The sequence below is a fragment of the Kitasatospora sp. NPDC097691 genome (assembly GCF_040302665.1).
Lineage (GTDB): Bacteria > Actinomycetota > Actinomycetes > Streptomycetales > Streptomycetaceae > Kitasatospora.
Window position 1 is genome coordinate 1 of the sequence record NZ_JBEORY010000048.1, and the last position, 56603, is coordinate 56603.

Annotated in this window: 51 protein-coding genes (1 of these 51 running past the window's edge); 25 read left to right on the top strand and 26 right to left on the bottom strand. The window is 74.0% G+C overall.

The annotated features are described in order from the left end of the window. The coding region (locus ABTY56_RS27340; protein WP_350631841.1) for a hypothetical protein at positions 1-646 on the bottom strand (646 nt) is incomplete at its 3' end. 183 nt (positions 647-829) lie between these two features. Between ABTY56_RS27340 and ABTY56_RS27345 the strand changes: the two genes are divergently transcribed. The 3 genes from ABTY56_RS27345 to ABTY56_RS27355 all read left to right on the top strand — a co-directional run bounded on the left by ABTY56_RS27345 (position 830) and on the right by ABTY56_RS27355 (position 2097). Next, positions 830-1003, top strand: coding sequence for a hypothetical protein (locus tag ABTY56_RS27345; protein ID WP_350631842.1), 174 nt, complete (start codon positions 830-832; stop codon positions 1001-1003). Positions 1004-1435: 432 nt separating this feature from the next. Beyond that, on the top strand, positions 1436-1852 hold the full coding sequence (locus ABTY56_RS27350; protein WP_350631843.1) for a hypothetical protein: 417 nt from the start codon (positions 1436-1438) through the stop codon (positions 1850-1852). Continuing rightward, entirely contained in the window at positions 1849-2097 is a 249-nt protein-coding gene (locus tag ABTY56_RS27355) for a hypothetical protein (RefSeq protein WP_350631844.1), read from the top strand. The genes ABTY56_RS27350 and ABTY56_RS27355 overlap by 4 nt, the downstream gene beginning before the upstream one ends. Positions 2098-2418: 321 nt before the next feature. On the opposite strand, the gene ABTY56_RS27360 is transcribed toward ABTY56_RS27355, so the two are convergent. After that, the gene (locus ABTY56_RS27360; protein WP_502893197.1) at positions 2419-3357 is read right to left on the bottom strand and encodes a glycosyltransferase; all 939 of its coding nucleotides are present in this window, start codon (positions 3355-3357) and stop codon (positions 2419-2421) included. Positions 3358-3386: 29 nt separating this feature from the next. On the opposite strand from ABTY56_RS27360, the gene ABTY56_RS27365 reads away from it, so the two are divergent. Further along, entirely contained in the window at positions 3387-3536 is a 150-nt protein-coding gene (locus ABTY56_RS27365) for a hypothetical protein (protein ID WP_350631846.1), read from the top strand. A 152-nt stretch (positions 3537-3688) separates the two neighbouring features. On the opposite strand, the gene ABTY56_RS27370 is transcribed toward ABTY56_RS27365, so the two are convergent. From ABTY56_RS27370 to ABTY56_RS27390, 5 genes are all read right to left on the bottom strand, one after another. Further along, positions 3689-4174, bottom strand: a complete 486-nt coding sequence (locus ABTY56_RS27370) for a hypothetical protein (protein WP_350631847.1) — start codon at positions 4172-4174, stop codon at positions 3689-3691. 63 nt (positions 4175-4237) lie between these two features. Then, on the bottom strand, positions 4238-4525 hold the full coding sequence (locus tag ABTY56_RS27375; RefSeq protein WP_350631848.1) for a hypothetical protein: 288 nt from the start codon (positions 4523-4525) through the stop codon (positions 4238-4240). 273 nt (positions 4526-4798) lie between these two features. Further along, positions 4799-4966: a DUF8730 family Cys-rich protein gene (locus tag ABTY56_RS27380; protein ID WP_350631849.1), complete on the bottom strand. Its 168-nt coding sequence runs from the start codon at positions 4964-4966 to the stop codon at positions 4799-4801. A gap of 232 nt (positions 4967-5198) precedes the next feature. Next, entirely contained in the window at positions 5199-7073 is a 1875-nt protein-coding gene (locus ABTY56_RS27385; protein WP_350631850.1) for an aminotransferase class V-fold PLP-dependent enzyme, read from the bottom strand. A gap of 86 nt (positions 7074-7159) precedes the next feature. Then, positions 7160-10012 carry a helix-turn-helix transcriptional regulator gene (locus ABTY56_RS27390; protein ID WP_350631851.1) on the bottom strand — a complete coding sequence of 951 codons (2853 nt, stop codon included), beginning with the start codon at positions 10010-10012 and terminating at the stop codon, positions 7160-7162. A 182-nt stretch (positions 10013-10194) separates the two neighbouring features. Here ABTY56_RS27390 and ABTY56_RS27395 point away from each other — a divergent pair, with 182 nt between their 5' ends. Next, entirely contained in the window at positions 10195-13044 is a 2850-nt protein-coding gene (locus ABTY56_RS27395; RefSeq protein WP_350631852.1) for an AAA family ATPase, read from the top strand. Positions 13045-13096: 52 nt separating this feature from the next. On the opposite strand, the gene ABTY56_RS27400 is transcribed toward ABTY56_RS27395, so the two are convergent. Next, complete coding sequence (locus ABTY56_RS27400; RefSeq protein WP_350631853.1) at positions 13097-15127, bottom strand: MMPL family transporter; 2031 nt, start codon at positions 15125-15127, stop codon at positions 13097-13099. Between the two features lie 288 nt (positions 15128-15415). Next, positions 15416-15994 carry a sigma-70 family RNA polymerase sigma factor gene (locus ABTY56_RS27405; RefSeq protein WP_350631854.1) on the bottom strand — a complete coding sequence of 193 codons (579 nt, stop codon included), beginning with the start codon at positions 15992-15994 and terminating at the stop codon, positions 15416-15418. A gap of 436 nt (positions 15995-16430) precedes the next feature. On the opposite strand from ABTY56_RS27405, the gene ABTY56_RS27410 reads away from it, so the two are divergent. After that, positions 16431-19544 (top strand): ATP-binding protein, encoded by a 3114-nt coding sequence (locus ABTY56_RS27410; RefSeq protein WP_350631855.1) that lies wholly within the window; start codon positions 16431-16433, stop codon positions 19542-19544. Between the two features lie 169 nt (positions 19545-19713). Here the strand turns inward: ABTY56_RS27410 and ABTY56_RS27415 are convergent, their stop codons facing one another. After that, the gene (locus ABTY56_RS27415; protein ID WP_350631856.1) at positions 19714-21015 is read right to left on the bottom strand and encodes a cytochrome P450; all 1302 of its coding nucleotides are present in this window, start codon (positions 21013-21015) and stop codon (positions 19714-19716) included. Positions 21016-21179: 164 nt separating this feature from the next. On the opposite strand from ABTY56_RS27415, the gene ABTY56_RS27420 reads away from it, so the two are divergent. Together ABTY56_RS27420 and ABTY56_RS27425 are read left to right on the top strand one after the other, a co-directional pair. Continuing rightward, positions 21180-22121 carry a TIGR01777 family oxidoreductase gene (locus ABTY56_RS27420; protein ID WP_350631857.1) on the top strand — a complete coding sequence of 314 codons (942 nt, stop codon included), beginning with the start codon at positions 21180-21182 and terminating at the stop codon, positions 22119-22121. A 124-nt stretch (positions 22122-22245) separates the two neighbouring features. Next, positions 22246-22851 carry a hypothetical protein gene (locus ABTY56_RS27425; RefSeq protein ID WP_350631858.1) on the top strand — a complete coding sequence of 202 codons (606 nt, stop codon included), beginning with the start codon at positions 22246-22248 and terminating at the stop codon, positions 22849-22851. 203 nt (positions 22852-23054) lie between these two features. Here ABTY56_RS27425 and ABTY56_RS27430 read toward each other — a convergent pair whose 3' ends face one another. Continuing rightward, the gene (locus ABTY56_RS27430) at positions 23055-24071 is read right to left on the bottom strand and encodes a PHP domain-containing protein (protein ID WP_350631859.1); all 1017 of its coding nucleotides are present in this window, start codon (positions 24069-24071) and stop codon (positions 23055-23057) included. Between the two features lie 13 nt (positions 24072-24084). Further along, entirely contained in the window at positions 24085-25320 is a 1236-nt protein-coding gene (locus ABTY56_RS27435) for a carboxylate-amine ligase (protein ID WP_350631860.1), read from the bottom strand. Positions 25321-25483: 163 nt separating this feature from the next. On the opposite strand from ABTY56_RS27435, the gene ABTY56_RS27440 reads away from it, so the two are divergent. The 7 genes from ABTY56_RS27440 (at position 25484) to ABTY56_RS27470 (ending at position 32583) form a co-directional block, all read left to right on the top strand. Then, entirely contained in the window at positions 25484-25861 is a 378-nt protein-coding gene (locus ABTY56_RS27440) for an STAS domain-containing protein (RefSeq protein ID WP_350631861.1), read from the top strand. A 10-nt stretch (positions 25862-25871) separates the two neighbouring features. Continuing rightward, positions 25872-26369: an ATP-binding protein gene (locus ABTY56_RS27445; RefSeq protein ID WP_350631862.1), complete on the top strand. Its 498-nt coding sequence runs from the start codon at positions 25872-25874 to the stop codon at positions 26367-26369. A 324-nt stretch (positions 26370-26693) separates the two neighbouring features. Further along, positions 26694-27626, top strand: a complete 933-nt coding sequence (locus ABTY56_RS27450; RefSeq protein ID WP_350631863.1) for a SigB/SigF/SigG family RNA polymerase sigma factor — start codon at positions 26694-26696, stop codon at positions 27624-27626. A 78-nt stretch (positions 27627-27704) separates the two neighbouring features. Continuing rightward, the gene (locus ABTY56_RS27455) at positions 27705-28382 is read left to right on the top strand and encodes an HAD family hydrolase (RefSeq protein ID WP_350631864.1); all 678 of its coding nucleotides are present in this window, start codon (positions 27705-27707) and stop codon (positions 28380-28382) included. Between the two features lie 191 nt (positions 28383-28573). After that, positions 28574-28897: an STAS domain-containing protein gene (locus ABTY56_RS27460; RefSeq protein WP_350631865.1), complete on the top strand. Its 324-nt coding sequence runs from the start codon at positions 28574-28576 to the stop codon at positions 28895-28897. A 28-nt stretch (positions 28898-28925) separates the two neighbouring features. After that, positions 28926-31439, top strand: coding sequence for a SpoIIE family protein phosphatase (locus ABTY56_RS27465; RefSeq protein ID WP_350631866.1), 2514 nt, complete (start codon positions 28926-28928; stop codon positions 31437-31439). 49 nt (positions 31440-31488) lie between these two features. Beyond that, positions 31489-32583, top strand: coding sequence for an iron-containing redox enzyme family protein (locus ABTY56_RS27470; RefSeq protein ID WP_502893196.1), 1095 nt, complete (start codon positions 31489-31491; stop codon positions 32581-32583). Here ABTY56_RS27470 and ABTY56_RS27475 read toward each other — a convergent pair. The 3 genes from ABTY56_RS27475 to ABTY56_RS27485 all read right to left on the bottom strand — a co-directional run bounded on the left by ABTY56_RS27475 (position 32557) and on the right by ABTY56_RS27485 (position 34561). Continuing rightward, positions 32557-32811: a CDGSH iron-sulfur domain-containing protein gene (locus tag ABTY56_RS27475; protein WP_350631867.1), complete on the bottom strand. Its 255-nt coding sequence runs from the start codon at positions 32809-32811 to the stop codon at positions 32557-32559. The genes ABTY56_RS27470 and ABTY56_RS27475 overlap by 27 nt on opposite strands. Further along, positions 32795-33610 carry a HemK2/MTQ2 family protein methyltransferase gene (locus tag ABTY56_RS27480; protein WP_350631868.1) on the bottom strand — a complete coding sequence of 272 codons (816 nt, stop codon included), beginning with the start codon at positions 33608-33610 and terminating at the stop codon, positions 32795-32797. The genes ABTY56_RS27475 and ABTY56_RS27480 overlap by 17 nt, the downstream gene beginning before the upstream one ends. 63 nt (positions 33611-33673) lie before the next feature. Beyond that, positions 33674-34561: a Rieske (2Fe-2S) protein gene (locus ABTY56_RS27485; RefSeq protein ID WP_350631869.1), complete on the bottom strand. Its 888-nt coding sequence runs from the start codon at positions 34559-34561 to the stop codon at positions 33674-33676. A gap of 176 nt (positions 34562-34737) precedes the next feature. Between ABTY56_RS27485 and ABTY56_RS27490 the strand changes: the two genes are divergently transcribed. The 5 genes from ABTY56_RS27490 to ABTY56_RS27510 all read left to right on the top strand — a co-directional run bounded on the left by ABTY56_RS27490 (position 34738) and on the right by ABTY56_RS27510 (position 37502). Continuing rightward, positions 34738-35196, top strand: a complete 459-nt coding sequence (locus tag ABTY56_RS27490; RefSeq protein ID WP_350631870.1) for an SRPBCC family protein — start codon at positions 34738-34740, stop codon at positions 35194-35196. A 120-nt stretch (positions 35197-35316) separates the two neighbouring features. Next, positions 35317-35760, top strand: a complete 444-nt coding sequence (locus tag ABTY56_RS27495; protein ID WP_350631871.1) for a hypothetical protein — start codon at positions 35317-35319, stop codon at positions 35758-35760. Between the two features lie 44 nt (positions 35761-35804). Then, the gene (locus tag ABTY56_RS27500) at positions 35805-36017 is read left to right on the top strand and encodes a DUF6296 family protein (RefSeq protein WP_350631872.1); all 213 of its coding nucleotides are present in this window, start codon (positions 35805-35807) and stop codon (positions 36015-36017) included. A 378-nt stretch (positions 36018-36395) separates the two neighbouring features. Then, complete coding sequence (locus tag ABTY56_RS27505) at positions 36396-36908, top strand: hemerythrin domain-containing protein (RefSeq protein WP_350631873.1); 513 nt, start codon at positions 36396-36398, stop codon at positions 36906-36908. A gap of 33 nt (positions 36909-36941) precedes the next feature. Next, the gene (locus ABTY56_RS27510; RefSeq protein WP_350631874.1) at positions 36942-37502 is read left to right on the top strand and encodes a hemerythrin domain-containing protein; all 561 of its coding nucleotides are present in this window, start codon (positions 36942-36944) and stop codon (positions 37500-37502) included. 125 nt (positions 37503-37627) lie between these two features. Here ABTY56_RS27510 and ABTY56_RS27515 read toward each other — a convergent pair whose 3' ends face one another. Next, positions 37628-38662, bottom strand: a complete 1035-nt coding sequence (locus ABTY56_RS27515; protein ID WP_350631875.1) for a YihY/virulence factor BrkB family protein — start codon at positions 38660-38662, stop codon at positions 37628-37630. 173 nt (positions 38663-38835) lie between these two features. Between ABTY56_RS27515 and ABTY56_RS27520 the strand changes: the two genes are divergently transcribed. Together ABTY56_RS27520 and ABTY56_RS27525 are read left to right on the top strand one after the other, a co-directional pair. Further along, a complete protein-coding gene (locus ABTY56_RS27520) occupies positions 38836-39387 on the top strand; it encodes a hemerythrin domain-containing protein (RefSeq protein WP_350631876.1) in 552 nt (183 codons plus the stop codon). 66 nt (positions 39388-39453) lie between these two features. Next, the gene (locus ABTY56_RS27525) at positions 39454-39645 is read left to right on the top strand and encodes a hypothetical protein (RefSeq protein WP_350631877.1); all 192 of its coding nucleotides are present in this window, start codon (positions 39454-39456) and stop codon (positions 39643-39645) included. 81 nt (positions 39646-39726) lie between these two features. On the opposite strand, the gene ABTY56_RS27530 is transcribed toward ABTY56_RS27525, so the two are convergent. Beyond that, complete coding sequence (locus ABTY56_RS27530) at positions 39727-39993, bottom strand: hypothetical protein (protein WP_350631878.1); 267 nt, start codon at positions 39991-39993, stop codon at positions 39727-39729. Positions 39994-40188: 195 nt separating this feature from the next. Between ABTY56_RS27530 and ABTY56_RS27535 the strand changes: the two genes are divergently transcribed. Further along, the gene (locus ABTY56_RS27535; RefSeq protein ID WP_350631879.1) at positions 40189-41388 is read left to right on the top strand and encodes a PP2C family protein-serine/threonine phosphatase; all 1200 of its coding nucleotides are present in this window, start codon (positions 40189-40191) and stop codon (positions 41386-41388) included. 64 nt (positions 41389-41452) lie between these two features. Here the strand turns inward: ABTY56_RS27535 and ABTY56_RS27540 are convergent, their stop codons facing one another. From ABTY56_RS27540 to ABTY56_RS27555, 4 genes are all read right to left on the bottom strand, one after another. Further along, positions 41453-41884, bottom strand: a complete 432-nt coding sequence (locus ABTY56_RS27540; RefSeq protein ID WP_350631880.1) for an SRPBCC family protein — start codon at positions 41882-41884, stop codon at positions 41453-41455. An 85-nt stretch (positions 41885-41969) separates the two neighbouring features. Further along, a complete protein-coding gene (locus ABTY56_RS27545; RefSeq protein WP_350631881.1) occupies positions 41970-44258 on the bottom strand; it encodes a condensation domain-containing protein in 2289 nt (762 codons plus the stop codon). A 62-nt stretch (positions 44259-44320) separates the two neighbouring features. Next, entirely contained in the window at positions 44321-45109 is a 789-nt protein-coding gene (locus tag ABTY56_RS27550) for an SDR family NAD(P)-dependent oxidoreductase (protein ID WP_350631882.1), read from the bottom strand. Between the two features lie 59 nt (positions 45110-45168). After that, complete coding sequence (locus ABTY56_RS27555) at positions 45169-45987, bottom strand: AfsR/SARP family transcriptional regulator (protein WP_350631883.1); 819 nt, start codon at positions 45985-45987, stop codon at positions 45169-45171. A gap of 441 nt (positions 45988-46428) precedes the next feature. Between ABTY56_RS27555 and ABTY56_RS27560 the strand changes: the two genes are divergently transcribed. Together ABTY56_RS27560 and ABTY56_RS27565 are read left to right on the top strand one after the other, a co-directional pair. Continuing rightward, entirely contained in the window at positions 46429-48063 is a 1635-nt protein-coding gene (locus ABTY56_RS27560; RefSeq protein ID WP_350631884.1) for an alpha/beta hydrolase, read from the top strand. A gap of 112 nt (positions 48064-48175) precedes the next feature. Beyond that, the gene (locus ABTY56_RS27565; protein ID WP_350631885.1) at positions 48176-50143 is read left to right on the top strand and encodes a glycoside hydrolase family 5 protein; all 1968 of its coding nucleotides are present in this window, start codon (positions 48176-48178) and stop codon (positions 50141-50143) included. A gap of 279 nt (positions 50144-50422) precedes the next feature. Here the strand turns inward: ABTY56_RS27565 and ABTY56_RS27570 are convergent, their stop codons facing one another. The 5 genes from ABTY56_RS27570 to ABTY56_RS27590 all read right to left on the bottom strand — a co-directional run. Then, a complete protein-coding gene (locus ABTY56_RS27570) occupies positions 50423-50953 on the bottom strand; it encodes a GNAT family N-acetyltransferase (RefSeq protein WP_350631886.1) in 531 nt (176 codons plus the stop codon). Between the two features lie 161 nt (positions 50954-51114). After that, positions 51115-52611, bottom strand: coding sequence for a phosphodiester glycosidase family protein (locus ABTY56_RS27575; protein ID WP_350631887.1), 1497 nt, complete (start codon positions 52609-52611; stop codon positions 51115-51117). Positions 52612-52625: 14 nt separating this feature from the next. Beyond that, positions 52626-53354: a peptidase inhibitor family I36 protein gene (locus ABTY56_RS27580; protein WP_350631888.1), complete on the bottom strand. Its 729-nt coding sequence runs from the start codon at positions 53352-53354 to the stop codon at positions 52626-52628. A 554-nt stretch (positions 53355-53908) separates the two neighbouring features. Further along, the gene (locus tag ABTY56_RS27585) at positions 53909-55924 is read right to left on the bottom strand and encodes a VWA domain-containing protein (RefSeq protein WP_350631889.1); all 2016 of its coding nucleotides are present in this window, start codon (positions 55922-55924) and stop codon (positions 53909-53911) included. Beyond that, positions 55921-56603, bottom strand: partial view of a hypothetical protein gene (locus tag ABTY56_RS27590; RefSeq protein ID WP_350631890.1) — the 3' portion only. The gene runs 643 nt beyond the window's last position; only the last 683 of its 1326 coding nucleotides appear in the window; the start codon falls outside the window, past its right edge; it ends in the stop codon at positions 55921-55923. Before ABTY56_RS27590 ends, ABTY56_RS27585 begins: the two co-directional genes overlap by 4 nt.

Here is a 56603-nt window from a genome sequence, read left to right on the forward strand (position 1 = left end):
GCGGATGCATCACCAGCGTCGCGAGCAGGGCCGTCTTGCCGGACCAGGCCTCGCCTCGCCACCACATGAACCGGCGGTCGCTGGCGCAGAAGCGGTGCAGCAGGGCGAGCTCGTCATCCCGACCGATCAGCTCGGCGGGTGCGAGGCCGCGCACCATTCCGCGCAGGTAGTCCGAGCTGGAACGCCACCAGCCCGCCTCGGGGACGGCGCGTTCACGCGGTAGGGCGAAATGGGTCTGGGAGGTGACGAGCTTAGACTCCCGGGCCTGTTCCCACCGTGTCTTCCACAGTTCCTTCTTACCTGCCCACCGGTCATCCGGTCTGGCGCTGGCCTCTCGCGCGAGGGCCTCTCGCGTGCGGGGCGCTCCGGCGCGGGCAGGTCCGGTACGGGTGCCGGGCCGAGATTGCTCGGACCACACCAGAAGCACCCTGACCAGGGACCACAGGGTTTCAAAGTCCTTGGCTGGTGTGCCATTCGTGAACCACTCACTGACGGTGGTGGATGAGAGGTCCTGACCGAGCGCTTCTGCGGCCAACTGGATGGCCTCCGTGCGGTGCCGGCCCTTGAGAGCGCTGATCTCCAACTCGTTCAGCGCGGAGCTCAGGATCCCCCGTGCGGTGCTGAGGTCCGTCTTCTTGTTGCTCACCGCACGCCCTCCCCGATCCGTCGGATCCGACGGATCCGTCCGGCGGCCGACTCAACACCGCTGTGACATGGGCTTTCAAAACTGCTGTCCGTCCGATCCGACAAACCTTCAACGCTGCAGGACAGTCGGCTGAGATGTCCCTCGCGCGGCCCGCCCGGTGGTCGCACGAAGAGAGGGAACGCCGTGAACATCGCCGCCTGGGCCACCCTGGTGCCCATCGCCGTCGCGCTCGTCGCCGCCGCTGCGGCCGTACTGATCGTCATCGTCGCGGTGAACGGCACCGCCTCGCGTGATCGCGCCACGGTGCTGAAGGCTGTCGCCGAGGTGATCCGTGCCGTACGCGGTAGCCGCAGGTGACGGCACGCCAGCCCAGCTACCGCGTAACGAGAAGTGCTCGACCGGCTCATCCGTCCCCACTGACAGTCGCCCCCATCGACATGCATAGTGCCGGACAATGTGGGCCAACGTCACTGAAAACAGCAAACGATCACCGGCCTCTGCGACTCGTGACACGTTCGTCGACGACACCCGCGCGTCGGCGCCTCCTCGGGTGTCGACGGGCTGCTGTGGTGGGCCGACTCCGGCCAGTGGCCCGTCGGCACCCGCAACGAGAACGGCGACCACCAGGCGGTTCGACGGTTCCACCACCGACTTCCCAGACAGCTACGCGGATCGAGCTCTGGCTTACGGCCATGATCTCAATCAGAGCCACCGTCAGAGCCGATGCAGGCAGCACGAGTTTCAGATGAGTCAGCACCACCGTCTCCCGCACGGTGCGGGAAGGCGGCCTTGCTGGAGGCTTCGTCACCGGACGGCAGCGCCCGGTTCCTCGTACGCGGCCAGGATGGCTCTGACCCTGAGCGCAACCTGGAGCTGGTCGCGCACGGCGTCGAGGACGCCACGCCACTGATGGCGGCCGTCAGCTATGCCCAGCCGGCCGGTTCGGAGCGGATGCTGCTTGTGCCTGTGCTGCAAGGGTGTTTCGGCCCTGCAGCCTCGTACGTACGGTTGCCGTGCTTCGCCGAAGAGGGTTGGACGGCGGCCGAGCCTGTTTCGGTGGGCCTGGACAGCGTGCGGGATGCGGCCACGGTCCGGCATTCGGTCCGCGCCTCGCTCAACGAGACGACCCGCGATGCCTGGCGCGAGGTACGGGCACTGATCTCGGATGTGGGCCTGTGTCACGTCATCGACGAGGAGCCGCGGTGACCGGGGTCGTGGGACCGGAACAGCGCGAGAATTCGCGTAATGAAGCCACCGAAGAGAAGGTCGCGACGGGCCGAACAGGCGGGCCGAACGGGCGGGCCGACGGTGGCCGGTTGGGTCGGGTCGGCCCGACGGCTCGCACGGCGGTCGATGAGGTGCTGGAGCGATCATCCGGCCCGCAGGCTGCGGTTCGGGAGCTGCTGGGCGAGTCCGCGCTGTTGAAGGCCACGCGCTGTCCGTGTCGGTGATCGCGTGCGCGTCGTGCTCGGCGATGCGCTCAGGGCTGTCATGGTCAGCCGATCACTCGGGGTCAAGTGATCTCTCTGCTACCCCGATCGAGAGAAGAGTACGAACCAGGTCTGACCGACCGTGGTTCCAGGGCAGACCCGGATCCACCCGGAGTAGCGAGAGCCCGAACTCGCCCTGCAGGGGCGCCTTTCGAGTCAGGCTGGACTCGGAGACCTTTCCGGGGAACGCCTTCCATCGCCCCGACGGCGGCGCCCACGGCGAGTCGTCCGCCGCACGCCGACCACGGTGCGCCCGACCAGGCCGAACCCGGCGATCCACCGTCAACGACTGTCCCGCAGTGCCGCAGGCGTCCTCATGACGTCGTCGGCAAGGCGGTGGTAGCGCGCCGCGACGGCGTGCCAGCTCACGTCTGGGGACCCAGCGGGTCGTACCGGCACCGGGGTGACGGGCTGATCGTGGAGCAGGGCGCTGATGGCGTCGGCCGTGGCCTGTGGGTCGCGGTGGGGGACGACGATGCCGCGGCCGCGGGCCAGCAGCTCCACGGCGTGCGGGAAGCGGGTGGCCACGACCGGGACCCCGGCGGCCAGCGCCTCCACGAGGACGCCGGAGGTGGCCTGGTCAGGCTCGTCGTAGGGCAGCACGACACACGAGGCGTGCTTGATTCGCAGGTGCAGGTCTTCCGGCGGGAGGAAGCGGTCGTCGAAGTCGACGCGGTCGGCGACACCCAGCCTGTCCGCGTGTTCGGCGAGCCGGTGGCGGTAGGTCTCGCCCTCCTGCTCGACGACACGGGGATGGGTGCGTCCGGCGACGACGTACCGGGCGCCTGCGGCGCTGCCGCGGAGCAGGGGGAGGGCGGCGATGGCCCACTCGATGCCCTTGCCGGGCCGCAGCAGTCCCCAGGTGAGCAGAGTGGGGGTCGTGTCTGCGGTCCGGCCGGTCGTCGACTCGCGGACGTCGCACATCCCGATCAGGCCCGGAGCGACTCCGTGCGGGATCACCCGGATGTGCTCGCGGGGGACGCCGTACTGCGCGGACAGCCGGTGTCGGGCGTCCTGGCTCATGACCACCACGGCGGCGGCCTTGCCGCAGACGCGGCTGAGGACGGCGCGCTGATGGTCAGTGGGGTCGTCACACACGGTGTGCACGACCACGATGGCCGGCACGGTCAGCAGGTCGACGACCCGGAGCGCGTCGACACCGTTCACGCCTCCGTAGATGCCGAACTCGTGCTGGACGAGGGCGACATCCTCCTGATTCAGGACGCACCCCGGACGGCACTGCGACCACGATGCGCCGCTGGGTCCTCCAGGAGCACGTCTGGACGAAGCTGCTGGACGAAGCCGGGTTCACGGCGATCAGCATCGACCGACTTCCCCCAGTGGCCTCGGGGCCGCGCTCGGCCGACACCCTGCTGCTCCAGGCCTACCGGCCGCAGTGACCGAACTCGCGGGCTACCTGTGCCTACCGGTGGACGTTCCAGTGGAGGCGCGCAGCTCGGCAAGGACGGAATCCAGACGCGGGGGACAAGCTCGGCGGCCAGAGCCGCCTGCTGGTCGGCGTCGGCGCGGTCGCCCTGCTGCCGTCACCCGATCAGGTGGTCGTCTCCTGGAGGTGCTCCACCCGCCACCAGGCATCGACCGGCGGCTCCCGCCGGACGCCCGCGCCACGCCCAGCCCCCCGGGAAGACCGCGTGACCGAACGGAGCACCACAGGCGGTGACGGCCATGGCTGCTCCTGGCGGGTCGGGACCATCCCCGCGCGGGCGGGGAGCAGTGGTGCATGTTGCTGGCCGTGTACCGCGTGCCGGGACATCTCCAGCAAGAACACCTGAGTGAAGCGGTCGGCGATATCTTGCTGGTTGTCCGCACCGCCACAGACATACAGAGTCGCCGGCGCGGCGGCCCGAATCAGTTCGTCCAAGCGGGCTGGATCCCATGCCCAGCTGTGCTGGGCAAGCCAGGCCAGGTCTGGCGCCGTCGGCTGTTTCGCCACCACGGCGCCGCTCGGGTCAACGAACCGGGCAAGCAACGGGTCAGCGTCGGCGTCGATGGATACCAGGCCTCGACGGGCCAACACGGCTGCAACCGTAGACTTTCCGGCGCCAGAACAGCCTGCGATCTGGACAGCATTCACAAGTGCCTATCGTCGACCAGCTTCAGGGCGGGGGCAAGCGAGTTCCACACCATCAGGTGGTGTCCGGTTTGGCCTTTCGGTTGAGACGAGCAGGTTTGTTGCGGGCTCGCTGGAGGGCTGCGGTCGTGGCAGGGTGAACAGCCCCTGCTCGGTCTCGGCCTGGATTCCCCGCTCGGCGAGCCGTTTGAGCTTCAGGCGGACATCGTTGATGTTGCTGGACGCGATATCCAAGTCCATCGCCTCGCACACCGCCCGCGCCCGCAGCGGGACGTCGGCCGCAGCGAATACCGCCATGATCTGCAGGCAGGTAACCCTCCTGTCCGTTCTCGGGCAGGTGGACGACGCCGTTGTGGACGACGACGCTCGCGGCCAGCAGGTGTGAGAAGGGCCGGTCCGGGTTCACCACGAGCCGGTCGCGCGCGATGCTCGCAGCGACCTCGGCCGCCCGTCGGATCGAGGCCGGGCGCGAGTGCAGGGACATCGTGACCCGGCCGGCCTCGTCTCCCATGTCCTCGGCCGGGCCGGATTCGACGCCGACCCGGTGCAGGGCGGGACGGCCGCGTGGTCTCAGCGGCGTCCCAGGAGCCTCGCGAGGAAGCCGCCGCCCTTGCCCGTGTTCTTGTCGCAGGCGCAGCGGTCGGACTTGCCGACTCCGGCCAGCACCTGGTCGACGTGCAAGCCGCACCCCGTGTAGGTGGCCTTGCCGCAGGTGCGGCAGGCGATACGTCGACACATCAGATGACTCCTTGCGTGGTGGCCCTCGGGGACCGGTCGTGTCTTCGACGATACTCGATACCCCACCGGGTATCGCGGCGGAGGTGCGGCTGCCGGCTGTGCATGGTGTGCGGGTCTGGTCGGCATCGGTGCGACAGCCGGCGCGACAGCCCGCCCCGGGAGCGGCGCATCGACCCGCATGCCCGGGGGCGTCCTGTCGCAGCCGAACGGCCCGGATCGGCCGGCTGCCGGGTCACGAGTCCGTGTCGTCGGGGTGTGCCCGCAAGCACTCCTCGGCAATGGAGAAGTGGCGGAGAGCCTCGAACTCCTCGGGCAGGTCGATGCGGCCTTCGACGAGACGTCCGGGGCGTTCGGCCATGAGGCTGCGTGCGTGGGCGAGGTAGCCCGCCAGTGCCTCTTCGCCGTGGCGGACCGGCATCGGCGTGTCGGTGCGGTGCGAGCCGGGGCCGATCGCACTGTCGATGCGGAAGTCCGCCAGGCGCACCGGGGGTTCCGCCGGGGCGAGCCGGTGGCGCCAGAGACCGGCGCCGGGGGTGAACCGGTAGTCGGGGAGCAGGCGGTGGCCGTCCGTGGCGATGATGTCGACTGCCTCGACGATGAAGTCCCGGACGGTGTCGGACATGAAGTACGGAAAGCTGACGCGCGTCCACCCGGGTTTGATGCCCTCGTGGCGGTGCCTGACGATCTGGTCGCGCAGCGCCCCCGAGTGATCTTCACCGATCTCCAGCAGGCGGTGCCCGTACGGGCCGGCGCACGAGCAGCCCCCGCGGGCCTGGATGCCGAACAGGTCGTTGAGCAGCGCGACGACGAAGTTGTGGTGCAGATATCGGTCCTCGTGCCGGACCAGGAAGGAGACGAGAGGCAGGCGTGGCACCTGGGTGGTGCCGAGGATGACGATGTTCGGGTTGCTCTGCCAGCGGGCGAGGACCGCCTGCCAGGCTCGCTCCTCCCTGGTGTGGATCAGCTCGGTGCCGACCGCCTCCTTGACCCCGAAGGCGAGGCCGGCGCGGATCGACTCGACGATGGCGGGGGTGCCGCCCTCCTCCCGGGCGACCACGTCCTCCAGGTAGTACTGGTGCTGCGGGTCCACGAAGGCCACGGTGCCGCCGCCCGGCATCGTGGGTACGCGATTGCGGACGAGGTCCCGTCGAACGATCAGCACTCCCGGGGACTGCGGGCCCCCGACGAACTTGTGGGGTGACAGGAAGACGGCGTCCTTGTGATCGCCACGGCCCGGTGCCGACTCGGCGACACGGATGGGGAGGTACGGTCCGGCCGTGGCGAAGTCCCAGAAGGACAGCGCTCCGTGAGCGTGCAGCAGGGCGGCGATCCGGTCGGTGTCGGTGAGGATGCCGGTCACGTTGGAGGCGGCCGAGAAGCTGCCGATCCGCAGTGGCCGGTCCGAGTACCGGACGAGTTGGGTGCGCAGGTCGTCCTCGTCGATCCGGCCGCTCGAGTCCATCCGGATGACCACGACATCGGCGATCGATTCCCGCCAGGGCAGCTCGTTCGAGTGGTGCTCGTAGGGACCGACGAAGACGACCGGCCGCTCGTGTGCGGCAAGGCCGTGTTCCGGTCCGTGCCGCTCGGCCGGCCCCACCGGGCTCTGCAGTTCCAGGATGCCGACGAGTTTGTTCACGGCAGCGGTGGTTCCCGCCCCGCAGAAGAGCACGACGTGGTCGTCGGTGCCCCCGACCGCGCGGTGGATCAGACTGCGGGCGTCCTCACGAAGGCGGGAGGTCTGCAGGCCCGTGGCGGAGCTCTCGGTGTGGGTGTTGGCGTAACGGGGGAGGACCGCCGCGCGGAGCCAGTCCTCGACGAAGTCCAGCGAACGCCCGGAGGCCGTGTAGTCGGCGTAGGTGATGCGCCGGGGCCCGTACGGGCCCTGGAGGACATCGCCGTCACCGATGAGGCCGCGCCGGATCCGCGTCAGAAGTGCGGTGGCGGGGTCCGGTGGCGCCTGCGCACCCGACCGGCCGGGCGTCGCACGTCCGGTCGCCTGCGTCCCGCCGGAGGTGTCCGGCCCCGCGGCCGGGGTGCTTCGGCGGGACCGGCGGATCAGCCCGAACGGTCTCCGGAGGCTTGTGATGACGGAGTTCGATTCCACGGACAGCTTTACGACCGCGTTCGGCCGACGGTTCAACGTGACAGTGATCACATGCGGTCGCGCGCGGGGATTCGTCCGTCCGTCCGTCAGACGTCCTGACGGACACCGCCTTGTCGGGTGGCCTCGGCGGCGATCTCGACCCTCGACCGGAAGGAGAGTTTGGCGAGTATGTGGGAGACGTGGGTCTGGACCGTCCGCGTGGAGATCATCAGCTCGGCGGCGATCTCCGGGTTGGACCGGCTCTCGGCGATCCCCTGGGCGACGCGCAGCTCCGTCGGCGTGAGGCTGTGCCAGCCGGTGGCGGCTCGCAGTCGAGGGCCGCGTGCTCCGATGCGGACCCCGGCCGCTCGCAGCCGAGCCCGCGCGCGCCGGAGCCCCCAGGCGGCGCCGAGTCCGGTGTAGGCCGTCGCTGCCTCGTCCAGCCTGCGCCTGGCGTCCTCCGGACGACCCTGTCGGGCCAGCAGCTCGGCCGCGTCCTCCAGGGCGTTCGCCCGTTGCAGCGGACGGGACGCTGCCGCGTAGTAGTCGGCGGCCGTCAGCAGCGGCGCCGGGTCGGCTTCGAGGAGTCCGGCGGTGTGCAGGGCGACGTGCTTCCGGTAGGCGGTACCGGAGGCCCAGGCCGGTGCGGTGCCGGTGCCTGCGAGGGCGACGGCGGTTGCGGCGGTCGTTCGGTCACCGGCCGCCAGCGCCAGCCGGACGACGACCGGCAGCCATTCGAGCGGGTCCTCCGGTCCGATGGCGGTCCGCTGGTCGAGGAGGGGCAGCAAGGCCGCCAGGGCCTGGTCCGGTCGTCCGGCGCGTTCGGCTGCGATCGAACGTGCCATCGCCAGCCACTGGGCGGACCCGTGGCCGGCGGGGTTTCGCAGCGGGTGGTTCTGCAGGAGCCGCAGCCGTGCCTGGCACGCGGACGTGTCGTCCCGGAGGCCGGCCACCAGCGCGGCCAGACCGTGTACCTGGACGTCCGGGTGCCGGAACTCCTCGCCGCCGAGGTGGTCGATCTCGGCGAGTGCCTCGTCCCACTGTCCGGTGCGGAAACGGTGAGCCGCGATCGCGACCGCGGCGCCGTGACCGTACGCCCGGGTGCACTCGCCGGGACGGCGGATCTCGGCGATCTCCTTCTCGGCTTCGGAGATCCGGTCCTGCAGGCCCGTGATGACGAGCCGTTGGGTCCGAAGCAGCCGCTCGATCCGTGGGTGCGTGTCACCCGCGCAGAGGGCCAGGCCACGCTTGCTCAGTTCCAGGGCACGGTCGAGGCCGCCGTCCCGGACCCGGGCCATCACCACCTGCATCCAGGAGGCGTACGCGACGGCGAACGTCTCGCCCGAGCGCTCCCCGCCGGCCACCGCGTCGGCTGCCGCCTCGGCGGCCTCGTCGGGTCGGTCCGACCAGAACAGGTAGAAGGAGTTCTCGGCGTGCAGGCGCGCCCTGGACTGCTCGCTGATGCCGTCGATCGTGGTGGCGGCCGTCACCAGTTCCGCGGCCTCGCGAGCCCCGTCGTCGGTCGACGATCGGGCGTAGAGCGTCGCGCCGAGCAGCCAGGAGGCCTCGGCCGCGACATCGGGTCCGCACGAGGACGAGGCCAGCAGCCGACGGGCGATCAACTCGGCTTCGTCGGGCCGGCCCAGCGCGTTGAGCGCCTCGACCATCCGCAGGTGCAGGGTGGCCCGGTCCGTCTCCTGGCCGTCCCCGGCGATGGCATGCGTCAGAATCTCCACCGCGCCGGCCGGGGAGCAGGCGACCAGTTCGCGGGCGTGCCGTGCGACCCACCCGCGCGTCCAGGCGTCCGCGGCCACGGAGGTCGCCCGGATCAGATGGCCTGCCACCTGATCGAGTGGTGCACCGGCCCGATCGAGCGTCTCCGCCGCCTGCCGGTGCAGAGCCCCGCGCATGGCCTTCGGGATGCTTTCCACGAGGGCCTGCCAGACGACGTGGTGACGGAATCCGAGCCGTTCTCCTGCCGGGTCCAGCACCGAGGCGGCGAGTGCTTCCTCCAGCAGCGGAACCAGGGCGACGAGCGGGCGGCCTGACACCGCGGCGAGATCGGCGGGCCGGAACTCGGTGCCCAGCACGGCAGCGAGCCGAAGGGCCGCGCGGAGCTCGGTGGACAGGCGCCGGATACGGTCGGTGACCGCTGCACCCAGCGAGAGGTCGTGGTCGTCGAGTGTGGCCTCGAACCCGTGCGGCCCCCTCGTCACTCGGCCCTGCCGGCGAAGGAGAGCCACCAGCTCGGTGAGGTGCAGCGGGTTGCCGCCGGCCTTGCCGAGTGCCCCCAGCAGGGAAGGCCCGACCGGGCCGCTCAGCTGACGGGCCGCGAGGGCTTCCACCTCGTCCGAGGCCAGCGGCTCCAGATCCACGATGAGGCCGTCGGCGCGCTGCAACGCGCTCACCGCGAGGGCCGCGCCTTCCCCGATGCCGGGCGTCAGGGACGCCGCCACGGTCAGCGGGAGCTGCTCGGCGTGGCGTGCCAGGCGCATCCAGAGCGCCGTCGAGGCTTCGTCCGCCCAGTGGAGGTCATCCAGCACGACGAGGACCGGGCTCGTCGCGCACTGCCGTTCCACCACCTGGAACAGGTGCTCCGCCGTGGCCGACACCGGATCCGTCGTTCCCGCGGCGGCGCGCCGTGTCGATGCCGTCACTGCCGCTCGGTACTCCGCCCGCAGTTGCCCGGAGTACGGCCGGCCCCGTTCCAGGACATCCAGGAACGTCCCCAGCGGGAAGTGCCGTTCCGACTCGTTCGCCGTACCCCGGAGCACCGCGAAGCCCGACGCCTGGGCGTGTTCGGTCCAGGCGTTCAGCAGGGTGGACTTCCCGATCCCGGCTTCACCCCGAAGCAGGACGGCACGTCCCCGGCCGGCTGCGGCTGTGGACAGGACATCGTTGAGCTGCGACGACTCGGTCATCCGACCGATCAGCGCCGCTGCTGCCCGGCTGGATCTCATTCTCGGAATTATCGCATCAGCGAGTAATACCGCGGTTTCGGCCGGTTCCGGGCGTTCGCGCCCGGAGAAGCCGCACCCGTGGCGGCCTGGGAGACTTGTCCGGGCGCCGGGGCGGCCCGGCGAGCGCGAGCCCGAGGCGCTGAGCAGCTGTGATGGTCGGGCGACGGAGAAAGTGGATCTTGATGGCAGTGTCGGTGCAGGGCCGTGAAAGCGAGCTGGCGCGCTTGGAGCTGATGGTTCGGCACCTGGCCTCGGGCAAGGGTCAGGCGATGATCCTCCGTGGTGAGCCGGGAATCGGGAAGTCGGCCCTGCTCGACCACGTCGACGCCCTGTGCCGGTCCGCCGGGATCACGGTGCTTCGGGGTGAGGCCGGTGAGATCGACCGGTCGCTGCCGTTCGCGGTGCTGAGCGAGTGCCTCGGTGCCGGAACCGCGGCACACCCGGGAGCCGCCGGGCACCCGGGAGTCACCCGGATCCGCACGCTGCTCCGTGGCGACGAGCGGGCCGGCGCGTCGGCGGGGGCCGTCGGCCAGGAGTTCCTGGTCGCCGAGGCCATCCTCTCGACGCTGGACGACTGGTGTTCGGCCGAACCGCTGGCATTGCTGGTGGACGACCTGCACTGGGCGGACCCGGCCAGCCTGGCGGTCATCCGGCGCCTGGTGCGCGCGTTGGACCAGCTGCCCCTTCTCGTCGTGGCCACGTGCCGCACCACGCCGGACGCCGCCGTCACCGGGTTGCTGCGCGACCTGGAGGAGTCCGGCCTTGCGACAACCGATCTCGGTCCGCTCGCCGATGCCGGGGTCTCCGCGCTCGTCGCGGACCTCGTCGGTGGCTTTCCGGGTGACCGGCTGCGGTCGCTGGTCGCGGGCGCAGCGGGCAATCCGCTCTACGTGGTGGAGCTGGTCAGGTCCCTGTCGGATGCGGGCCGCATCGAGCGTCAGGGACCGACTGCCGAGATCGGCACGGAAGCGTCCCTCGTACCGCCCCCACTGAGCGCCACGATCCTCCACCGGCTGGACGCCCTGAGTGCGCCGACTCGCGAGATGCTCCGCGTGGTGGCACTGCTGGGCCGCGCCTTCAGCGCGGCCGAGATGACCACCGTCCTCCAGCGCCCGGCCACCGACCTGGTGGAGCCGGTGGTGGAGGCGCTCGCGGCGGGAGTGTTGGAGGAGCGCGGAGGCGGGCTGGCGTTCCGGCACGACCTGATCCGCCGGGCTGTGGTGGAGAGTCATTCCCAGGCGGTCCGGACGGCTTTGCACGAGCAGATCGGGGTCTCGCTGGCGGAGGCGGGCGCGCCCGTCGAGCGCGTCGCCGAGCACGTGCTGGAGGCCGGTCACCTGGGACGGTGGGACGTGGCCTGGCTGCGGGCGTCGCTGGATCCGCTCCTGGTGCGAGCGCCGGCGCTCGCGGTCGAGCTGCTCCGCCGTGCCACCGCGGCCTCGGACGACGGTTTCCGGGACCTGGACCTCGAACTCGTCCGGGCACTGCTCTGGGCCGGACTGCCAGTGGAGGCCGAACACGCGGCCAGAGCCGCACTCGCGGGTGACCTCCCGATCCGCCGGGAGGGCACGGTGCGCGGGTGGCTCGCGCAGGCCCTCATGGAGCAGGGCCGGCTGGCCGAGACGGTGGCCGAGGTTCGTTCGGCGCTCGCCCTGAAGGGTCTCCCGCAGAACCAGGTCGCCCGCTTCCACGCCGTGGAGGCGCAGGCTCTGCACTTCATGAGTTGCCTGGAGGAGGCGGAAGGCGCCGCTCGCCTGGCGGTGCGCCACGGGCGGGAGAGCGACGACGTCCTCGCGACGGCCTACGGTCTCACCACCCAGGCCGCGGTCCTCGTCGTCACCAGGCGGGTCGAAGAAGCCCTTGCCCTCACCACCGCGGCCCTCGACAGTCTGGACGCGGCAGGGCTCTCCTCCGAGTTCCAGCTCTCGCCGCACCTGGCCCGGGCCTATTGCCTGGCTGACCTCGACCGCCTGGCGGAGGCCCGCGCGCACGTGCGCACCGGTGCGCGCGAGTGCGAGCGAGCCGGCGTGGCGCTCCTGACCGGGTACCAGTCGGCGATGGCCAAGTTCGAGTTCCTGCGGGGACATTGGGACGACGCCCTGGTCGCCGTCGAGAGCGGGCTGGACACCGTCGACCCGCTGAACATCGGCCCCGACCTGCGCGCGGTCGCAGCGCTGATCCACGTCCGCAGGGACCAGCGGTCCGACCACGTCGACGCGGTCATGAACGCGCCTGACAGCCGGCCCGCGCGCTCCCACACGGAGCACCTGCACTGGTGGGCGCGAGCCCTGGTGCGGGACGCCGAGGGCGACTCCGAACGTGCCTTCGACGTTCTCGAGTCGTTCCTGTGGGCGTCGGGCGGGCTGCGCCAGGTGGTCACCCTCGATCAGCTCTTTCCCGACGCCGCCCGGATGGCCTTCTGCCTGGGCCGCTCGGACCGGCTGGCGGCGCTCACCGACTGCGCCCAGGCGATCGCGGACCTCCAGCCGTCCCCGAGCAAGCTCGGCACCGCCGCGCTCTGCCGGGGGCTGGCCGACGCCGACGCTCTCCTGCTGGCCGAATCCGCGGCTGCGTACCAGGCGGCGGGGCACCCGTTGTTCGCGGCGTTCGCCCGCGAGAACGAGGCTGTCCTGCTGGCCCGCGCCGGTCTGCCGGACCGCGCCGCCGCCGCCGCGGCCGAAGCCCTCGACGGCTACCTCGCGCTCGGTGCCTCGTGGGACGCCCGTCGTACGCGGCAGCGCCTGCAGGCGGAGGGGATCTCCGTCCGGCACCGGACGTCGGTGGCCAGGAGCGAGACGGGCTGGGAGGCGCTGAGCGAGACCGAGCGCGTCGTGCTGGCCATGGTCGCGGAGGGCTGTTCCAACCCGCAGATCGCCGAGCGCATGTACCTCTCCCGGCGGACGGTGCAGGTGCACGTGTCGCGGATCATGGCCAAGCTCGGCGAGTCCTCGCGGGTGGGGCTCGCCGTGACGGCGACGGTGCGGCAGTCACAGCGAGCCCGAGCCGCGGGGTGCAGCGCCGACCCGTCCTGATGCGGGGGCGTCGGCGCTGCACCGTGGCGGGCCCGGGGGATCGTCTCCGTGCCTAGTCGTGGGAGAACCGGAGGGTCGGCAGGAGCCTGCTCAGCCAGGCCGGAGTCCACCAGGCGGCCCGTCCGGTCAGCCGGAGCAGGACGGGCAGCAGGACCAGGCGGACCAGGGCCGCGTCGAGCAGGACCGCCAGGCCCAGGACGATGCCCATCTCCTTGGGGGGCAGCGGACCGGAGAGCGCGAAGGTGAAGAAGACCGCGACCATGACGGCGGCCGCCGCGAAGACGACCCGGCCCGATTGGGTGAGGGAGGCGATCACGGCAGTGCGCGGGTCGCCGCTGCGTTCGTAGTGCTCCTTGGCCGAGGCGAGGAGGAAGACGGTGTAGTCCATCGCGATCGCGAAGATCATGGCGAAGAAGAAGACCGGTGCCCACCCGTCGAGGAAGCCCTGCGGAGTGAAACCGATCAGTCCTGCCCCGTGGCCGTCCTGGAAGACGAGACGGGCGGCGCCGAAGGCGGCCGCGGTGGCGAGCAGGTTGGTGACCGTGCCGATCAGCGCGACCAGCGGCGCCTGCAGAGCGAGCAGGAGCAGGACGAAGCCGAGCGCCAGGATGACTCCGATGACCAGCGGCGTCTTGGCGTTCAGGACGTCCTGCAGGTCGAGGTTCTCGACGGCAGCGCCACCGACCAGGGTCTGCCCGGGGAGGTTCCTGCGCAGTTCGGCAACGACGGTCCTCAGGGCGGGATCGGAGGGATCGGCAGCCGGGACGGCCTGGATGAATGCGAAGCCGGACCCGTCGGCCGCGTTCGTCGTCGGCATCACGGCTGCGATCCCGGGGGTGCTCCTGAGAACGGCGGCGGCGTCCTCGGCGTGGGCGAGGGTCGTCACGATCTGCAGGGCACCGGGAGCCCCGGCGCCGAAGGCCTTCTGGACGGCGACGTATCCCGTTCGAGCGGAGGAGTCGGCAGGAATGACGGTGATGGACGGCATGGCGGTCCGCAGCCCGATCACCGGCGTGGCGAGTGCCAGCAGCGCGATCAGGGCGGGGACGCCGTACCGCAGCGGGTGCGCCCACAGACGTTCGGCCCAGCCGGCGAAGCGGGCCGACCCGGCGGCGTCCTGGGGGCGGGCGAACGGCAGGGGCGCCGCGTCGACCCGGACACCGAGACGCCCGAGGACGGCGGGCAACAGCGTCAGGGTCGCGGCCAGGACGAACATCACCGCGATCATGATGCCAAGTGCCATGGAACGGAAGGCGGGCGACGGGACGAGCAGGACCGCGGACAGGCTGACCAGGACCGTGGCGCCCGACAGCGCGACGGCCTTACCGGCGGTGTCCATGGTTTCGCCGACCGCGCGCCGGGCGTCGCCGTGACCGGCGAGCGCCGCACGGAACCGCACGACGATGAACAAGGCGTAGTCGATGCCCAGGGCAAGGGCGAACATCATCGCGAAGTTCATCGCCCAGATGGACGTCGGCGTCAGGTGGTTGAGCAGCACCAGCGCGCCGGCCGAGGCCGCCAGCCCCGCCATGGTCAGCAGCAGCGGGAGCCCGGCGGCGACCAACGAGCCGAAAGCCAGCACCAGGATCGCGAGGGTCACCGGCCACGACAACATCTCCGACTGCATCATCGCGTCGTGGTTGGCGGCGTTGAAGTCGCTCCACAGCACGGAAGCACCCGTGGCACTCACCTGGACGCCGGCTCCGGACAAGGCGCCGAGCGGCCCCTTGAGCTCGTCTGCCGCACGGACCATGGTGTCGGTGTCGGCCTTCGCGCCGGCCAGCACGACCGCGGTACGCCCGTCGGGGCTTATCGTGGCGCCGGGTTGGGGCGGCACCACCTCGCTGATCCGCGGGTCGGCCCTCAGCAGCGCCATCGCCCGGTCGACGACCTGCTGGACATCGGGATCGGTCACCGGCCGGTCGGCGGCGACGACGATCTGAAGAGCCGAGGAGGCGTTGCCGCCGAAGTGCTGCTGTGCGAGCTCGCGGACACGGACCGACTCCGAGCCGTTGGCCTGCCAACCCGCGCCGGCCAGTGCGGAGGTCACCTGTGGGGCGAAGGCGCCGAGCCCCGCGACCACGACAAGCCAGAGTACGGCGACGAGCCGCAGGCGGCCCGCGGCCCAGAGGCCGAGACGACCGAGGAGGCCCGGCGGTTCACTTCGTTCGGGATCTCGGTGCTGACGGGCGCCCTTCGTCGGATCGGGAGGGAGAAGCGCCGGACCGTGATGCGGAGCGTTCGGGTGATCGGTTGTCGTCATCTGGGGCCTCCGTAGGAGCAGTTGGAATCGGGTCTGGGTGGGCGTGGTTCCCGCCGCACGACTCGGTACGTGTCGGTGGTCGCAGGCCTGCCGGACGCATCGCGTCGGCTACGCGACCGGTCGGTGCTCTCGCAAGGTCGTCCGAAGTGAGCGGAGCGCGTAGTGGCATCGGGACTTGACGGTGCCGGGGGGCACGCCGAGGAGCTCGGCGGTGGCGTTGACGGAACGGTTCTCGAAGTAGACCTGCGTGACCACGGCGCGATGCTGATCGCTCAAGGACGCCAGCGCCGAGCGGAGCGACCAGGCCGTCAGGAACAGGTCGATCTCGTTCGTGGCCGCACTCCTGTCGAGGAACGTGTCCAGGTCGTCGAAGCCGACTTCGGCGAGCCTGCGCCCGCGTGAGCGCAGGTGGTCGATGTGCAGGTTCCTGGCCACCCGGTAGAGCCACGGCAACGCCGTCCGGTGGTCGCCGGCCAGCACCTCGGGATGGTGCAACGCGCGGAGGAAGGTTTCCTGTGTGAGGTCTTCGGCCAGCTGCGGATCCCCGAAGGCGCGCTTGGCGAGGTAGGACAGGACCGCGGTGCGGTGCAAGGAGCTCAGCCGGCGGAACGCGACCTCGGACATCCGGCCCCGGGCGGCGGGGGAGTCGTCCACCTCCGTGGGCCTGCTGTGGGTGAGCGTTCTCATGAGGATCCTCGCGAGTCGATGGGGAGTTGTGCCGGTCAGGCCGGACGATCGAGGTTTGCACGGCGGAGAAGTGGGGAATATCCGCCAGCCGGGCACACTCGGGCGGCCGCTCGCTCGGCGGGGGACGTAGACAGGGCGGTTCCGACTCCGCATCGGTCACGGCGGGCAGTACCACCCGGATCCGAGGGACGGCCACGAGGGGATCGCCACCCCCGGCCGACGCGAGCAGGGCCGGGCAGCACGCGAGAGCTTCGCTCGGACTGGCCGCCTGACCTGCACATGTGTGCCGGTTGGCGGATATCTTGCCGCGACCGCGACCGCGACCGCTGCCGGCCGGCGGCTCCGGTGACCCGAGCTGTTACCGCCCGGCCCTCGCCCCCGACACCCACGGCGGCCTGCGGATCGGGTGCGGATGGGTGATCGCTAGGCTGACGCGGTGACGATCGAGCTGCGCATGCTGTCGACGGTCTCCTGCCGGGGGGAGGAGGTCACGGCGCCCGGGTTGCGGGGGCTGTTGGCGTTGTTGGCGGGGGAGGTGCGCGGTGGGTGCGGCCGGGGGCGGCTGGTGGACGGGCTGTGGCCGGAGGAGGGGCCCGAGCGACCGGAGAAGGCGCTGCAGGTGCTGGTGTCGCGGGCACGGGCGAAGTACGGCGCGGAGCTGATCGTCAGCACGCCGACCGGGTACCGGCTGGGGCTCGGCGAGGAACGGGTGGACGCCTCGGCGGTGCTGCTGCACGCCGCCGCCTGCGTGGAGAAGACGCGGGCCGGCGATCACGCCGGGGCGCTCGCCGAGGCCGAGGCCGGGCTGGAGCTCTGGGACCCGGCAGGCGTCGCGGACGAACCCGCCGGGACGGACCCGGTCGCCCTGCTGCGCACCGAACGGGCGCGCACCCACCGGGCGTTGCGGCGGGCCCGGGCGCTCGCACTGGCCCGGACCGGGCGGCACGCACACGCCGTGGAGGCGCTCGCCGCGGAGGCGGCCGGGCAGCCGCGGGACGAGGAGGTGCTGCTGGAACTGCTGCGCTGCGAGGCCCGTACCGCCGGGCCGGCGGCCGCGCTCGGCCGCTACGACCGCTACCGCCGCGGGCTGCGGGACGCGCTCGGCACCGATCCGGGCCCCGAACTGCGGGCTCTTCACCGGGAGTTGCTGTGCGGCGAAGCGGCCCCGGTACGGCGCGGGGTGCCGCACGAGCCGAACGCGCTGGTGGGGCGGGCGGCCGACCTCGCCGCCGTGGCCGAACTGCTGCGCACCGCCCGGGTGGTGTCGGTGGTGGGCCCCGGCGGCCTCGGCAAGACCCGGCTGGCCGCCGCCGTGGCGCGCGAGGCGGCGCAGCGGGTGGTGCACCTGGTGCCGCTCGCCGGGGTGGTGGCGGACGAGGAGGTGGCCGCGCAGGTTGCGGCGGCGCTCGGCGTGGGCGACCCGGCGGGGATCCCCGGCGCGTTGGGCCCCGGGCCGGCGCTGCTCGTGCTGGACAACTGCGAACAGGTGGTGCGGGGGGCGGCCGAGCTGGCGCACGCCCTGGTGGCCGCGGGTCGGGACCTTCGGGTGCTCACCACCAGCCGTGCGCCGCTCGGCATATCCGCCGAATCCGTCTACCTGCTACCGGAGTTGGACCACGCGGCGGCCGTCGAACTGTTCACCCAGCGGGCCCGCGCCGCCCGCCCCGACGTCGAGCTGCCCGCCGGGCCGGTCGCCGAGCTGTGCGCCCGGCTGGACGGGCTGCCGCTGGCGGTGGAGCTGGCCGCGGCCCGGGTGCGGGTGCTGTCGGTGGCCGAGATCGCCGGACGGCTGGCGGACCGCTTCGCCCTGCTGCGCGGCGGGCCCCGGGACGCCCCGCCGCGCCACCGCACCCTGGAGGCGGTGGTCGACTGGAGCTGGAACCTGCTGGAGCCGCCGGGCCGGGCGGCGCTGCGCGCGCTCTCCGTGTTCCCCGGCGGCTTCACCGCCGGGGCGGCCGAGCACCTGCTGGCCGACCCCGACGCGCTGGGCGTGCTGCAGGACCTGGTCGACCAGTCGCTGCTGCGCCTGGTCGACACCCCGAGCGGCGGGCGCTTCCGGATGCTGGAGACGGTCCGCGAGTTCGGCGCCGCCCAGCGCGCGAAGGCCGCCGAGGAGGACGCCGTCACGAGTCGATTCCTCGACTGGGCCCGGGAGTTCGGCCTCGCCCGCCACGACGGGCCGTTCGGCCCGGCGGCCGTGGCCCAGTGGCGGCTGATCCGGGCCGAGCAGGACAACCTGGTGCGGGCCCTGCGGCTGGCCCTCGCCGCGGAGCACGGTCCGACCGTCGCCGCGGTCGCCGCCGTCCTCGCCGCGCTGTGGACCACCGAGGGCAACTACGTCCGGCTGCTCGCCCTGGCCGCGGACGTCGGCGGCCCGGTCTCCCGGCTGCGGACCGGGCCCGGGTCGCCGGAGGCGGTGCGCACCCTCACCGCCCTGATCACCGTCAACACCCTCCTCACCGCAGGCGGCGGCCTCGGTACCGGCACCGGCGCGCTGCGCCTGCTCGCCACCCTGCGGCGGCTGCCGCCGGCCGCGCCCGACACCCCCGTGCGGGCGATCGCCGCCGTGATGGCGGCCGTCCCCGAGGTGCTGGGCCCGGACACCACCCGGCTGGCCGAACTGTGCGCCGCGCCCGAACCGCTGCTCGCCGGTGTGGCCGAGGCGGTGGCCGGCTACCGGTGGGAGGGCGAACGGGACGTGGAGCGGGCGATCACCTCGGCGCGACGGACACTGGCGGCCGTCGAGCCGCTGCCGGTGCCCTGGCTGCGCGTGCTGGCGTCGGCCCGGCTCGGCGAGCTGTACCTGCAGCACGAGCAGGGTGCCCAGGCGCTGCCGCTGCTGCGCGCGGCGATGGCGGCACTGGACGAACTCGGCGACTGGAACGACATGGTGGGCCTGCGCTGGGGCATGGTGATCGGCAGCCTGCAGGCCGGGGACGTGGACGGCGCCGAGCACTGGCTGGAGCTGGCGGTGCGGTACCGGCCGGAGGAGGCCGTCGATCTGGTGGCCCCCGAGCTCGGGGTCCGGGCGGAACTGGCGCTGGCCCGGGGCGAGTCGGAGGCGGGGCTGGCGCTGTGGCGGCGGGCCGCCGGGCTGCGCACCGGTGGCGACGGGTCGCCCGCCGACCCGTCCTGGGCGCTGGAACTGCAGGCCGTCTGCGTGGCGGCGCACGCCCGGCACGGGGAGTCCGCCCGGGTGGCGTCGCCGGCCGCCGCGCTCCCGCAGCAGCTGGTCGAACTACTCGACGGTCAGGCGGAGTTGGTGGCCGGTCCGCTCGCCGGGGCGGTGCTGCTCGCGCTCGGCCTGGTCGCGCTGGACCGGGGCGCCCGGGAGGGCGACGCCGAGCGGACCGGCACCGGGGTGCGGATGATCGCGCTGGCCGAGCGCTTCCGGTGCCTGCGCAGCTTCCAGCCGACCATGGGCTCAGCCGCGGCCCGGTGCGACGCCGAGCGCGCCGATGAGGGGGAGTACCGCCGGGCGGTCGCCGCGTACGGGGAGCTGGACCGCGCCGCCCTGGCGGCGGAGGCGCTGGCGCTGGTCGGGCGTTGATGCCGGTTCGGAGCTGAGCCCGTCCGGAGCCGGCGGTCGACCCGAGCCGGCGCTCGCGCGGAGCTGAGCCCGTCCGGAGCCGGCGGTCGACCCGAGCCGGCGCTCGCGCGGAGCCGACGCCCCCTCCGGAGCTCGCCCCTCGGGAGCCGGTGCCCGGGTGGCGCCCCGCTCAGAGCCGCACCGGCAGGCGCAGCAGGTGGAAGCCGTCGGCCGGCCAGTGGCCGAACTCCAGCTCCTCGCGTCCGACGCCGAGCGCCGCGTCGGGCCGCCGGATGACCACCTGGTCGAGCACCACCGAGGTGACCAGTCGGCCGAGCGCGGCGCCGAGGCAGTAGTGCGCGCCGTGGCCGAACGCCAGGTGGCCGTCACCGCGCCCGAACTCCCGGGCGATGTCGAGCCGTTCGGGCGCCTCGCCGTACTCCTGCGGGTCGTGGTCGGCGGCCAGCAGGGCGACGGTCACCGGGTCCCCGGCCCGCAGCGCGGTCCCGGCGAACTCGAAGTCCTCGGCGGCGTACAGGGTGGCGCCGATCCGTACCAGCGTGACGTGGCGCAGGAGTTCGGGGACGGCGCGCTCCAGCAGCTGCGGTTCGGCGCGCAGCCGGGCGAGCTGGTCGGGGTGGTCGAAGAGGGCGAGCAGGCCGTGGGCGAGGAACAGGGCGGGCGGGGTGATGCCGGTGTTGATCAGCAGGAAGACGACGGTGACCAGGTCGTCCTCGTCGAGCGGCTCCTCGCCCTCGCGGGTGTCGTGCACCAGCGCGGAGATGAGGTCCTCGGTGGGCTCGGCGCGGCGGCGGGCGATCAGCTCCTTGACGTAGTCGACGATGCCGACCAGGCCGTCGACCGTCCGGCTGCCGTCGCCGTACGCGAAGTCGCGGATCCACTCGCAGACCCGGGCCCGGTCCGCCTCCTCGACGCCGACCAGCTCGCAGACCACGTATGTGGTGAGCGGGTAGGCGAACTCGCCCAGCAGGTCGGCGGGTTCGTCCTTGGCGGCGAGGTCGGCGAGCAGTTCGGCGGCGGTCCGCTCGACGAAGCCGCGCAGGGCGGCGATCCGGCGGGCGGTGAAGGCGCGGGTCAGCGGGGCGCGGCGGCGGGCGTGCTCCTCGCCGTCGAACAGGGCGAGGTGGCCGGCGAGGTACTTGGCGTAGTCGGCGGGGAAGCCCTCGAAGGCGGCGGCCAGCAGCTCCTCCTGCGGGTCGGACGCGGACCCGGCGGCCGGGTCGGCGTCAGGTCCGGCGTCGGACCCGGCGGCCGCCGGGGCGGCGTTGGTGCTGCGGTCCCGGACCAGTCGGGGCTCGGTGAGCGCGGCCTTGACGTCGGCGTAGCGGGTGACCAGCCGCACCGGGGTGTCCAGGCCGGGCAGGACGACCCGGGGCAGCTCGGACTGCTCGCGGAAGGCGGCGTAGGCGCCGACGGGGTTCTCGATGTCCTCGGGGGTCAGCCGGACGGGGGTGGTGGGCGTGGCGGTCATCTCGATGGCTCCTGGTGCTCGCGGGGTGCGGTTTCCGACGTCCCAGAGCATGCCGGGGGCCGCCTTCAGTGCGGTTTCAGCGTGGTTTCAGGATCGGCGGGCAAAGGAATTGAACACGTTCAGAATCCTGGGCTACGCTGGTCCCCGGAGATGAGGGGGAACGCATGAAGATCGTCATTCCCGGCGGATCCGGGGCGCTCGGCGCGCTGCTCGACCGCACCCTGACCGCCGCCGGACACCAGGTGGTCACCCTGAGCCGCCGGCCCGCCCGACCCCGGCAGGTCGGCTGGGACGGGCGCACGCTCGGCGCCTGGGCGGAGGAGATCGACGGCAGCGACGTCGTGGTCAACCTCGCCGGGCGCAGCGTCAACTGCCGCTACACGGAGGAGAACCGGCGGGAGATGATGGACTCCCGGGTCCTCTCCACGCGCGTCGTCGGCCAGGCGATCGCCGCCGCCCGCCGCCCGCCCGCCGTCTGGCTGCAGATGAGCACCGCCACCGTCTACGCCCACCGCCACGACGCCCCGAACGGCGAGCACGACGGCCTGATCGGCGGCGCCGAACCCGACGCCCCGGCCTCCTGGCGGTACAGCATCGACATCGCCCGCGCCTGGGAGGACACCCAGACCGAGGCCGACACCCCCGCCACCCGCAAGCTCGCCCTGCGCACCGCCGTCGTCCTCGGCCCGGAACGCGGCGGCGCCCTCGACTCGCTCTCCTGGCTCGCCCGCCTCGGCGTCGGCGGTGCGATCGCGGGCGGCGCGCAGTACGTGTCCTGGATCCACGAACGCGACTTCGCCCGCGCCGTGGACTTCCTGATCGCGCACGAGGAGCTGACCGGCCCGGTCAACCTCGCCGCCCCGAACCCGCTGCCCCAGCGTGAGTTCATGCGCGACCTGCGTACCGCCTGGGGCATGCCGCTGGCCCTGCCCGCCGCACGCTGGATGGCCGAGATCGGCGCCTTCGCCCTGCGCTCGGAGTCCGAACTGCTGCTGAAGAGCCGCCGCGTCGTCCCGACCCGCCTGCTCGACGCGGGTTTCGACTTCGAGTACCCGCGCTGGCCCGCCGCCGCGCGCGACCTGGTCCGGCGCCTGCGCGGGAGGTGACGGGCGGCGGCCCCGGCGGCGGGCCGGGCCGGTTCGTCACGGGCCCGTCACAGCTCCCGCGCCGCGCTTGTCCGGGCCGCGCGCCGCCCGCGAGGCTGGCAGCACGCGCGGGGGAAGGGGCGGGATGACGACGGTAGGGCTGGCGTTCATGCGGCGCCGGGTGGAGGCCATCGGGGTCGGCTGCGTACTGGCCCTGATCGCGGTGATCGTGCTGAGTGAGACCGGCGCCACGGGCGTCGGGGCGACCCTGCTGATCGGCGCCGCGATCGCCGCCGCGGTGTCCGTCGGCGGGCCGCGCACCTTCCGGCTGCGGGAGGAGGAGACCGGCCTCACCGTGGTCCGCCTGCTCGTCCCGAAGCACTACGCCTGGTCGCAGATCAGCGGCATGGCCATGGACTTCGGCGAGGAACCCGAGACCAGCGCCCACCGGGTCCGGCTCCGGCTGCGCCTGGTCGACCCGCCGGGCCGGTTCTGCGGCCCGTTCCTCGGCGAACTCACGATCGCCGACGGCGACCGGCCGCGCGGAGTCGAACCGCGCGCCCTCGCCGAGCTGTTCGCCCTCTTCGGCCGGCACGGACTCCCCGTCGACCGCCCGGAGTTCGCGAACGCCGTGCTCTCCGCCCACGGACTCCCGCCGCTCCCGCCCCCGCCCGTACGGTCCGCACCGGACGGGCCGGTGCCCGGCCCCGAGGAGTCCGGCCCGGACGCGCCCGCCGCCGCGCAGGAGTAGCGCCACCTCGACGCCCACCGGCACCGGCGCCCCGCGCCCCCTGGCGTCGGCCCGCGCCCCGCGCCCGCGGCGCTGGCCCGTCATGCCGCCCCGATGGCGGCGCGGGGCAACAGCCGGCCTGCGGGACCGGATGCGCCGGGCGCCGCCGGTACGGACGTCGAGCAGATGGCGACCCGTCACCGCCGAGGGCGACGCCCGGGTGGTCAGGCGCCGTCGGGCCCGGCCCAGGCCAGGAGGCGTTCGCACGGCCAGGTGGTGACCAGCCGTTCGGGGCCGAGGCCGAGCCGGGCGGCGCGGGCGTAGCCGGAGCCGAACCAGTGGAGCTGGTCGGGTGCGTGGGCATCGGTGTCGACGGCGAACAGGCAGCCCGCCTCGGCGGCCAGGCGCAGCAGCTCGTCGGGCGGATCCCGGCGCTCGGGGCGGCAGTTGATCTCCACCGCCGTGCCGGCCTCGGCGCAGGCCGCGAAGACGGCCCCGGCGTCGAAGCGGGACGGCGGCCGGCCGCGACCGGTGACGATCCGGCCGGTGCAGTGCCCGAGGACGTCGGTGCGCGGGTCGCGGACCGCCGTCAGCATCCGGGCGGTCATCGGCTCCGGGTCGGCGCGCAGCCTGGAGTGCACGGAGGCCACCACGACGTCGAGCCGCCCGAGCAACTCCGGCTCCTGGTCGAGCGAGCCGTCGTCGAGGATGTCGCACTCGATCCCGGTGAGCAGCCGGAACGGGCCGTCCTGCGCGGTCCGGGCCGCGGCGTTCCAGACCGCGACCGCGTCGAGCTGGCGCCGCAGCCGTTCGGGGCCGAGGCCGTGGGCGATCGTCAGCCGGGGCGAGTGGTCGGTGAGCACGGCCCACCGGTGCCCGAGGGCGCGGGCGGCCCGGGCCATCGCGTCGATCGGGTGGCCGCCGTCGGACCAGTCGGAGTGCAGGTGGCAGTCGCCCCGGGCGGAGGCGAGCAACTGCCACCCGGCGGTCGCGTCGGGCCCCGCCGCGGCCTCCAGACGGGCGAGGTACGGCGGGATCGCGCCGGTGGAGGCCTGCGCGATCACCTCGGAGGTGACCGGCCCGACCCCCGGCAGCCGGCGGGCCCGGGCGGCGTCCACCGGCCCCGGCGGCAGGTCGCCGACGGCGTCGGCGGCCGTGTGGAAGGCACGGACACGGTAGGGAGAGGCGTCCGTCCACTCCAGGAGGAAGGCGATCCGCCGCAGCGCTTCGGTCGGGTGCACGGCCTCGGCCGCCTCAGGGCACGGCGAGGGTGAGGGCCGCGAGCTCGTCGACCACGGCGGTCAGCCGGCCCCGGCGGCGCAGCGCGCGGCGCTGGCGGTCGGCCCCGGTGCCGTACCGGTGGATCCGGGTGAGGGCGTCCTCGACCGCGGTCAGGTCACCGGCGGCGGCCAGGCCGGGGGCGGCCCGTTCGAGGAGACGGTCGGCCAGCGCGGCCATCGGGGTGTGCCGTCCGGTGAACGGGTCGATCCCCTCCCCGGACAGGCCGCTGCGGGCGGCCTGCCAGTGCGCGGCGCGGACCAGTCCGGCCGGGCACACCGGGGCCGGCCGGCCCTGGTCGATCTCGTCGAGGAGGACGGCGGTGAGCCCGCGCAGCAGCGCCGCGAGCAGCAGGACGGTCCGCAGGTCGGCGTTGACGTCGGCGACCCGCACCTCCAGCGTCGGGACGTGCTCCGACGGCCGGGCGTACCAGTAGACCATCCGCCGGTCGAGCAGCACCCCGGAGCTCACCAGGGCGGCCACCAGGTCCTCGTACTGCCCCTCGTCCAGCACCGGGGCCGGGCCGACGGTGGGCCAGCGCGCCCAGCGGACGGTGCGCCAGCTCGCGAAGCCGCTGTCCCGGCCGTCCGTGAACGGGGAGTTGGCCGCGAGCGCCTGGACGACCGGCAGCCAGGGACGCAGGTGGTTGCCCAGCGCCAGCGCCCGGCCGCGGCTCACCGTCCCCACGTGGATGTGGCAGCCGCACAGGGCGCCGCCGTAGCCGTCGACCACGCCGTCGTAACGGGCCGCCATCTCCCGGTAGCGCGGATCGTCGGTGATCCGGCCCGGTCGCGCGTCGCTCAGCACCGGCGTGCCCGAGGCCACCAGCAGGCACCCCGCGTCGGCCGCCGCGGCGGCGACCACCGAGCGCAGGCGGACCAGGTCGGCCGCCAGCTCGGTGAGCCGGGTGGCGGGCAGGGTGCACACCTCGACCTGGACGCGGAAGAACTCGGCCTGCACCTGCTCGCCCAGCTCGACCGCGGCGGCCGCGATCACCTGCGGCGCCCGTTCGGCGGGCAGCCGGGTGCGCCGGTCGACCAGCAGGAACTCCTCCTCCACCCCGACGGTGGGCAGGGCGGGCGGCGCGCTGGTCCCGGGCAGCGCGGCCCCTGGGCCCGGGGCGGGAGGGGTGGCCGTGACACCCCGGGCGTGGTTCGGTCCGGGCTCGGCCCCGGCCACGGCTGGGGGGCCCGGAGGCTCGTGGATCCGCATGCCGGGCGTCTTGCCGGGCCGGTGGTGCCGAAACGTGATGTGACGGGCCTCTGCCGACGGCCGTCCCGGACTGTCGTGGGGCGCCCCGGCCGTCCCCGGCCGTCCCAGGCGCCCACGCCGCCCCGGCGCGTGTAGGCGCGGCGGGGCCGGGCACACGCGCGGTATGGACGACGACCAGGCGCCCTGCCCGGCCACACCCGGTGCGGACCCGCCGGCTCCGGTCGTCCGCGTGACCGGTCACGCCGCGCGGCACGACGGCCCCGGCGGTGCGCCGCTCCGACCGGAGGGCCTGCCCGGGGCGTCGGGGGAGGAGCGGTACGTCCGTGGCCTCGCTGTCGCGGTGGTCGACGAGGCGCCGGTGCGCATCGTCACCGTGGTCGGCGATCTCGACCACGACACGGGCGACCAGCTGCGGGCCGCACTCGCCCGGCCGGTGGGCGACGGCATCGAACGGATCCTGGTCGACCTCGGTGACCTGCGATTCTGCGACTCGACGGGGCTGCATAACCTGATCCGGGCCGGCGCACCGGGACCGGGGTGAGGGGGAGGGCATGAACCGATTCGGAGGTACACACCTGCCGGAGCCCGTCGGTACGGCGAACACCGAGGTGACCAGGCGACTCGTCTTCCCCGCCGCAGGCGCGAACGCCCCCGGCGGCGGCCCCGTGCAGCGCAGCCGTGCGTTCAGCAGGCGGGTGCTGGAGTCCTGGCACTGGCTCCCGGCCCTCGACGACGAGCGGCGCCTGGCGGTCGAGGACGTCCTGCTGATGGTCTCCGAGCTGGTCACCAACGCCTGTCTGCACGCTCCCGGCGGCCCGCGCGAGCTGCGGCTGCGCTGGGACGGCGAGCGGCTGCGGGTGGAGGTCACGGACGCCGGCTCGCAGCGTCCGAGGCTGCGTCCGTCCGCCGTGCCCGGCCGCCCCGGCGGGTACGGCCTGCGGGTGGTGCACCAGCTGGCCCGGGCGTGGGGGACGCAGCCCGACGACGGCGGCAAGCTGGTCTGGCTGGAGGTGTCGTCTCCGCTCGCCCGGATCGACCACTGCGGTTGATCCGGGTCGACGGGTCGACGGGTCGACGGGTCGACGGGGTCGAAAGGGCGGTCCCTCCTCTCGTGGCCGACGGTGTGGCCAGAGGGCGGCTACCCGGGCGAATCGGAAGAAAGCGACTAAAACATGAATTCAATGTCGTATGTCGGGTAGAACACCCATACGGCGGCCGAGACCGGATCCGGCCGCCCCAGCACCCGACCGGGTGCCACCGGGACCGCGCTTGAAGAAGCCGGGCACAGGTCCTGGGGGAAGAAGCCCCGAAGGCGAGCGGGTTCGAGCCGCACACGCCACCGGGCGATCACCCCGTTGCCCAGGAGAAATCAAGTGTCCATCCGACTGGAGGCGTCCCATCGGGATGCCGTCACACTCCCCGACCAGCCCCCTGACCAACTCCCCGACCTGCCGCCCGACCTTCCGCCCAGGCCCACCGCAGCCGAGCTGCGGTCCATGGGCAAGACCGAGGCCCGGGAACTCAGCGACGCGCTGTTCGAGCGTCTGGCCGGCCTCGCCCGCGAGAGCCACGCCTACAGCTACGTCCGCGGCACGATCATCGAGCTCAACATGCCGCTGGTGCGCTTCATCGCCGCACGCTTCCGGCACCGGGCCGAGGACATGGACGACATCCTCCAGGTCGGCACCGTCGGCCTGATCAAGGCCGTCGACGGCTACGACCCGCAGCGCGGCGTCGAGTTCGTCACCTACGCGATCCCCACCATCACCGGCGAGATCAAGCGGTTCTTCCGGGACACCTCGTGGCCGGTGCGCGTGCCGCGCAGCATGCAGGAGCTCTACCTGACCGTCGCCCGCGGCTCCGACCGGCTGGAACAGGAACTCGGCCGGCTGCCGCAACCCGAGGAGATCGCCGAGGGCCTGCACCTCACCGTCGAACAGGCCACTGAGGGCCTGATGGCCGGCCGGGTCTACCGCCCCAACTCCCTGGACGCCCTGCGCGAGCAGGACGTCGACGAGAGCGGCAGCGCCCTGCTCGACCGGCTCGGCAGCTGCGACCCCGGCATCGAACTCGCCGACTTCCGCACCGCCGTCCGCCCGCTCCTCGCCGAACTGCCGCGCCGGGAACAGGCCGTGCTCAAACTCCGGTTCTGGGACGGCTTGACCCAGTCCCAGATCGCCGACCGCATCGGCGTCTCCCAGATGCACGTCTCCCGGCTGCTCACGGCGACCCTGAACCACCTGCGCGAGCGACTCGACGACCTCGACGCCCCCGGCTGGGACGACGAACCCGAGGAACCGACCTGAGCCCGCCCTCCGCCGCGGCACCCGGGCCGGGCGACCCTGCGCCCGGTCCGCCGCGCCGGCCGACCGAAGGAGGTCCACGTGACCACGACCGCGGCGGCGCTCTTCGACGTCGACGGCACCCTGCTCGACACCTCGTACTTCCACGCCCTCGCCTGGTGGGAGGCCCTGCGCCAGTACGACCGGACGGTCCCGGCCGCCCGGGTCCACCGGGCAATCGGCATGGGCGCCGACCAGCTGCTCGACCACCTGCTCGGCCACGACCGCGACCGGGACGCCGACGAGGCGATCACCGGCGCCCATGCCGCCCTCTACGCCGCCCGGTGGCCGGCGATCACGGCGCTGCCCGGCGCGGCCGACCTCCTGCGCGCCTGCGCCGGACGCGGACGGCGGATCGTCCTCGCCAGCTCCGCCTCCGAGCGGGAACTGACCGTACTGCGCCGCGTCCTGGACGCCGACGACGTGATCGCGGCCGCCACCACCGCGGACGACGTGGCCGCCACCAAACCCGCGCCCGACCTCGTCCGGGCCGCCCTGGACCGCGCCGGCGCCGAGCCCCGGGACACCGTGTTCGTCGGGGACACGGTCTGGGACGTCGTCGCCGCGGGCCGCGCCGGGATCCCCTGCGTCGCCGTGGAGAGCGGCGGCTTCTCCGCACAGGAACTCCTTGGCGCAGGCGCCGCCGAAGTCCACCGCGACACCGCCGAGTTGCTGGCGGACCTCGACCGCAGCCTGCTCGCCCAGCCGCACGCGGGCTGACGGCCTTCATCCCGTGCCCGTCCTCGCGGCGACCGTCCGCGCCGCCCGCGCCGTCCGCCACCCGGGTGGTTTCGGCGGTCGGCTGAGGGCGCGGACCGCGAGGAGCAGGGACGACGCGGCGCCGACGCGGACCTAGCCTGGAGGGAGAGCCCGGCGAAGGGGGGCCGGGCCGAGTGTCGAGGACGGTCCGCATGAACGACTTCCCGGTGGCCAACGGCTGGACGGTGGTACCGCTCACCGGGGACCTCGACGACTTCGCGGCCCACGAGGTGCAGCGCCTGTTCGAGGCGCTCGCGGACGGCGGTGCCACCCGCATGGTCGTGGACCTCACCGCCGTCGGATTCCTGGACTCCACCGGTCTCAGCGTCCTGCTCGGCGCCGCCCGCCGGGCCCGCGGCGACCGGGGCGCGCTCCGGCTGGCCGGTGCCGCACCGCAGGTGCGCGACGTGGTGGAGCTGAGCGGCGTGGCGGCGGTGCTGCCGCTCTACCCGGACGTGGCGGCGGCCTGTGCGTGAGGAGCGGGACACCGAGGACCGGCACACCGTGGGCAGGGACACCGGGGACCGGACCGCGCGGGAACCCGCCCGCGCCGACGAGACCGCCGTCCTGCGGGAGGCCGTCGACCGGCTGCGCGCCGAGGCCGAGGGGCTGCGGCGGGCGATGCGCACCCGGGGCGTCATCGAGCAGGCCAAGGGGATCCTCGCCGAGCGGCTGGACTGCACGCCGGACGAGGCCTTCGGCCACCTGATGCGGCTCTCGCAGGACAGCAACCGCCGGCTCGTGGAGATCGCCGCAGGGCTGGTCGGCCGCGCAGCGCCGATCGAGGAGGTGTCGTTCGGGGTGACACCTCCCGCGGCACCGGTCGACGAGGCCGTGCTCCAGGAGACACCGGTCGGGGAGACCGGGAACACCGGGGAGCCCGCGCCCCCGCCCACCGACGCCGCACGGGTGTCCCCCCGCCCGCGCGCCCCGACTCCGGCACCTCCCCGCAACGGCCCGGCCGCCGCCGTCCCCGGCCTGTCCGCGCGCTACCACCTGGCGGCCTCCGCCCTGGCCAGCGCCGACTCACCCGACGAACTGGCGCGACTCGCGCACGAGGTGGCCCTGGCACCGCTCGGCGTCGTGGCCGTGGTGCTGGGACGGCTGACGCGCGACGGCGCGCTGCTGCTGGTCGGCAGCCACGGGGTGGAGCCACGACGGGTCAGCCAGTGGAAGCGCATCCCGCCGGAGACCGGCGTGCCACTGGCCACCGCCGCCCACGGTGGCGGCCTGATCTGGGAGTTCGACTCCGACCACCCGGACGGCCGCCGCGCCCCCGAGACCGGTCGGATCGTCCCGGGCCGCAGCGCGTGCGCCGTACCGCTGCGCCGCGGCGACCGGATCGTCGGGGCCATGAGCCTGGGCTGGGACGTACCGCCCGCCCGGGCCCGCGCGACGACGCAGTACGTATCCGCCCTGTCCGGGCTGGTCGCCGGGCACCTGCTGCGGTTCTCCGCCCCGGACGTCGACGAGCCGGGGGCGGCCGTCCCCGGCGGCGAGCACTGGTTCCGCGCCGTACTGGACGCCGTGTTCGATCCCGTCCTGGTGCTCTCGGCCGTGCGGGAGGGCGGGAGCACCGAGGGGTCGCAGCGCGAGATCACCGACCTGCGGGTCCGGTACGCCAACACCGCGACCGGGACCGACCCGCGGGTCGGTCGGCGCCTCAGCGAACTCCACCCCGGGCTGGTCACGACGGGGACCTTCGCCGGGATCGTGGCGGCCGCGGCGACCGGCGTCGGCTACGAGGGCCGGTCGGAGGACTTCACCGACCCGGCGTCCGGACAGGTGCTGGCCGTCCGGGCGGAGCCCCTCCTCGACGGGGTGCTGCTCACCTGGCGGCCCGCGGACGGCGCCGTCGAGCGGGCGGCCCGGCTCGGCGAGGTGCAGCGGATGGCGGGGGTGGGCACCGTCGCCTGGACGCCCGGCTCGCCGCCGGAGCTGTCGGCGGAGGCCCGGCGGCTGCTCGGCCTCGACCCCGACCGCACGGAGCCGGTCGGCCCGGCCGAGGCCCTGGCCCGGGTGCACCCCGACGACCGCCCGGCCCTGCGCCTGCTGATCCGCCGCCTGCTGGCCGGACGGCGGACGGCGGCCCTGGAGTTCGACGTCGGCCGGCCGGGCGAGCCCTCCCGGACCGTACGGCTCACCGCGGAGGCGACGGACGACCCGGGAGCAGGCCGTCCGTCCGAGGTCCGCGGAGTCCTCCAGGACGTCACCCGGCGGCACCGGACCGAGCAGGCCCTGACGGAGACCAGGGCGCGGCTCGCCGAGCAGCGGCGCAGGGCCGGCGCCGAACACCGGACGGCCCGGGCCCTGCAGAAGGCGCTGCTGGCCGTGCCCGGCGAGCCCGAGCCGTCCGGCGCCGTCCTGGAGTACGCCGCGCGCTACCTGCCCGCCACCGACCGCCCCCGGAGCGGCGGCGACTGGTACGACCTGGCAGGCCTGCCCGACGGCCGGATCCTGCTCGCCGTCGGCGACGTCAGCGGTCACGGCCTGGCCGCCACGGTCGGCATGGCCGAGCTCCGGCACGCACTGCGCGCGCTCTGCTACACCGCGACGGGGCCGGGGGAGATGCTCGAACGGCTCAACACGATGCTCTGCCACCAGGGCGGGCACCGGATCGCCAGCGTGCTGTGCGGCCTGCTCGACCCGGCGGCCGCGACACTCACCTGGAGCGCGGCCGGGCACTCGCCACCCGCCGTGCTGCGGGGTACCACCGCCACCCTCGCGAAGGGCCCCGCCGGCACCGTCCTTGGCGCGCTGCCGGAGGCCCGCTGCCGGGACGCCGTGCTGCCGCTGCGCGCGGGGACCGACACCGTGCTGCTGTGGACGGACGGGCTGCTGAACCGCCGTGACGGCGGCACCGTCCGCCCGGACCGCCTGCTGCGGGCGGCCGGGGAGTGCGGCGTCCGTGACCCGGCGGACTGCCTCGACCACATCGCCGACCGCCTCGGTGGCCCCAACCCGGCCGACGACAGCTGCCTGCTGGCCGTCCGGTTGCGGCCCGGACCGTCGCGTTAGCGGGCGCGGCGGGTGGGCACGCGCCCGGGAGGACCGGACGGACATACGGATGGCATGCACGCACGGCCACGGGCATGGGCACGGCGAGGAGGCGGAGGGCATGGACGAGCGGGTGCGCAACGGAGACGACCGGCGGGCGGGGCGGGCGACGGGCGGCCCGCCCTCACCGCGCGGGCCCCTGTCGGCGGCGGTGCTCGCTCTGGCGACCGCCGGGCCGCCCGGCGCCGGACGCCTGTTCGCGCCGCCCGGGCCCTTCACCCATCCCTGGGGCGAGGACCACCAGCTCGCGCTGTACCTCTGCTACGAACTCCATGACCGGGGCCTGCCGGGCGTCGCTCCCGAGTGGGAGTGGGATCCCGGACTGCTGGCGCTGCGAAGGTCGTTGGAGCGGCCGTTCCTCGCCGAGGTGCGCGCCGAGACGGAGCCCGTGCCACCCCTGCGGGAGGCCCTGGAGCGCCTGCTGACGGAGCCCCCGGACGGCACCGGGCCCTCACACTTCCTGTCGGCCGAGGGCGAACTCCGGCACGCCCGCGAGTACCTGGTTCACCGCTCGCTCTACCACCTCAAGGAGGCGGACCCGCAGCTGTGGATGCTGCCGAGGATCCACGGCCCCGCGCAGGCGGCGCTGATGGCGATCCTCTACGACGAGTACGGCGCCGGACGGCCGGAACGGGCCCACGCCCTGCTGTTCGCCCGGATGATGACCGCCTTCGGCCTGCACCCGGGCTACCGCCACTACCTGGACCTGGTCCCGGCGCCGAGCCTGGCCGTGGTCAACCTGATGACGCTCTTCGGCCTGCACCGGGCGCTGCGCGCCGCCGCGGTCGGGCAGTTCGCCGCCGTCGAGATCACCTCCTCGCCCGGCTCGGCCCGCCTGGCGGCGGCACTGGAACGGCTCGGCGGCGGCCCGGACGGCACCCTCTTCTACCGCGAGCACGTCGAGGCGGACGCCGTCCACGAGCAGCTGGTGCGGCGCGGAGTCATCGAGGAACTGGTCACCGCCGAACCGGCCGCGGCGCGGGACGTCGCGTTCGGCATCGCCGCCGCCGGGGTCGTGGACGGCCGCTTCGAGGACCACCTGCTCGGCTGCTGGCGCGCCGGGCGGACCTCCCTGCGCTCACCCCTGCCCGACGGCCGGTCCTGAGCCGCGCGGTTTCTCCGGCCCGCGCGCGGGCCGGCCGCGCCGGCGGTGGCTGGTGTCGCAGAACGGGTACGTCCGGCTGCGGCGGCAGGCGCACAGCGCCACCACCGGCCGCTCGGAGACCCGTACCGTCCCGTCCGGCAGGACCACCTCCACCGGTCCCTCGACCAGCAGCGGACCACCCGGCACGACGACCACCCGGGTCGCGTCCCGGTCAGCGTTCGCGGACACCGCGCACCACCACCAGTTCCTCCTCGCGCTCGCCCGGTCGGATCAGCCCGCGCCGCTCGAACAGGGCGGCCCGCGCGGTCATCACCGGCCCGAAGGCCTGCCGTCGCCGGGCCGCCACCTCCGTCCGCAGCCCCGCCCGGCGCAGCAGCGCCAGGGTGGCGGGGACGTCCGCGAGCGCGGACTGCACGAGCAGCAGCACCCCGCCGACGGCGAGCAGGCCGGGGGCCGTCCGGCAGATCCGGTCCAGGACCAGTCGCCCGTCCGGCCCGGCGTCCCAGGCCAGCGCGGCACCGCGACCGGCGGCGCCCGCGGCGGGATCGACGGGGACGTAGGGCGGATTGGCGGTGATCAGCTCGAAGTACCTGCCGGCCACCGGGGCCAGCAGGTCGCCCCTGCGCACGCGGATCCGGCGCCGGTGCAGCCGGGCGTTGAGCCAGGCGGTCACCACGGCGCGAGCGGACACGTCGACCGCGGTCACCCGGGCCCCGGTCCGCGCCGCGACGATCGCGACCGCCCCCGTCCCGGTGCACAGGTCGAGCACCCGGCCGGACGCGTCCAGGCGCTCCCGGCGCACGCACGAGGCCAGCAGCAGGGTGTCCCCCTGCGGGGCATACACCCCGGGCGCTCGGAGCAACAGCCGCACCGGGTCGCGGGCGGTCGGGGCGGTCGGGGCGGTCAGGGCGACCGGGGGCCGGGCGTGGACGTTCCCGGCGGGCACGGCAGCCCGCCGGATCCCGGTTCGGCACCCGCGTTCCGGTGCGGCGGCGCGCGGCGGGAGGCCGGGGACGGCGGCGGCCATGGTTCCTCCGTAAGTCGTGGGATGGCCCGGGAGGGCCGGACGTGCCCGCCCGCTGACGCTCGGTCAGCCGGCCCCCGGCAGCCGCACCTCCAGCTGTCCCGAAGCCACCCGGGTCTCCAGCACCGGCTGCGGCGCGGTGGCCGGACCGTGCACCACCTGGCCGTCCCGTAGCCGGAACTCGCTGCCGTGCCACGGGCAGCGCAGGCAGCCGTCCGTGATGGTGCCCTCGGACAACGGCCCCGACAGGTGGGCACAGCGCTCGGCCAGCACGTGGCAGAGCTCGCCGTTCCGGACGACGACCACGGCCAGCTCGCCCGCCGTCCGGCGCACGGCCCGGCCGGGCGGGAAGTCTTCCAGGGCGCCGAGGCCGACCCAGTCGGCCGGGGCCAGCCGGGGTGCGGCGGCGGCCCGGTCCGGCCCGGCGGCCAGCCGGTAGGACAGGTGCCCGCCGAGCGCGGCCCCGACCGAGACGGCGGTCAGCCCGGCGAGGCCGAGCAGCCGGCCACGGGCGCGGTGCCCCCGGCAGCGGGCCAGCAGCGACCCTCCGTACAGCAGCACCCCGGTGGTGTTGGAGAGCGCGTGCACCAGGCCGGTGCGGCGGCGCGGCGGATCGAGCCGGGCCCAGTCCACCCAGCCGGTGAGCGCGGCGGGACCGGCGGCCAGCAGCCCGGCCGCCACCAGGGTGCCGGCCGACCGCCGACCGCCCGGGGTGAAGTCCAGCAGCGCGGCGGACGTCCAGCAGCCGATCGGGAACTGGACCAGCGCCGGGTGGAGCGGGTGGCCGAGCCACACGCCGTGCAGGGCGTCCCGGTACGGACCGAGCGGCAGGGCCTCCACCGCGCCCGCGAGCGGCTCGGCCGGGGCGTCCAGGACGTCCCAGTGCTCCGGTGCCTCCAGGGCGCGGCGCAGCCGGCGTGACCAGGGGTGGGTGTGCAGGGATGAGGTGTCCATACCGGGCGGCTAGCCGGGGACGGGCCGGTCAAACCCCGTCGCGGGCGGGTGACGCGGCGATCCGGGTGCCGATCGGGTCGCACCCGACCGGCCGCGGGCGGGTTACCCCGGCGCCGTCGGGGCAGACGCGCGGGCGGCCGGGAAACACCCGGCCGGTTCCCAGCGAGGAGGCCCGCATGAGCATGGTGAAGGAGTCGGTCGAGGTCGAGGTCCCGCTGCACACCGCCTACAACCAGTGGACCCAGTTCGAGGAGTTCCCGCGCTTCATGGAGGGCGTCGAGTCGGTGACCCAGCTGGACGAGCGCCACAACCACTGGCGCACCAGCATCGGCGGTGTCACCCGTGAGTTCGACACCGAGATCGTCGACCAGCTGCCGGACGAGCGGATCGCCTGGCGGACCATGGACGGTGGCGTGGACCAGAAGGGCGTGGTGACCTTCCAGCGGCTCGCAGAGCGGCGCACCCGGGTCAACATGGCCATCGACTTCCGCCCCGAGGGCATGGTCGAGAAGGCCGGTGACGCGATGGGCATGGTCGACCGGAGGGTGAAGGGCGACCTGAAGCGGTTCAAGGCGTTCATCGAGAACCGGGGCACGGAGCGGGGCGGCTGGCGCGGGCGGATCCACCCGAGCTGAGCCCGTTCCGGCGGTTCCGGCCCCTCCCGGGGCGGGAGCCGCCGGACGCTTGTGCGGACGGGCGTGGGTGGGCCCGCAGGGCGACGGGTTGGCCCCGGCCGGGCCGGGTAGGCGCGCCGCATGGACGACCTCGGACCCCCGGCGGGCGACCCGACCGGGAACGACGCGGAAGCACTCGACCTGTGCGACCAGTGCGGACGGGCCGTCGCCGACGCCGACCTGCTCGGCGCGCTGGTGCCGGACTCCTCCGCGGTGCACGCCACCGACCCCGACCTGGACGGCAGACGGGTGCTCCTGGCCTGCTCCGTCGACCACCTGGCCACCCTGATCGAGGAGTACCGGCGCCGCCGGTTCGTCCCCGAAGAGCAGTGGGCCGGAAAGGTCTGCCGAGCGCTCGCCGACATCGACGAGCCCCTCCCGCTCAGCGTGGTCGCCCGCATGAGCGGCCTGTCCGAGCACCAGGCGGTCCAGGGCGTGGAGTGGCACAACGCCCGCGCCCGGGAGTGGCGCGAGCGCTTCGGCAACGGGGACGGCAACGGGGACGGCAACGGGGCCGAACACTGACCGGTGGTCACCGGCCGGGACGAGGACCGGAACGAGGAGGAGCCATGACGACCGCGAAGCGCTACCGCCTGGTCGCGACCGACCCGTACCGCGAGATCCTGCTCACCGCCACCGGCGCGATGGGCAGCACCGGCACCGAGGTCTACGTCGACGACTCCGGCGCCGTCCGGGTCGAGATCGACGGCGAGGGTGAGATCCGGACGATCACCACGGCCCTCGACCTGGGCCGTCCGGCCCTCGCCGAACCCACGGACTGAGCGCCGAGCCGCTGGAGTGAGCCGCACCCCGGGCCCGCCCGGGGTGCGGCTGCTGCGCCGGTCCGCTAACGGGACGGGAAGCGGTGGTGCTCGATCAGCCCGGCGAACTCCTCCCACAGGGCCGGGCCGGGCGGCTCGTCGCCGGCGTGGACGGTGACTCCGGCCGGCCGGCCCGCCCGGCTCGCCGAAGCCGGCCGCCCCGCCCCGGTGACGTCGGCCGCTCCGGTGGTCGTTCCGGAACCGGGACGTCCCGCTCGGTTGCCCCGGGCGGGCCCGGTACACCCCCACGTGTGGCGCGGCCGCGCGGCCGCGTTTGGCACCGGGCCGGCCGGGGACACGCCGGGGCGGCGGGGAACAGCGCCGAGAAGGAGACGAGCGATGTCCAACGATGCCATCGTCCTGCTGCGGGAGGACCACAAGGAAGTCCGCCGCCTTTTCCGCGAGTACCGGGGGCTCGTCGAGGGCGACGGCGAAGGCGGCGCGCAGGCGCGCCGCGAGAAGGTGGAACGGATCGTCGAGGAGCTGACCGTCCACACCTACCTGGAGGACGAACTGTTCTACCCCACGGTCCGCCGGGAGGTGCCCGGTCTCGCCGCGGCCATGGACCGCGCCAAGGAGGAGCACCACGTCGCCGACCTGCTCTGCGAGGAGCTGAGCCGGATGACCCCCGAGGACGAGGGCTACGACGCCAAGACCGCCGTCCTGATCGACGCCGTCGAGCGGCACATCGAGCAGGAGGAGGGCGACTGGTTCCCGGAGGTCCGGGCCGCCCTCGGCCGCAAGGAGCTGCAGGAGATCGGCGAACGGATGAAGGTCGTACGCGAGACCGCGCCGCGTCGGCCGACCGGCGGCGGTGTGCTGCACCGCATCGCGGCCGCCCTGGAGGACTGACCCGGCCCGCACGATCAGGAAGGGGTACCACCCGTGCAGCACGACGAAGACCTGCTGGAACAGCTCGTCGCCGACCACCGGTCGATGCTGGTCCACTTCAGCGAACTCAGCGGCATCCCCAGCGGGGACCGCCGGCGCAAGCGCCTCGCCGCCCTGGTCACCGACCGGTTGGTCCGCCACACCAGGGCCGAGGAGGAGCACCTCTACCCGCTCGTCCGCGACCGGCTGCCCGACGGGCCCGCCGTGGTCGAACGCGAACTCGCCGACCACCGCGGGGTGGAGGCCCTGCTGGTCGAACTCCGCATGACCCACGTCCGCTCGCCGGAGTTCGACCGGCTGGTCGCCCGCCTGACCGAGGAGGTCACCCGGCACGCCGGCGACGAGGAGGCGCGGCTCTTCCCCGCCGTCCGCGCCGTGACCACCGATGCCGAGCTGCGCGCCCTGGCGGCCCCGGCCCGTGAGACCAAGGCATCCTCGACCGGCCGGCCCCGCCACCAGCTCCCGTCCGAGCGCCCCGCGGACCACCTGCCGCCCCCCGAACGCTCGCTCGGCGAACGGATGCGCGAGCTCCTGACCCCGGGCGGGCCGCACTGACGGGCGCCGGCCGCCCGGCCGGCCCCGGCACGCCGGGCATCGTGGAGGCCGCGTCAGGCGAACTGCATCGTGGAGGCCGCGTCAGGCGAACGCCGACGCGGCCTCCACGATGCGGGGTTCCGCCGTCAGCGGCCGCCGCCGTCCCCGGGTCGGGCCTCGTTGGGTCGGGCCTCGTCCCCGGGTCCGCCGTCGCCACCGGGCTCGTCCGCGTCCTCGAAGGAGACGTCCACACGCTGCTCGGGGCGGCGCTCCTCCTGCCGGGCGACATCGGACAGCACCGCCTGGTCGGCGTCCGTCAGCGGCGGCTGCAGCAGGCTTCGCGGCCACAGCCGGCGGGCGAGCACGACGTTGGTCTCGGCCGCGTACACGGTGATCTGCGCGGCCAGGTAGAGCCAGAAGAGCAGGCCGATCACGGTCGCGAAGAAGCCGTAGACCTGGCTCGCGTGGCGCAGCTCGTGGGCGACCAGCAGCGCGCCGAAGGCCTGCAGGACGGTGAAGAGCGGGCCGGCGATCGCGCAGCCGGGCCACAGCGCGCGGGTGGGGATCTCGCGGGGGGTGAGCACCCGGAAGCAGGCCAGGCACAGGGCCGTGTTCAGCAGCGCAGAGACGAGCAGGCCGCCGATCCGGGCGGGCAGCCCGCCCAGGGTGGTGCCGACCAGTGAGGCGGCCGCGGTGCCCAGCACCAGCCCGGCGCCGAGGACCGCGAACAGCAGCAGGCTGCGGGCCAGCCGCGGCCAGTAGCCCGGGCGCTTGACGCCGGGGACGTTCCAGACCTCGGCCATGGCGTGCTGGAGGACCTGGGCGATGCCGAGCGCCCCGTACAGCATGCCGAGCGCCCCGATGAGCAGGGCCAGGCCGCTGCCCTGCAGGGAGTGCACGTTCTGGCGCAGCTGGTCGCCGATGATCGGGAAGTCGGCGAGCGCGGAGTCCACCACCGAGCGCTGGGCGCCGGGGTGGCCGTGCAGGACGAAGCCGAGGACGGTGCTGAGCAGGAGGAGCAGCGGGATCAGGGCGACGAAGCCGTAGTAGGTGATCAGGGCGGACAACAGCCCGCCCCGGTCGTCCCCGTACTTGCGCACCACGCCGACCACCACGCCGGTGGGCCGGTGGCGCTGCTGGAAGCCGTCCACACCCCGCAGGGTCCGTTCGATGGGGTTCACACGACCGCGTCTGCCCCGGTCGGGCGGGCCGACACCCGCCGGGCCGACGGCGACGCCCGATCCGTACCGGCCCGCCGTCGGCATGACTTCGCGGAATCCGGGGACACGCGAGGGCTGCGGTGCCCGCTCCGGGGCCCGTCGTCGAACCCCTGCGGAGAACAGGAGCAGAGCACATGGGACACGGCGGAGATGTGATCAACGAGCTGATGACGGACCACCGGGAGGTGGAGGAGATGTTCGCCCGCGTCCAGGCGCTGCCGGCGGGCGACGAACGGCGCCGCGAGGCGGCCGAGCAGTTCACCATCGAGCTGGTCCGCCACTCGGTGGCCGAGGAACAGCACCTGTATCCGGCGGTACGCGAACACGTCCCGGGCGGTGACGCCCTCGCGGACAAGGAGATCGCCGACCACGAGGCGGTGGAGCGGCTCCTCAAGGAGCTCGAAGGCGTGGACAGCGGTGACGCCCGCTTCGGCGTCCTGGTCGGCCGGGTGGTCTCCGAGGTATCCGCGCACATCCTGGACGAGGAGCAGAACCTGTTTCCCGCCCTCGCCGGCGCCTGCCCGCCCGAGCGGCTCGACGAGTTGGGGGAGCGGGTCCGGCGGGCGAAGAAGCTCGCGCCCACCCGGCCCCACCCGAACGCGCCCGACAACAAGCTGATCACGGCGGGCACCGGCCTGGTCGACCGCGCCCGGGACCTCGTGACCGGGCGCGGCGCATCCGACTGACGCCCGCTGACGGCTGTTCCGGCCGGAACCACGACGAAACCGGAACCACGACGAAAGGAGACCGCCATGAGCGCTCGCGAGGAGAACGGAACCAGGCAGGCCGACACCTCGCAGGTGGACGCTCCGCAGATCGACGAGGAGACGCGCGAGCGGTCCTCGGAGCAGCGGAGCATCACCGCTCCCACACCGCCGGACGTCCGGGCCGCGGGGGACGACGACGAGCCCGAGCCGCCCGCGGCGGACACCCGGGCCCCCTGAGCCACAGCACCCGGACGGCGCGCGCGATCCACCGCAGGGCGTGCGGCGGGTCCACGGACCCATCGTGCGCGCGGACGGCGCTCAGGAGGTCGCCAGGGCGCGCTCGCACTCCCGGCAGCGCCGGTCGGCCAGCTCGGGCGGGTACCAGGGGTCACCGGGGCGGGCGGGGGCGTAGTGGCTGTGCTCCATGGAGCGGGTGTCGCGTTGACACAGCGTGGTCGGCTGGGGGTCCTCGGGGACGTCGGGGTCGGCGCCGGCGGCGTGGACGGCCAGCACTCCCGGTCCGACGCCCTCGGCGCCGAGCACCTGATCGGACTCCAGCTCGAACAGCACGATGATCGAGGCCATGTCTCCGACGGTGCGCCGGGGCGGGCCGCTCCGCACTCCGGGCCGGTCACGCGTGGGACGCGCTGCGCCGCCTTCCCGGTGCCGTCGGCCGGGCGGGTGCCGCCGCGCCGCCGGGCCCGCCGCAACGATCCGGTGCGGGCGTGCACCATCGGGCCGTTCCTGGGTAGGCGCGGGGCCGACGGGAGGTGCGACGCGATGAGCGGCGACGACGCGCGGCTGGGCGGCGTGCTGGCACGGCTGCTGGCCCGTACCCGGGCGAGCGGGCCGACGGACCTGCCCGACCTGGTGCGGGAGGCGGCCCGCGAGCTGGGCGCGGACGGGGCATGGGTGTTCCTGTCCGACGTCCAGCAGCGCCACCTCGTCCCGTTGCCGGCCGCCGAGGACGGCACCCCCTTCGACCTGGTCGACGTCGAGGGGACGCTCGGCGGGCGCGCCTACCGGCTGCAGCAGACCCAGCTCTCCTCCGGATCGCCCGGCGTCGGCTGGTTCCCGCTGGTCGACGGGGTCGAGCGGATCGGCGTCCTGCGGATCGAGGACGGGGCGGGGAACGGGGACACGACCGACCGCTACGAGGCGCTGGCGGCGCTGGTCGCCCTGCTGGTGGTGTCGAAGAGCGCGTACAGCGACGTCATCGTCGACGTCGGCCGCCGGCAGCCGATGACCCTGCAGGCCGAGCTCCTGTGGGCCTTCCTGCCGCCGCGCACCATCGGCACCCGGCACGTCACCTCCAGCGCCGTCCTGGAACCGGCCTACGACGTGGGCGGGGACGCCTTCGACCACTCGGTGGCGGGCGGTCGCCTGCACGTCTCCGTGTTCGACGCGATGGGCCACGACCTGGCCTCCGGCGGAGCCAGCTCGGTCGCCCTGGCCGCCTGCCGTTCCACCCGGAGGTGCGGCGGCGGCCTGGCCGACATCGCCCGGGCCATCGACCGCGCGCTGGTCCAGTGGATCCCGGACCGGCTGCTGACCGCGGTCGTCGCCGACCTCGACACCGTGACGGGCGAGCTGTCCTGGGTCAACTGCGGGCACCCGCCGCCGCTGCTGATCCGGGAGGGCCGCGTCGTGACGGACGCGCTGCGCCGGCGTGCCGAGCTGCCGCTCGGCCTCGGCTTCCACGAGCACGGGCCGCAGCCCGTCCACCACGAGAGGCTGCAACCCGGCGACCGGCTGCTGATCTACACCGACGGGGTCACCGAGGCCCGATCGGCCTCCGGCGAGTTCTTCGGGGAACGCCGGCTGACCGACACCCTCGTCCAGCACATGGCAGGCGGGGACCCGGCCCCGGAGGCGCTGCGCCGGCTGATCCACGCGCTGGTCAGCTACCAGGAACACGAGCCGCGCGACGACGCCACCATCCTGCTGGCGGAGTGGCACCCGCGCCGGCCCGGGGACTGAGGGCGGGACGGGGCGGCCGGGGGAGGCCCGGTACCGCAGGGGCGGGCCGGGGAACGGCCGGGGACTACCGCAGCAGCCGGTCCAGCACCCGGCCGAAGACCAGGCGCCCGGTGGCAGCGACGACCGGATCGGCGAACCGTGGCACACCGGCGATCCGCAGCTCCTCCGCCCACAGCGCCTCGCTGCCACCACCCACCGCCCGGACCCGCAGCACCGCCCAGCCGCGCACCGGGCGGCCGCGCTTGGCCAGCCGGCACAGCCCGTCACGCCCGGGCCCGGGCGGGACCGACTCGACGATCTCCATCGGGTCGTCGAACCGCAGCGGCCCGACGGCCGTCCGGGCGAGGACGACGTCGCCCACCTCCCGGCCGGTGCCCCGGGCGACGCCGACCCGGGTGAACGGCACCCGCTCCCCGTGCCGGGGCCAGGCGGTCAGCCGTTCCCAACAGACGGCCGGTGGCAGCGGCGAACGGCGGGTCAGGACGAAACGGGCCATGCCGCCCACCGTAGCGTCGCGGCCCGCCGTCGGGCCGCCGGGATGCCCCGGGTGCCGCAACTCCGGCCGTGCGCCGGGAACTCCGCTACGTCCGGTGGCCCAGCAGTGCCGCCACCGCCGCCAGATCGTCCTCCTCGTCGACCAGCAGCACCAGTGGCGGGTGCGCCGGGGCGCCCAGCCGGGCGATCTCGTAGGCGGTGACGCCGAGGCCGGGCGGGGCGACCAGGGCGACCGGCGCGCGGGACTCCAGCAGCGGGCCGAGCACCGGCCGGTAGGCGGCGACGGCCGGTGGGTCCTCGCCGACCGGGCGCAGCACGCCGAGGGCCTGCGGGCCGGGCCAGCCGCGGGCGGCGCCGGCGAACCGGGTGTACGGGGCGCCGGGCGGGGGCAGCAGCAGGACCCAGCCCGCGCCCGGGCGGCCGGCCCGGTGGAGCACGTCCAGCCGCACCGCAGGGCCGTCGGGACCGGACGGGTCGGCGGCGTCCGGAGTGGCGTCGCTTCCCTCCGTGCCGGAGAGCCGGGGCGCGGGCTGTCCGGCGAGGGTGGTGCGCAGCACCTCGGTGGTGCTCAGCCCGCTCGGCAGGTCCGGGAATGCGCGCAGCAGGTGGGCGCTCTGGCTGAGGAGTTCGACGGCGTCCTGGTCTGCGAGCAGGGTGCGGTCGTGGGTCGTGGTGAGGACCAGCCCGCCGGTGGTGTCGTAGTGGGCGGCGAGGGTGATCGGGTACGAGGTGAAGGTGCCGGCCGGCACCGGGCTCTCCACGTGGATGCCGTGCGCGGCCAGGTCGGTCTCCAGTCGCAGGTGGTGCGCGGCGGTCGGCTGGTGCTCCAGGACGACCAGGCTGTTGGGCCGTCGGCCGCGCGGCCCGGCCGTCCAGCGGTGCGCCTGGCCGGGGGAGACCCATTCGTACGCGGCGAGGTCGAGCACCCCGTCGCGCAGGGCGGCGAGCAGCTGCGGCACGGTGGTGCCCGGGTGCAGCCGGACGGAGATCGGCAGCGGGTTGCGCAGCGCGCCGGGGAGCCGGTCGATGCCGTCCAGCGGGATGCCCCGGCCGGAGACGGTCACCGCGAAGCCGACCCGTACCGAGCGGGCCGGGCGGCGGGCCCGGTCGGACTGGGCGGCGCGGTAGAGCAGCAGCGCCCAGGCGGCCTGCAGCGCGCTGCTCTCGCCGGCGCCCCAGGCCGCCGCCCAGCCGCGCAGCCGCACCGCCTCGTACGGGGTGAGCCGGCGCCGGGCGCGGCCGCTGCCGGGCCGGCGCGGATCGGGGGCGAGCGGCAGGACGGCCGTGGCGCCGGGCCGGGTGGACCAGAACTGCTGTGCGGCGTCGGTGCCCTGGGCCTGCAGCCAGCGGGCGTGGTCGCGGACGTCGGGGCGGCGTTCGCCGCCGGGCAGGACGCCGCCGGTCAGGTAGGCGCGGTAGAAGGACTGCAGCAGCAGGCGCACGCTCCAGCCGTCCAGCATGGCGTGGTGGTAGCTGAGCAGGACCCGGGTGGCGGGCCCCTCGTCGGCGTCCGGCGGGGCGTCGAGCAGGGTGGCGCGCAGCAGGGCGGGGCGGCGCAGGTCGAAGCCGCGCCGGCGGTCGGTGGCGAGCAGTTCCTCCCAGTCGGCGGTGCCGTGCGGGTGCCGGGTGACCTCGGGGACGGCGCGTTCGTGCAGCACCATCCACGGCTCGCCGTCGCCGTCCTCGTCCCAGTCGAAGGCCGCGCGCAGCACCGTCTCGTGGTCGATGACGGACTGCCAGGCGGCGGTGAAGCGCTCGGTGTCCAGCGGGCCGTGCCAGTGCCAGGACAGCTGCTCGACGTGCCGCCCGTCGTGGTCCGGCTGCCCGAGGACCTGGCGCAGCAGTTCTCGCTGCAGCGCGCTCGTCGGGACGGTGACGGGCTCCGGCGGGTGCGCCAGGGCCTCGCGCAGTTCCTGCAGCAGTGCGAGGGCGCGCCCGGGCGGGCCGGGGGCGAGGCCGACGAAGAGCCGCGGCTCCGCGGCGCCGTCCCGGTCCTCGACGAGCACCGCCCGCAGCCGGGGCCCGGTGGCCAGGCTGTGTCCCAGCTCGGCGAGCACCCGGTCGAGGCCTTCCGGGCCGTCGGCGGTCCGCTGCCACAGCAGCTCTTCGCCGGCTCCCGGCCGGACGGCCCGCAGGGCGGCGCGCAGCACGTCCGGCCGGTACGACCGGTACAGCTCGACCAGCAGGAACTCCTTGGCCCGGGCGGGCCGGGCGGCGGCCTGCCGGGGCCGGCCCGCGGTGCGGGCCAGCGCGGCGCTCACCGCCCCCGCGTCGAGGCGTCTCGGCGGGCGGGCGGCGGGCAGGCAGGGCTCGGACGCGGGAGCGCCGGACACCAGCAAGGTGACGGGTGCGCTGGAGAACTGACGGTTCGTCATCACTGATCAGCGGGCACCGGAGCCCGAGTCCTTCCCGTGGGCCGGCCAGGATCGCGCCGGGGTTACTGGGTGGCGAGTCCGCCGCAGACGTTGAGCGCCTGGGCGGTGATGCTGGCGGCGGTCGGGGTGGTGAGGTAGCCGGCCAGCGAGGCGACCTCCTCGGGGGTGGTGTAGCGGCCGAGCGGGATGTGCGCCTGGAAGTGCTGGTGGATGGTCTCGGGCGTGGTGTTGTAGGCGGTCGCGTACTCGTGGTGAATGCGGGTGGTGTGCGGGGTCTGGACGTAGCCGGGGCAGATGGCGTTGACGGTGGTGCCGGTGGGTGCCAACTCCTTGGCCAGCGCCCGGGTGAAGCCGATCACGGCGTGCTTGCTCGCGGTGTACGGCGCGCCCAGGGTGACGGCCTGCTTTCCGGCGGTGGAGGCGATGTTGATGATGCGCGGGTGCGTGGTGCTGGTGATGTGGCCCTGCCGGAGGGTTTCCCGGGTGACCAGGAAGACGGCGTTCAGGTTGGTGTCGATGACGTCGTACCACAGGTCGTCGGTGGTGGTCGCGGTCGGTCCGCCGCCGGTGCGCCCGGCGTTGTTGACGAGCACGGTGATCGGGCCGTGCTCGGCGACCGCGTGCCGGATCAGCTCGGCGACCTGGGCGGGGTCGCGGACGTCGCAGGTGAGGCCGTCGGCCTGGTGGCCCTCGCCGCGCAGGGTGACCAGCGCCTGGTCGATGTGCTGGGCGGTGCGGGCGCAGATGAAGACACGGTGGCCGCGGCTGCCGAGTTCGCGGGCGATGGCCAGGCCGATGCCGCGGGTACCGCCGGTGATCAGGGCGAGGGGTTGCTCGGGTGCGGTGGTCATGACGCGTCCTGTGGGTGAGGGCTGGGAGAGGTCTGCGGGGACGGCCGTACGGACGGGGCTCAGGCCGAGTACAGGTTGTAGGTGGTCGGGTGGGCGGTGGTGGGCGTGTTGAGGGTCGGGTCGAGGGTGAGGATGGCGTGCTGCAGGTGCTGCAGGTGCGGGGAGGGCTGGATGCCGAGTTCGGTGGTCAGCCGGTGCCGCAGGTGGTGGTAGGTGGTGAGGGCGTTGGTCTGCCGGCCGGCCCGGTAGAGCGCGACCATGGCCTGGGCGTGCAGGCCCTCGTGGTGCGGGTGCTGGTGGGTCAGGTGGGTGAGTTCGGGGATCAGTTCGTTGTGCCGGCCGAGCCGCAGGTCGGTGTCGATCCGCCGCTCCAGGGTGATCAGCCGGCTCTCCTCCAGGCGCATGATCTCGATGGTGAGGATCGGTCCGGGCCGTACGTCGACCAGGGCGGGCCCGTGCCAGAGCGCGAGGGCCTGGCGGAAGTGGGTGGCGGCCTGGTGGTCGTGGCCGTGGTTGAAGGCGTGCTGGCCCTGGGTGATCAGCAGGTTGTAGGTGTGGACGTCCAGGCTGTCCGGGTGCGCGGTGAGCTGGTAGCCGCCGTGGCGGGTGGTGAGGATGTCCTTGGCGGTGGTGTGCGGGGTCGGCCCGAGGGCCTGGGTGATGCGGCGGCGCAGCTGCAGGATGTACGTCTGCATCGTGGTGAGCGCCTGTCTGGGTGGGTCGTCGCCCCAGATCTCCTCGATGAGCGTGGCGGTGGGCAGGATCCGGTTCGGGTAGAGCGCGAGCAGGGCGAGGATCTGGCGCTGCTTGGCGGCCGAGGGGACGACGGATATGCCGTTGAGGTCGGCGGTGAGGGGGCCGAGGACTCTGAGCTGCATGGCGGTTCCCCTTTCGTGCGCGGGACGGTTGTCGGTGCGCGTGACGTGTGCTCGGGAGCGGATCGGTCGGCCGGGTGGGGCGGCGGGTCGGGCAGTGGGTCGGGCAGTGGGTCGGGCAGTGGGTCGTGCTGGTGTTCGAAACCGGGGGATGGTGGGGTGGTTGCGTCGCACCTTAGTTGCGCCGGGAGGCGGGGGTCCGAATCCTCGAGTGCCCGTCGAGCGCGGTTCCGGGCGCTCTGGTGGGGGTCGCTGCTCGGGGTGCTGTCGTCGTGCTCGAACGACACGCGTGTCGGATGCCGGCCGCGGATGGTGAGTGCCCGAACGGGCAACCCCCCTACCGTGAAATAAGTCTGATGATCGGTCAGTCCCACATGGTCAAAGCTTGGCAAATTTCGGTCGCTCCTCTGGATGTGCCATTGCACATGTCACATCATGCTCCCCATGAGAAAACCCCTCGCCCTGCTCGCGGCCCTCACGGCCGTCGCCGCCCTCGGCGGAACCTCCGCCTCCGCCGCCGGACCCGACGCCACCGACCTGGCCGACACCGGTCAGGGTGCGCTGGTCTGGAGCTCCTGCAACGACGCCACCACCCCCGCGCTGCAGTGCGCGATGCTCGACGTGCCGGTGGACTACGCGGACCCGCACGGGCGGAAGATCGCCATCAAGCTGAACCGGCTCCCGGCCACCGCGCCCAAGGACAAGCAGCAGGGGCCGATCCTGCTCAACCCCGGCGGCCCCGGCGACTCCGGGCTCTGGATGCCGGTGTCCATCTCCTCCAAGCTCCCGGCGGACGTCGCCTCGACCTACGACTGGATCGGCTTCGACCCGCGCGGCACCAATGGCAGTGACCCCCATGTGGTCTGCGACGCCCACTACTTCGACGCCGAGCGCCCCGACTACCAGGTGAGCCAGGGCACGTCGAAGGCCTGGCTGAAGAAGGCGGCCGGCTACGCGGCCGACTGTGCGGCGGACTGGTCCTGGCTGCTGCCGCACATGACCACCGTCGACAACGCCCGCGACATGGACAGCATCCGCCGGGCGCTCGGCGTCCCGAAGATCAACTTCTACGGTGGCTCCTGGGGCACCTCGCTGGGCTCCACCTACGGCCAGCTGTTCCCCTCGCACGTGCGCCGGATGGTGCTGGACAGCATCGTCGGACCGACCATCAGCTGGTACGACCACAACATCCTGCAGGACAAGGAACACCAGCGCCGCTTCGAGGCCTTCGCGGCCTGGACCGCCAAGGCCGACTCCATGTACCACCTGGGCACCGACGCCGCCGCGGTCGAACAGGCGTACAACCAGGTCGAGGACGCGCTGCGCAAGGAGCCGGTGGACGCCGCCCCCGCCCCCGGCCGGATCGGCCCCGCCGAGTTCGAGGACACCTTCTACGGCGGCGGCTACAACTTCCTGCGCTGGCCCCGGATGGCCACCGTGCTCTCCGCCTACCTCACCCAGCACGACACCCGCCCGCTGGCCATCGCGTACAACCGGTACGCGGCACCGGGCGCCGACGACGGTGCCTTCCCGGCCTACAACGCGGCGCAGTGCACCGAGAACGCCTGGCCGCGCGACTGGGAGGTCTGGAAGAAGGACCAGGCGAAGGTGAACGCCGCCGCGCCCTTCTACACCTACAACAACATGTGGTACAACGCCGCCTGCATGTTCTGGCCGTACCAGGGCAGCCCGGCGGGCCGGCTGAAGATCACCGGCAAGGGCCTGCCGCCGGTCCTGCTCTTCCAAGCCACCGAGGACGCCGCCACGCCGTACGAGGGCGGGCTCGCCATGCACGACGCGCTGCCCGGCTCCAAGCTGGTCGTCCAGAACGGCGGCAGCTTCCACGAGATCCTCTTCCACGGCAACGCCTGCCTGGACGACACCTTCACCGCCTACCTGCGCGACGGCAGCCTGCCGCAGGGCAAGGGGCGGATCGCCAAGACCTGTGCGCCCGAGGCCGATCCGGACCCGGTGTACGTGACGCCGCCCCCGGCCGCCGCCAAGGCCGCGCCCGCGACCGCCCCCGCGACCGGGCTCGCGCCGACCGACCCGGAGGCCGTGCACGGCGTCCTGCGGTAGCGACACCGAAGCCGGGTGGCCCGTTCGACGGCGGGCTACCCGGCAGTCACATCCGCGGCGTATGGTCGGTCCCCGTCAATTCCCTGCCACCCTCACCTCATCCGGGACGACCATGAAGAGACTCGGAACGCGCCTGCTCGCCGTGGCCGCGTGCCTGCCCCTGCTCGCCGCGGTGCCCGCGGGCGCCGCCGTCGCGGCGCCGGAAGCCCGGGCCGGGGCCCGGGCCGGAGCCCAAACCGGGGCCCAGAGCGGCGTTCGGACCGGCATTCAGACCGGCGCCGAACTGGCCGCGTCCTGGACCGGACCGCTCAGCACCCGCGGGCGCTACATCGTGGACGCGAACGGCGACCGCTTCAAACTGAAGTCCGCCAACTGGGCCGGGGCCCAGGGCACCTGGGAGGGCAGCGGGAGCACCGACGACCCGGCGAACAACCAGGCCGGGCAGGTCTCGCACAACATCCCGCTCGGCCTGGACCGGGTGCCGCTGGCGCGACTCATGGCCGACTTCCACGGCCTCGGCCTCAACAGCATCCGGCTGCCGTTCGCGAACGCGATGGTCCACGACACCACCGCCGTACCGGACTCCGCCGTCGCCGCCAACCCGCAGCTGCGCGGCCGCACCCCGCTGCAGGTGTACGACGCCGTGGTGGCCGCGCTCACCGCCGACGGCTTCGCGGTCGTCCTCAACAACCACACCACCAGCTACCGCTTCTGCTGCGGCCTGGACGGCAACGAGCGCTGGAACAGCGGGCAGTCGACCCAGGCCTGGGAGGACGACTGGCTGTTCATGGTGAACCGCTACCGCGCGAACAAGCGGGTGGTGGGCGCCGACCTGCGCAACGAGGTCCGCCGCGACACCTGGGACGACCCCAACTGGGGCATGGGCGACGCCCACGACGAGTACGCCGCCTTCGAGGAGGCCGGCAACCGGATCCTGCAGGCCGACCCGGACATGCTCGTCATCATGGAGGGCATCAACTGGTACGGCATCCCCGCCGCGATCTTCAGCCACGGGCGCCCGATGCTCACCCCGGTCCGCAACCTCTCCAACACCCTGATCGACTCGGGCAAGTTGGTGTACTCCGCGCACTTCTACGCCTACACCGGCCCGGCCAACACCGGCGCGGGCAGCGGCCCCGGCGCGACCGGAGACCCCCGCTACCAGGACTTCACCCCCGAGCAGCTGGCCCAGGTCGTCGACGACGAGGCGCTGTTCGTCACCCAGGGCGGGCAGCACTTCACCGCCCCGGTGTGGATCAGCGAGTTCGGCGCGGGCGGACGCGGCTCCACCGACGCCAAGGAACAGACCTGGCTGCACACCTTCACCGACCTGCTGGCCGCCCGTGACACCGACTTCGCCATCTGGCCGCTCGTCGGCTGGGCCGACACCGCCGGCCGACCGCTCGACTCCTGGGCGCTGCTCTCCTACGACCCGGCGGGCAAGCGGCTCGGCCTGACCGACCCCGGCGACTGGCGGGCCGCCGACTGGACCAAGCTGGTCGGCGCTCCGGCACTGACCGGCCCGGTGGCGCCGGTGAACCACTGGAACATGCTCGACCTCGACCACGGCGACCAGAACGTCTCCCGCCGGATGGCCGGGGTGGACTGGAGCAGCGGCAACCGCAAGGGCAACTGCCCGGACGGCCAGCGCCTGGTCGCCCTCGGCCGCAGCGACAGCCGGGGCCTGTGCACCGACGCCGGCGAGCCCGCGACGGGCACCGGCGACTGGATCACCGTCACCGACGAACGGTACGTCACCGGCGGCGACTGGGCGTCCGGCTACAACAAGCTCCAGTGCCCCGACCGCACCTTCGCCGTCGGCTACAGCGTGCACAGCGACGCCATGTCCGCCCTGCTGTGCGCACCCGCGGCCGGCCCGCTGCCCACCGGCGGCCGCAACGTCTGGTTCGACCACGGCGACAACCGCCCCACCACCGGCGGCTCGGTCGCGAGCGACTGGGCGCCGGGCCACTACAAGGGCCAGTGCGCGGACAACGAGTACGTCGCCGGAGTCGCCTACACCTGGAAGTGGCTGCACTACGGCGTGCCGGACGCGCTGCTCTGCCGCCCCCTCGCCTGAGCACCCACCGCCCGTCCGCGGGATCCCGGCCGGTGCCGGCCCGAGGCGTACGCGCCCCGGGCCGGCACCGCCCCGGCCGGGCGGTGGACGGGCGACCGACGGTCGGGTGAGCGTCGGCTCAACCGGCCGTGGGCGGCGGCACCGGCAGCCCGCGAAGCCGCGTCAGCACCCGTTGCTCGCAGGCCGCCCGAGCCTCGCCGTCCGGGCCCCGGTACCGCTTCACCACGACCCGGCCGTCACCCGTCGTGCTGTTCGTGTACCCGTGCCGCATCGGCCGGTTCAACCCCGCCACTCCTCGGCAAGCAGCCCGAGCACCACCTGGTCAACGAACTCCCCGCACGCCCACGCCGAGCCGCGCAGCCGCCCCTCCACGGTGAAGCCGGCCCGGGTCGCGGCCTTGATCATCGGCGTGTTGTCCGCGAGCGTCTCCGCCTGCAGCCGGTGCAGGCCGAGCACCACGAAGCCGTACCGGCACAGCACCCGTACGGTGTCCGTCGCGAACCCTCGGCCGCGGTGGCCCGGCCGCAGGGCGAGGCCCACGTGGGCGCTGCGGTTGTGGGCGTCGATGCCCCACAGGAGGGCCTCGCCGGCCAGCTCCCCGGAGGCCGTGTCGACCACGGAGAAGCAGGCCGCCTCGTCGGACGGCCCGGTGACGGCGTACGGCGACTGCGCCGATCCCGGCGGGAGGGGCCGCCAGGGGCGGGAGTCGGCCCGCGAGCGGGTCGCCACGTCGTCGTGGAGTTCGGTCTGGAGCACCGGGACGTCGGCCTCGTGCCGGGCCCGGAGGGTGATGTGAGCGCCCTGTAGCATGTCACATTGCTAACATCGCCACCCGGTCCGTCGCCACCGCTTTTCCACGGACCCCGCCCGGTGTGCCCCGACCCGAGCGCGTGCCCCGACCCGAGCGGCCCCCGCTCCCGGTGTGGCCGGGAGCGGGGGCCGAAGCGCGCCGGTGCGAGGGTCGGGCCGGCCTACTTGGCGAGGCCGTAGCCGCCGACGCCGGCGTAGACCGTGTCGGCGACGTGACGCGGGGAGGGATCGGGGGTGGTGGTGACGGGCGGTTCGTTGCCGTTCTGGTCGCGCAGGTTGAGGGTGGTCGAGCCGCCGCCGTCCAGGTTGACGGCGTCGACCAGGTTGAGCGCCTTGAGCAGCCGGGCCAACTCGCTGCGGGTGGCGCCGTTGGCGAGGGGTGCCGGGCCGCCCTTCTGCCCCTCGACGGTGACGAAGAAGAGGTGGCCGAAGCCGTCCGCCCCGCCCGCGGTGCGCCAGGCCCGCGCGGTGTCGTCGGCCGGCTGGTAGACGACCGAGGCGTCGCGGAGCAGGACGTCGCCGACGGGGGTCGCGTACAGCGCCGGGTCGATCGGCCGCTCCACGGCGCCGGCCGGGGCGCGGCCGAACCAGGTGTCGGCGACGGTGTCGCCGAAGCGGGTGTCGGTGATCACCGTGTGCAGGGTGACCGGCTTGCCGGCGCAGGCGTTGTTCCAGAGCCAGGTCGCGCCGTCGCCGGTGCCCTCCAGGGCTCGCCCGCCGGGCGGCACGTCGTGGCCGCCGCGCGGGGCGTCGGAGACGATGCCGCCGGGGGTGGCGCCGGGGCGGAAGCAGGCGGTGACCACGCCCGCCGAACTGAACAGCACCTCGACGCCCGGGTCGTCGTCGGTGGTGGTGTCGGTCTGCCTGAGCACGTCGGGAGCCGGCGTCCGCGCCCCGAACTCGGGGGTGAACTCGACGATCTCCGACGGGTCGAAGCAGACGCCGCCGACGACCGTCACGTCCGTGTTGGCGGGGTCGGTGTTGCGCAGGCAGTGGCCGGCCCGGCCGGGGAGCCGGTTGACGCCGTCGACCTTGCGGCTGACGGTGGCGTCGTCGGAGAGCTGCACGGTGAGCTTGGTGCCGAGCTCGGTGATGTACGGGCGGCCGTTCTGCAGCATCAGGACGGAGTTGGCCGGGCGCAGCCCGACGGCCTTGCCGGTGGCGGTGTCGTAGACGTAGCGGCCTCCGCCGGCCTCGCTGAGCAGCCGCCCGTTCTTCATCGAGGTGCCGCCGAGGTCGCCGAAGTAGATCCGCTCGGCCTGGTCCAGGACCACGCCGTCGTCGAAGTAGCCGCCGTTGACCCCGAGGTAGGGGCGCCGGCTGGACACCCCGGTGGTCTGCTCCAGCATCTCCTGGACGGTCTGCGTGGTGTACATGCCCTGGCCGATCGAGCCGTCGAAGGTGATCGGCGCCCGGCTTGGGTCGATGTCCGTGACGTTGACCGTCCACGTCCGGTCGGCGTCCTGGTAGACGGTGCGGGTGATCCCGGGGAACGGCGTGGTGGCGGAGGCCTGGGCGAGGGTGATGCCGCCGAGGACGATGTCGGTGTCCGCCGCGCCGGCCAGGCCGCTGCCCGGGACGGCGAGGACGGAGGCGGCCAGTGCGAGGGCGGTGGCGGTCCGGATCGCGGCGGAGCGCCGCACGGGGGTGTGCTTCATGAGGGGCTCCCGGGTCAGCAGAAGTCGGTGGCGGGGCGGCCGTTGGCGGCGACGACCAGACGGTCGGAGCTGAGCGTTCCGGCGTACGGCGCGGGGACGAAGGTGCTGTCGCCGCTGAGCACGACGAACGCCCGGTAGGTGGAGCCGTTGGCGTTCCAGGTGCCGGTGAGCCCGCCGTCCGGGTAGAAGCAGGCGTGCTTGGCGGTGTGGTTGAAGACGGAGACCGTCCGGTCGTTCCACTCGGCGCCGTAGTCGCGGACCTCGTCGTCGGTGAAGGAGGTCATCGCGCCGCGGCCGCTCTCCTCCGCGAACAGGCAGAGCCGCCCGGTCTCGCAGCGCTCGTAGCCGGTGAAGCAGCCGGCCTTGGACTTGGCGCCCTTGAAGGAGGTGACCTTGCCGTCCAGGTGGGTGCCGAGCTCGGCGAGGGTGGCCTGGCCGCCGGGGCGGACGGCCTGGACGGTGCCGCCGTAGGCGGCGTCGGCGTAGAGGCAGGCCCAGTAGGGGGACTGGTTGTCCACCGAGCGGGCCCGGTCGTTCCAGGCGGGGTCGACGCCCTGGACGGGGACCCGGGGGTCGTTGGCGAGTTCGGCGCCCTGGCCGCCGTCCTGGTCGTAGAGACAGAAGCCGCCGACGGCGCAGTGGCTGGTCCAGCTCGCGGCGGTGGCCCGGGTACCGGGCAGGACGGCGATCACGAGCGCCACGAGCAGCAGGCCCATGACGACGCGCGGAAGGTGTCGCCTCACGGCGGAGTTCTCCTTCGGTGGACGTGGGAGGACACCGATTCCGGCCTTCGGAGAGGCTCACGGAACGGCGGATTCCATCGGGAAGCGGCCGGAATGGGAGACATCCAGCCCGGTCGGGCGTCGGATCCGTACGCGAACCCCCCGGTGCGTCGTCGTGTGCGCCCCGTGAAGGCCGTTTCCCCGGCGCCAGGTCAGAATTGTAAGGGCGTCAGCCCGCCGACCGGCGCCGACGCCCGGCCCGGGTGGCTGTCCCAAGGCTGTCTCACGGTCCTGACCTGCTGTCATGTCGACAGTCAAGGGGCTGAAGTGGAGACGGTGAAGCGCCCCTCGACGTGCGCTCCGGCAGCCCGGGGCCCGGATCCCCGCCCTCCCGGCCCGGGCGCCGATTCGAATACGACGAGCCGGCAGCCGTTTCGAGACGACGAATTGGCGCCATGTCAGGAAATCGACCGGGATGCGTCCCGCACTCTGCCCGGGAACGGAATTCGCGGCGGGCGGGACCGGCGAGGAAACGCGAACACGAACGGTCGCCCGTCGCGATTCGCCGTGTCCGATCAGTCCGACAGCTGGACCACCCGCACCACCGGCGCCGCCGTCGCGGCCGCAGCGTCGGCGGGTGGCACGAGCGGCGCGGGCTCGACCGGAGGGGCGGTGACCAGGATGCGGTAGGCGTCCGCGAGCACCCCCGCCAGATTGCCCAACAGGCCCAGCTGGAGCCGGTGCCAGCCCTCCGCGTCGTCCTCCGCCACCGCGTACTTCCCGGTGTGCTTGAGGATCACCTCGCCGACCTCGCGGTTCTGTTCCGGGGTGCGGCGGCGCGCCTCCGCGTCGTGCAGGAAGAAGTTCCGCAGCCCGTGCACCTCGCCGAGCCGCACGCCCCAGAAGGCGTCCGCGAGTTCGGGCAGGTCGAGCTCGGTGCGGTCGCGCCTGCGGCTGCGCAGCTGCTCGTGCAGCCGCTCGTCGAAGACCTTGTACGCCACCGCCAGCCAGGCCGTGAACTCGGCGTGGCCGGTGGCCAGCAGGTGCAGCCGCGGGATGTCGGCCACCGAGGTGCGGAACAGCGGGTAGCCGAGCCGGGTGGCGGAGGCCGAGCACACCTCGGCGTACATCCGCAGCAACTCCTCCACCTCGTGCTCCCACCGGCGGCGCTGCTCGCTGCCCACCACCCGCGCCTGAGCCCGCGCCGCGGCGCCGTCCGGCGCGGCCAGCACCGCCGGATCCAGCTGCAGCGCCGGCAGCCGGCCCGCCGCCGGCCGGCCCACCACCCGGACGATGCCGCTGCCCAGCTCCCGGAAGTACTCGTCCAGGACGTCCATGCCACCGATCCGGTGCCGGTCGCCGCCGGCCACCTCCACCAGCCGGCCCAGCAACTCGTGGTTGGGGACGAGGTTCTCCGGCGGCTCGCGCAGGGTGGGGTCCTTCCGGCGCAGCTGCTCCCACCAGCGGCCGAACAGGCCCGGGTCGCTGATGCCGACGGCGTGCAGGCGGATGCCCAGGCCGGCGTGCAGGTCCTCCATCAGCGAGACCGGGTCCTCGGTGCCGGCCACCGACTCGCCGCTGCGCTCCTCGCTCATCGGGGCCCAGTGGGCGCCGTCGCTCACCAGGACGATCAGCCGCTCGTTGCCGGGCACGCCGTGCCGGTGCAGCAGCTCGGCGGCCTTGTGCAGGGCGCGGCCGATGTCCGTCCCCTGGTTGTCGTGCTTCAGCAGGGTCACCGCGCCGCGCAGCTGCTCCAGGGCGCGGTCACCGGGGCCGGTGGTGACCTCGGCCATGCCGTCGCGGTCCGGGAACAGCGTCCGGGTGGACAGGTCGAAGCGGACCAGCGCGAAACGGGTGACCAGGCCGTCCACCCCGGCCCGGGCGTCGATCATGGCGCGCAGCGCCAGCTTCAGCGCCTCCATCCGGGTGATGGTGCTCGCGCTGCTCCACAGCGAGGTGATCCGGTGCGCAGACTCCCGCCGGTCCGGGATGTCGTTCACGCCCATCGAGCCGCTGCAGTCGGCGAGGACGACGACGTCCACCCCGCTGCGCCCGCTGGGGGCGAAGACACTGAGCCGGGTGGTCGGGCCGAGGGCGAGCAGGCCGTCGACCGGGCGCCCCTCGGGGTCGGTGGCCGAGCGCACCCGGTAGGGCAGGCCGTCCACGTCGATCCAGGCGTCCTGGCCGGCGTCGGCGCCGTACTGGAACACGTGGCCGCTGAGCAGTGGTGAGCGCTGCACGGCGAGGACGGCCGAGTCCAGCGACAGCGCCTCCGGGGACTCCAGTTCGACGGCGGCCGCGACCGTCGCCGTGGCCGGCGCCAACTGCCAGTCGGCGGTGGCGAGCCGGAGCTCCCCGGCCAGTGCCTCGGGGGCCACCACGACGTCGGCCGGCAGCCCGGGCACCGGGACGAGGCGCACGGCGACCGCCCGGGCACCGGCCCCCGCGACCAGCCGGGCCGGGGTGTCCGAGGCCAGCCGCTCGGCGGGGACGGCCAGCCGGTTGCCGTCCACCAGGCCGGGACCGGCGGCCGTGACCAGCCGGGTGTCCCACGCGCCGAAGATGCTGCCGCCGCGGCCGAGGAGAGTCATTCCCGCTCCAGTTGGATGTCGATGCCGAGCCGCTGCTTGAGCTCGTTGACGTGCGCGCGTTTGGTGCCGAAGAAGCGGCCGCGCAGTTCGGACGGAACCCGGACGTAGAGGATCCGGCTGCGGCTGCGGTAGTCCGAGAATGTGACCGCCTCCGCCATCTCGAACTTGCCGGAGGCGCGCAGGAGTTCCACCAGGCGGGCGAAGTGGGCCCGGCCCTCCTCGTGGCCCTCCCGGAAGCGGCGGACGTCCTCGCGGCGCGACGCCTCGTGCTGGCCCAGCAGCCGCAGCGCCGTCTCGGTGAGGCGCGAGCCGCCCGCCTGGCCGGGGCGCGGGATCCGCCGTTCGAGGCCGGCGAACAGCGCGTCCAGCGCCCCCATGTCGAGGACGGTGCCCCGGGTGTTGATGAAGATGTGCCGGACGACGGAGAGCCGGGGCAGGAAGGCCTGCCGGCGGCGCCCGTCCGCCGCGGACTGGACGTGGTGGCGGACATGGTGCCGGGCGCGGACGGCCGTCCCGGCCAGGACCAGGTCGACCAGCTCCTCCGGCGTGGCGGAGCGCAGCTCCCGGTGGTGCTGCCGGCACAGCGCCAGGCCCCGGCTGTACGGGCCGTAGATCTGCCAGCGCGTGCTGTGCTCGGCGCACATCCGGCTGCCGCAGGCGTCGTCGGTGCCGAGCCGGG

Coding starts and splice junctions, on each gene's coding strand:
- ABTY56_RS27420 (WP_350631857.1), top strand. CDS start 21,180: ATGAAGATCGTCATTCCCGGCGGATCCGGGGCGCTCGGCGCGCTGCTC.
- ABTY56_RS27575 (WP_350631887.1), bottom strand. CDS start 52,611: ATGAAGCACACCCCCGTGCGGCGCTCCGCCGCGATCCGGACCGCCACC.
- ABTY56_RS27555 (WP_350631883.1), bottom strand. CDS start 45,987: ATGCAGCTCAGAGTCCTCGGCCCCCTCACCGCCGACCTCAACGGCATA.
- ABTY56_RS27500 (WP_350631872.1), top strand. CDS start 35,805: ATGACGACCGCGAAGCGCTACCGCCTGGTCGCGACCGACCCGTACCGC.
- ABTY56_RS27480 (WP_350631868.1), bottom strand. CDS start 33,610: ATGGCCGCCGCCGTCCCCGGCCTCCCGCCGCGCGCCGCCGCACCGGAA.
- ABTY56_RS27490 (WP_350631870.1), top strand. CDS start 34,738: ATGAGCATGGTGAAGGAGTCGGTCGAGGTCGAGGTCCCGCTGCACACC.
- ABTY56_RS27545 (WP_350631881.1), bottom strand. CDS start 44,258: ATGACGAACCGTCAGTTCTCCAGCGCACCCGTCACCTTGCTGGTGTCC.
- ABTY56_RS27565 (WP_350631885.1), top strand. CDS start 48,176: ATGAAGAGACTCGGAACGCGCCTGCTCGCCGTGGCCGCGTGCCTGCCC.
- ABTY56_RS27460 (WP_350631865.1), top strand. CDS start 28,574: ATGAACGACTTCCCGGTGGCCAACGGCTGGACGGTGGTACCGCTCACC.
- ABTY56_RS27560 (WP_350631884.1), top strand. CDS start 46,429: ATGAGAAAACCCCTCGCCCTGCTCGCGGCCCTCACGGCCGTCGCCGCC.
- ABTY56_RS27365 (WP_350631846.1), top strand. CDS start 3,387: ATGCGCCGCTGGGTCCTCCAGGAGCACGTCTGGACGAAGCTGCTGGAC.
- ABTY56_RS27380 (WP_350631849.1), bottom strand. CDS start 4,966: ATGTGTCGACGTATCGCCTGCCGCACCTGCGGCAAGGCCACCTACACG.
- ABTY56_RS27440 (WP_350631861.1), top strand. CDS start 25,484: ATGGACGACGACCAGGCGCCCTGCCCGGCCACACCCGGTGCGGACCCG.
- ABTY56_RS27485 (WP_350631869.1), bottom strand. CDS start 34,561: ATGGACACCTCATCCCTGCACACCCACCCCTGGTCACGCCGGCTGCGC.
- ABTY56_RS27550 (WP_350631882.1), bottom strand. CDS start 45,109: ATGACCACCGCACCCGAGCAACCCCTCGCCCTGATCACCGGCGGTACC.
- ABTY56_RS27585 (WP_350631889.1), bottom strand. CDS start 55,924: ATGACTCTCCTCGGCCGCGGCGGCAGCATCTTCGGCGCGTGGGACACC.
- ABTY56_RS27375 (WP_350631848.1), bottom strand. CDS start 4,525: ATGGCGGTATTCGCTGCGGCCGACGTCCCGCTGCGGGCGCGGGCGGTG.
- ABTY56_RS27530 (WP_350631878.1), bottom strand. CDS start 39,993: ATGGCCTCGATCATCGTGCTGTTCGAGCTGGAGTCCGATCAGGTGCTC.
- ABTY56_RS27390 (WP_350631851.1), bottom strand. CDS start 10,012: ATGAGATCCAGCCGGGCAGCAGCGGCGCTGATCGGTCGGATGACCGAG.
- ABTY56_RS27535 (WP_350631879.1), top strand. CDS start 40,189: ATGAGCGGCGACGACGCGCGGCTGGGCGGCGTGCTGGCACGGCTGCTG.
- ABTY56_RS27470 (WP_502893196.1), top strand. CDS start 31,489: ATGGCATGCACGCACGGCCACGGGCATGGGCACGGCGAGGAGGCGGAG.
- ABTY56_RS27425 (WP_350631858.1), top strand. CDS start 22,246: ATGACGACGGTAGGGCTGGCGTTCATGCGGCGCCGGGTGGAGGCCATC.
- ABTY56_RS27540 (WP_350631880.1), bottom strand. CDS start 41,884: ATGGCCCGTTTCGTCCTGACCCGCCGTTCGCCGCTGCCACCGGCCGTC.
- ABTY56_RS27435 (WP_350631860.1), bottom strand. CDS start 25,320: ATGCGGATCCACGAGCCTCCGGGCCCCCCAGCCGTGGCCGGGGCCGAG.
- ABTY56_RS27405 (WP_350631854.1), bottom strand. CDS start 15,994: ATGAGAACGCTCACCCACAGCAGGCCCACGGAGGTGGACGACTCCCCC.
- ABTY56_RS27445 (WP_350631862.1), top strand. CDS start 25,872: ATGAACCGATTCGGAGGTACACACCTGCCGGAGCCCGTCGGTACGGCG.
- ABTY56_RS27495 (WP_350631871.1), top strand. CDS start 35,317: ATGGACGACCTCGGACCCCCGGCGGGCGACCCGACCGGGAACGACGCG.
- ABTY56_RS27525 (WP_350631877.1), top strand. CDS start 39,454: ATGAGCGCTCGCGAGGAGAACGGAACCAGGCAGGCCGACACCTCGCAG.
- ABTY56_RS27395 (WP_350631852.1), top strand. CDS start 10,195: ATGGCAGTGTCGGTGCAGGGCCGTGAAAGCGAGCTGGCGCGCTTGGAG.
- ABTY56_RS27505 (WP_350631873.1), top strand. CDS start 36,396: ATGTCCAACGATGCCATCGTCCTGCTGCGGGAGGACCACAAGGAAGTC.
- ABTY56_RS27520 (WP_350631876.1), top strand. CDS start 38,836: ATGGGACACGGCGGAGATGTGATCAACGAGCTGATGACGGACCACCGG.
- ABTY56_RS27415 (WP_350631856.1), bottom strand. CDS start 21,015: ATGACCGCCACGCCCACCACCCCCGTCCGGCTGACCCCCGAGGACATC.
- ABTY56_RS27570 (WP_350631886.1), bottom strand. CDS start 50,953: ATGCTACAGGGCGCTCACATCACCCTCCGGGCCCGGCACGAGGCCGAC.